The organism is Chitinophaga sp. (genome assembly GCF_035538455.1).
In the GTDB taxonomy this organism is placed as follows: Bacteria; Bacteroidota; Bacteroidia; order Chitinophagales; family Chitinophagaceae; genus Chitinophaga.
The window spans coordinates 1-57,671 of sequence record NZ_DATLKJ010000048.1 but is presented as its reverse complement, the minus strand read 5'-3'; the positions used below and the strand labels follow the sequence as shown (position 1 = coordinate 57,671).

General features: G+C 45.3%; 36 protein-coding genes (1 of these 36 running past the window's edge). 18 read left to right on the top strand and 18 right to left on the bottom strand.

The window, feature by feature from the left end; all coding sequences use genetic code 11:
* The 5 genes from VM802_RS06215 to VM802_RS06195 all read left to right on the top strand — a co-directional run.
* Positions 1-951 carry the 3' portion of a TonB-dependent receptor plug domain-containing protein gene (locus VM802_RS06215; RefSeq protein ID WP_325528960.1) on the top strand. It extends 1,593 nt beyond the left edge of the window, so 951 of the gene's 2,544 nt are visible here — the last part of the coding sequence; its start codon lies off the left edge, out of view; the stop codon is at positions 949-951.
* Between the two features lie 448 nt (positions 952-1,399).
* The gene (locus VM802_RS06210) at positions 1,400-2,506 is read left to right on the top strand and encodes an efflux RND transporter periplasmic adaptor subunit (RefSeq protein ID WP_168737418.1); all 1,107 of its coding nucleotides are present in this window, start codon (positions 1,400-1,402) and stop codon (positions 2,504-2,506) included.
* A 25-nt stretch (positions 2,507-2,531) separates the two neighbouring features.
* Positions 2,532-5,633, top strand: coding sequence for an efflux RND transporter permease subunit (locus tag VM802_RS06205; protein WP_168737419.1), 3,102 nt, complete (start codon positions 2,532-2,534; stop codon positions 5,631-5,633).
* A 4-nt stretch (positions 5,634-5,637) separates the two neighbouring features.
* Positions 5,638-6,900: a TolC family protein gene (locus VM802_RS06200; RefSeq protein ID WP_168737420.1), complete on the top strand. Its 1,263-nt coding sequence runs from the start codon at positions 5,638-5,640 to the stop codon at positions 6,898-6,900.
* 9 nt (positions 6,901-6,909) lie between these two features.
* Positions 6,910-7,593: an outer membrane beta-barrel protein gene (locus VM802_RS06195; protein WP_168737421.1), complete on the top strand. Its 684-nt coding sequence runs from the start codon at positions 6,910-6,912 to the stop codon at positions 7,591-7,593.
* A 473-nt stretch (positions 7,594-8,066) separates the two neighbouring features.
* Here VM802_RS06195 and VM802_RS06190 read toward each other — a convergent pair whose 3' ends face one another.
* Together VM802_RS06190 and VM802_RS06185 are read right to left on the bottom strand one after the other, a co-directional pair.
* The gene (locus VM802_RS06190; protein WP_168737422.1) at positions 8,067-8,810 is read right to left on the bottom strand and encodes a DUF4397 domain-containing protein; all 744 of its coding nucleotides are present in this window, start codon (positions 8,808-8,810) and stop codon (positions 8,067-8,069) included.
* Between the two features lie 541 nt (positions 8,811-9,351).
* Positions 9,352-9,558 (bottom strand): hypothetical protein, encoded by a 207-nt coding sequence (locus tag VM802_RS06185; RefSeq protein WP_325528959.1) that lies wholly within the window; start codon positions 9,556-9,558, stop codon positions 9,352-9,354.
* A gap of 982 nt (positions 9,559-10,540) precedes the next feature.
* On the opposite strand from VM802_RS06185, the gene VM802_RS32310 reads away from it, so the two are divergent.
* Positions 10,541-10,672, top strand: a complete 132-nt coding sequence (locus VM802_RS32310; RefSeq protein WP_414647047.1) for a helix-turn-helix domain-containing protein — start codon at positions 10,541-10,543, stop codon at positions 10,670-10,672.
* Between the two features lie 86 nt (positions 10,673-10,758).
* On the opposite strand, the gene VM802_RS06175 is transcribed toward VM802_RS32310, so the two are convergent.
* Positions 10,759-11,577 carry an HAD-IIA family hydrolase gene (locus VM802_RS06175; RefSeq protein ID WP_295867848.1) on the bottom strand — a complete coding sequence of 273 codons (819 nt, stop codon included), beginning with the start codon at positions 11,575-11,577 and terminating at the stop codon, positions 10,759-10,761.
* Positions 11,578-11,977: 400 nt separating this feature from the next.
* Here VM802_RS06175 and VM802_RS06170 point away from each other — a divergent pair, with 400 nt between their 5' ends.
* From VM802_RS06170 to VM802_RS06160, 3 genes are all read left to right on the top strand, one after another.
* A complete protein-coding gene (locus VM802_RS06170) occupies positions 11,978-15,409 on the top strand; it encodes a SusC/RagA family TonB-linked outer membrane protein (protein WP_325528958.1) in 3,432 nt (1,143 codons plus the stop codon).
* 34 nt (positions 15,410-15,443) lie between these two features.
* A complete protein-coding gene (locus VM802_RS06165; RefSeq protein WP_325528957.1) occupies positions 15,444-17,135 on the top strand; it encodes a SusD/RagB family nutrient-binding outer membrane lipoprotein in 1,692 nt (563 codons plus the stop codon).
* 141 nt (positions 17,136-17,276) lie between these two features.
* Positions 17,277-18,824 carry an IS1182 family transposase gene (locus VM802_RS06160; protein ID WP_325528956.1) on the top strand — a complete coding sequence of 516 codons (1,548 nt, stop codon included), beginning with the start codon at positions 17,277-17,279 and terminating at the stop codon, positions 18,822-18,824.
* Positions 18,825-19,458: 634 nt separating this feature from the next.
* On the opposite strand, the gene VM802_RS06155 is transcribed toward VM802_RS06160, so the two are convergent.
* Together VM802_RS06155 and VM802_RS06150 are read right to left on the bottom strand one after the other, a co-directional pair.
* A complete protein-coding gene (locus VM802_RS06155; RefSeq protein ID WP_325528955.1) occupies positions 19,459-23,886 on the bottom strand; it encodes a DUF6443 domain-containing protein in 4,428 nt (1,475 codons plus the stop codon).
* A 71-nt stretch (positions 23,887-23,957) separates the two neighbouring features.
* On the bottom strand, positions 23,958-27,065 hold the full coding sequence (locus VM802_RS06150) for a hypothetical protein (protein ID WP_325528954.1): 3,108 nt from the start codon (positions 27,063-27,065) through the stop codon (positions 23,958-23,960).
* A gap of 581 nt (positions 27,066-27,646) precedes the next feature.
* Between VM802_RS06150 and VM802_RS06145 the strand changes: the two genes are divergently transcribed.
* A complete protein-coding gene (locus tag VM802_RS06145; protein ID WP_325528953.1) occupies positions 27,647-28,177 on the top strand; it encodes an RNA polymerase sigma-70 factor in 531 nt (176 codons plus the stop codon).
* A 35-nt stretch (positions 28,178-28,212) separates the two neighbouring features.
* Positions 28,213-29,601 carry a S41 family peptidase gene (locus VM802_RS06140; RefSeq protein WP_325528952.1) on the top strand — a complete coding sequence of 463 codons (1,389 nt, stop codon included), beginning with the start codon at positions 28,213-28,215 and terminating at the stop codon, positions 29,599-29,601.
* Between the two features lie 207 nt (positions 29,602-29,808).
* Here VM802_RS06140 and VM802_RS06135 read toward each other — a convergent pair whose 3' ends face one another.
* From VM802_RS06135 to VM802_RS06100, 8 genes are all read right to left on the bottom strand, one after another.
* A complete protein-coding gene (locus VM802_RS06135) occupies positions 29,809-30,381 on the bottom strand; it encodes a beta-helix domain-containing protein (protein ID WP_325528951.1) in 573 nt (190 codons plus the stop codon).
* Positions 30,382-30,521: 140 nt separating this feature from the next.
* Positions 30,522-31,280 (bottom strand): hypothetical protein, encoded by a 759-nt coding sequence (locus VM802_RS06130; protein WP_325528950.1) that lies wholly within the window; start codon positions 31,278-31,280, stop codon positions 30,522-30,524.
* A 36-nt stretch (positions 31,281-31,316) separates the two neighbouring features.
* On the bottom strand, positions 31,317-32,558 hold the full coding sequence (locus VM802_RS06125; RefSeq protein WP_325528949.1) for a beta-helix domain-containing protein: 1,242 nt from the start codon (positions 32,556-32,558) through the stop codon (positions 31,317-31,319).
* A gap of 132 nt (positions 32,559-32,690) precedes the next feature.
* Positions 32,691-34,076 carry a beta-helix domain-containing protein gene (locus tag VM802_RS06120; RefSeq protein ID WP_325528948.1) on the bottom strand — a complete coding sequence of 462 codons (1,386 nt, stop codon included), beginning with the start codon at positions 34,074-34,076 and terminating at the stop codon, positions 32,691-32,693.
* Positions 34,077-34,169: 93 nt separating this feature from the next.
* Entirely contained in the window at positions 34,170-35,567 is a 1,398-nt protein-coding gene (locus VM802_RS06115) for a beta-helix domain-containing protein (protein WP_325528947.1), read from the bottom strand.
* A gap of 118 nt (positions 35,568-35,685) precedes the next feature.
* Positions 35,686-38,871, bottom strand: a complete 3,186-nt coding sequence (locus tag VM802_RS06110) for a TonB-dependent receptor domain-containing protein (protein ID WP_325528946.1) — start codon at positions 38,869-38,871, stop codon at positions 35,686-35,688.
* A 180-nt stretch (positions 38,872-39,051) separates the two neighbouring features.
* The gene (locus VM802_RS06105; protein ID WP_325528945.1) at positions 39,052-40,023 is read right to left on the bottom strand and encodes a FecR family protein; all 972 of its coding nucleotides are present in this window, start codon (positions 40,021-40,023) and stop codon (positions 39,052-39,054) included.
* Between the two features lie 223 nt (positions 40,024-40,246).
* Positions 40,247-40,969, bottom strand: a complete 723-nt coding sequence (locus VM802_RS06100; RefSeq protein WP_325528944.1) for a carboxypeptidase-like regulatory domain-containing protein — start codon at positions 40,967-40,969, stop codon at positions 40,247-40,249.
* Positions 40,970-41,108: 139 nt separating this feature from the next.
* On the opposite strand from VM802_RS06100, the gene prs reads away from it, so the two are divergent.
* The 5 genes from prs (at position 41,109) to VM802_RS06075 (ending at position 48,710) form a co-directional block, all read left to right on the top strand.
* Entirely contained in the window at positions 41,109-42,044 is a 936-nt protein-coding gene (prs, locus tag VM802_RS06095) for a ribose-phosphate diphosphokinase (RefSeq protein ID WP_325528943.1), read from the top strand.
* Positions 42,045-42,179: 135 nt separating this feature from the next.
* Positions 42,180-42,626 carry a GNAT family N-acetyltransferase gene (locus tag VM802_RS06090; protein WP_325528942.1) on the top strand — a complete coding sequence of 149 codons (447 nt, stop codon included), beginning with the start codon at positions 42,180-42,182 and terminating at the stop codon, positions 42,624-42,626.
* Between the two features lie 274 nt (positions 42,627-42,900).
* Positions 42,901-46,404: a SusC/RagA family TonB-linked outer membrane protein gene (locus VM802_RS06085; RefSeq protein WP_325528941.1), complete on the top strand. Its 3,504-nt coding sequence runs from the start codon at positions 42,901-42,903 to the stop codon at positions 46,402-46,404.
* An 11-nt stretch (positions 46,405-46,415) separates the two neighbouring features.
* Positions 46,416-47,903 (top strand): SusD/RagB family nutrient-binding outer membrane lipoprotein, encoded by a 1,488-nt coding sequence (locus VM802_RS06080; protein WP_325528940.1) that lies wholly within the window; start codon positions 46,416-46,418, stop codon positions 47,901-47,903.
* Between the two features lie 90 nt (positions 47,904-47,993).
* Positions 47,994-48,710: a DUF2490 domain-containing protein gene (locus VM802_RS06075; protein ID WP_325528939.1), complete on the top strand. Its 717-nt coding sequence runs from the start codon at positions 47,994-47,996 to the stop codon at positions 48,708-48,710.
* A gap of 5 nt (positions 48,711-48,715) precedes the next feature.
* Here VM802_RS06075 and VM802_RS06070 read toward each other — a convergent pair whose 3' ends face one another.
* The 3 genes from VM802_RS06070 to VM802_RS06060 all read right to left on the bottom strand — a co-directional run bounded on the left by VM802_RS06070 (position 48,716) and on the right by VM802_RS06060 (position 53,817).
* Positions 48,716-49,204 (bottom strand): YcxB family protein, encoded by a 489-nt coding sequence (locus VM802_RS06070; protein WP_325528938.1) that lies wholly within the window; start codon positions 49,202-49,204, stop codon positions 48,716-48,718.
* Positions 49,205-49,225: 21 nt separating this feature from the next.
* Entirely contained in the window at positions 49,226-49,729 is a 504-nt protein-coding gene (locus tag VM802_RS06065) for a hypothetical protein (RefSeq protein WP_325528937.1), read from the bottom strand.
* Positions 49,730-50,493: 764 nt separating this feature from the next.
* Positions 50,494-53,817, bottom strand: a complete 3,324-nt coding sequence (locus VM802_RS06060; protein WP_325528936.1) for a vitamin B12-dependent ribonucleotide reductase — start codon at positions 53,815-53,817, stop codon at positions 50,494-50,496.
* Positions 53,818-54,144: 327 nt separating this feature from the next.
* Between VM802_RS06060 and VM802_RS06055 the strand changes: the two genes are divergently transcribed.
* The gene (locus VM802_RS06055) at positions 54,145-54,906 is read left to right on the top strand and encodes a phosphoglycerol geranylgeranyltransferase (RefSeq protein WP_325528935.1); all 762 of its coding nucleotides are present in this window, start codon (positions 54,145-54,147) and stop codon (positions 54,904-54,906) included.
* 120 nt (positions 54,907-55,026) lie between these two features.
* Here VM802_RS06055 and VM802_RS06050 read toward each other — a convergent pair whose 3' ends face one another.
* Both VM802_RS06050 and VM802_RS06045 read right to left on the bottom strand, forming a co-directional pair.
* Positions 55,027-55,755: a LytR/AlgR family response regulator transcription factor gene (locus VM802_RS06050; RefSeq protein ID WP_325528934.1), complete on the bottom strand. Its 729-nt coding sequence runs from the start codon at positions 55,753-55,755 to the stop codon at positions 55,027-55,029.
* A gap of 100 nt (positions 55,756-55,855) precedes the next feature.
* Positions 55,856-56,902 (bottom strand): sensor histidine kinase, encoded by a 1,047-nt coding sequence (locus VM802_RS06045; RefSeq protein ID WP_325528933.1) that lies wholly within the window; start codon positions 56,900-56,902, stop codon positions 55,856-55,858.
* A gap of 221 nt (positions 56,903-57,123) precedes the next feature.
* On the opposite strand from VM802_RS06045, the gene VM802_RS06040 reads away from it, so the two are divergent.
* Positions 57,124-57,671, top strand: a 548-nt coding sequence (locus tag VM802_RS06040) for a 1-deoxy-D-xylulose-5-phosphate synthase N-terminal domain-containing protein (protein WP_325528932.1), incomplete at its 3' end; no start/stop codon positions are given.

The window sequence follows — 57,671 nt, the reverse complement described above, 5'->3', positions numbered from 1 at the left end:
CGACCGGGCCTGAACTACGCCACCTACAAATTCCATAGCTACACCCATCGTTCCCTTCAGCCCCGGCTATTTGCCGCATGGCGGATCAATCATGACCAGCAGTTTACTTTTTCGTATGCCCGCATGATACAATACCTTCACCAGGTAACTACACCGTTTTTAGGCATCAACAGCGAGTTTTGGGTGCCTAGTACCGGACTGTTGCGCCCTGTGGAAAGCCATATGGTAAACCTGGGATATAATTTCAATGACAAAAAAGGGTTGTTCCTCTCTGTAGATGCTTACTACAAGCAGATGAGCAACAACACCAACTTCGCAGAAAAGGGAAATATCTTCTATAATGAAGATACCTGGGAAACCGATGTCCTCGCGGGGAAAGGCTGGAGTTACGGTCTGGAAGTACTGGCCAGGAAACAAATCAATAAATGGCAGTTTCAGTTTTCGTATGCGCTTACCCGGAGCGAAAGACAATTTCCAGACATTAACGAAGGGAAAAAATATCCTTTCTGTTATGACAGGCGGCATAATTTAAATGCCACCATCAACTATAGCCCGCTTAAAAACTGGAACCTCGGCCTCGTATGGTATTTCAGTTCCGGCGATGCAGAGTTCCTTCCTCCGGGAGTCAATGATGACTTTGATACTCCCGCTCCTGTGGATCCTGGCAATAAAGAACCCGACGAGAAAAATCCCTTTGTCTTTGACAGAACCGGGTACAAGTCCAGACGACTGCCGGCCTACCATCGACTGAACTTTAACACCAGCTTCTCATTTCATACCGGTCAGCAGCTTACGCACAAGTTATCTGCCGGCCTTTATAATGCCTACCAGGCCCGTAACAAGTACATTCGGGATGTTTGGAACCTGGAAGACAATAGCTATAATACTACATCATCAGGAAACCGCTTATTTGATCTTACTTTTTATTTATCCTATACCCTCAGATTCTAGTTTTTTTATTCTTTTCTGTAGGAAGTTTCATTTTTTTGTTGTTTTCATAACAGATATGGTTAAAGTCAACCCCAATCGCAGATTGTAGCTCACATCATACCTATAATTAACCCGGAGGCGCTTTATAGCGCCTCCTATTTTTATTTATATAAGCCTTTTCTGAATAGCTACGAAATAAAATGTTAAAGATCCTGCATTCTCCCCAAAAGAATAGGAAGGTCGTTCTACTTCCGGTTTTATTAAACGTAGACCTAATTAAAACAACAGCAGCACCACTCTTCTATCAGTAAACAAAAAATAATGGAAATGAATATAATAATAAACATTCAAAAGCAGTATGTATATGCTTTTTTAGGCAACAGCAAAGTAGATGCTACCATTAATTTACAACTATGGCTGGATAAATAAAATCCGCATATATGAACTTATAACGCTTAACAATGGCACAATGAAACAAATACAGGCATTTTTTTATGGTACATTACTCATGACATCATGTACACAAAAGCCTTCTCGTACAACTGTCAACAGCTGTGAGCTGCACGGCGACACTGTAATCATTAATTCACAATCTGCACTGGCAAAAAAAATCCATATTGACACCATCAGCAGACAGCTGTTACGTCAACAGATGTCTGTAGCAGGCGTGGTAAAGGTGATCCCCAATAAGTTTGCAGAAGTAGCGCCGACTTTTTCGGGCAGGGTCCTTTCAGCTTACCTGAAACTTGGCATGAAAGTAACGCCTGCTACTCCCCTTTTTTCCATGAGTTCGCAGGATTTTATTACAGCGCAGAAAGCATTCTTTCAGGCGAAAGAACAACTGCTGCTGGCAGAGAAAAGACTGGCACGACAGCGTAATTTAGTGGCCAATGGCGTAGGCGTTCAACGGGAGCTGGAAGAGGCGCAAATGAATTATGATGTAGAAAAAAAAGAATTTGAAAGCGCCCGGTTGAGTATCCGGTTATACAAGGCCAATCCCGATGAACTGGTCCTGGGACAGCCCCTGATCATCTACGCCCCTATTACAGGTGAAATAGTAGAGAATAAAGTAGTAGTAGGCCAATTGATAAAAAATGACGGCGCCAGTGTGGCCTCAGTAGCGGAACTATCAAAGGTATGGGTAGCTGGCCATGTCAAAGAAAAAGATATGGGCGCTATCCGTCAGCTGAGCCATTCACAGATCACCATTGCCGCGCTGCCAGGTAAAATTATACGGGGAACAATCTTTCATATCAACGAATTGATCGAGGAAAGCTCCCGCAGCGTGGAAGTATTAATGGAGTGCAAAAATGACGACCATGCACTTAAACCGGGTATGTATGTGAATGTTAATTTTGAAAACACGCCGCAACCTACCATCCTGATTTCCCCCAAATCACTGCTGCAGCAAAGCAATACCTCCTTCGTTTTCCGGCAGGTCGCTGCTGGCAGGTACGTACGCCAACAGGTAGAAACAAACGGTGTCCTCGGCAACAAGGTGGTAGTAAAGTCGGGGCTTTCAGAAAACGATACCGTCATTAGCGATGGCGCCTATTATCTATTGGACGCCAGGTAGCCATTATTTATTAATTGAAAACAACATGATGAACCTGATTTATATAACCATCCGGAAAAGATGGTTACTGATAGGCTTTTTTATAATGCTGGCACTATTTGGCTATTATTCGTGGAAACAATTGTCTATCGAAGCATACCCGGATATTGCGGATGTAAGCGCCCAGATTATTACGCAGGTGCCCGGACTGGCAGCGGAGGAAATGGAACAGCAGATTACCGTCCCGGTAGAGCGGGTACTGAATGGGCTTCCCGGCATGAGCGTCATGCGCAGTAAAAGCACCTTCGGCTTATCTATCGTTACCGTTGTTTTTCAGGATGGTTACGAAGACTACTGGGCCCGGCAACGTATCAATGAAAGACTGAACGCATTAACACTTCCCTATGGAGCCAAACCGGGATTGGACCCGTTGACTTCCCCTATCGGGGAAATCTACCGGTATGTGATAGAAAGTAAAGGCCATGACCTGAGGGAATTGACCGACCTGCAAAATTGGGTAATTATACCCCGTTTAAAACAGGAAGCCGGTGTAACCAACGTCACCAATTTTGGAGGCATTACCACCCAATACCAGGTAGAACTAGACCCCGCACGGTTGGAACAATATCAATTGTCGCTCGGCGATGTCCAGGCCGCCATCACTAACAATAACGCCAACGCCGGCGGAAGTATACTCAACCAGGGCGACCTGGGCTATGTGATCCGCGGAATCGGATTGGTGAAAACACTGGAAGCACTTGGCGACCTGGTTATTAAAACCAACAAAGGCGTTCCTATTCTGCTAAAAGACGTAGGTGAACTCAGATATGGCAACCTGGAGCGGAAAAGCATCCTGGGCTTTACAGACCGGGAGGTAGATTACAATGAAAGCATCGAAGGCGTAGTACAATTACTAAAAGGGCAAAACCCTACGCTGGTATTGCAGGGAGTACACAATGCCATTGATGATCTCAACAACCACCTGCTGCCTGAGGGAGTACGGATCCGGCCATATATGGATCGTACAGACCTGGTGAACACCACGCTGAATACGGTTTCACACACCTTGATAGAGGGCATGATGCTGGTCATTATAGTGCTCATCGTATTTCTTGGCAGTTGGCGGGGGGCATTGATCGTTGCTATTACAATACCATTAGCATTGCTGATTGCCTTTATATTGATGTATTTTACCAACATTCCGGCCAACCTGCTTTCCCTGGGCGCCATTGATTTTGGAATTATCGTGGATGGCGCCATTGTGATGATGGAAACGATCCTGAAAAAACGGGAAGAAAATGAACTGGCACCGCTGGACGAGCGTTCCATAGCGCAACGGGCGGCGCTTGTTGGCAAGCCGGTATTATTTGCTACCATTATTATCATTACCGCCTACCTGCCTTTATTTGCTTTTGAAAGAGTAGAACGTAAGCTGTTTACACCAATGGCGTTTACGGTGAGCTACGCTCTGGCAGGTGCCTTGATAGTAGCAATGTTGCTAATTCCAGGTCTCGCTTACAGCGTATACAGAAAGCCGCGCAAATTATACCACAACAAATGGCTGGAAAAATTATCCGTAGCCTACCTGGCCCGTACCAGAAAGATCATGCAAAAGCCTAAAAGGGTTTTGTGGCCATTAGGCATAGTGCTGATAAGCGCTGCTATACTTTCCGCGACCGTAGGCAAAGACTTTCTCCCCTCTTTAGATGAAGGCTCTATATGGCTACAGATACAACTCCCCACGGGCATATCACTCCAGAAGTCGAAAGAAATGAGTGACTCTTTACGTATGGTAACCCTGAAACACAAAGAGATCACCTATATGATGGTGCATGCCGGCAGAAATGACGATGGAACAGACCCCTGGTCGGCCTCCCATTTTGAATGTTCTGTAGGGCTCCGGCCTTATAAAGAGTGGCCCAAAGGAAAAACCAAAGCCGATCTTATTGAAGAACTGGCGGCCGACTATGCCGCAATGCCAGGTTATAATGTTGGCTTCAGTCAGCCGATGATCGATAACGTGATGGACCGGATATCAGGCGCCCATAGCGAGCTGGTTGTAAAAGTATATGGCGACGATTTTGCAGAAACCCGGCGGATAGCGCAGCAGGTGCTACAGTCCCTAAAAAAGATAAAAGGCGCGGTAGATCTCTCTATCGACCAGGAGCCCCCTCTGCCACAACTGCAAATTAAAATCGACAGAGCGGCTTTGGCGCAATACGGGCTGAACGTGAGCACTGTGTCGGAGCTGGTAGAAGTAGCCATTGGTGGTAAACCGGTGTCCCAGCTTTTTACCGGCAATAAAGTATATGATATCACCTGCCGGTATAAAGAAGACAGCCGAAATACGCCGGAAAAAATTGCCAATCTGATGCTGGCATCTCCCACTGGGGCCAGGATTCCTTTGTCGCAGGTAGCTGCTATCAGCACCACTACCGGGGAAGGCATCATTACCAGGGAAATGAACAAAAGGCACCTGACTGTAAAACTAAATCTCCGGAACGTGGACCTGTCTTCTTTTATGGAACAGGCCAGGCACAGTATAGAAAAAGACATCTCTTATGATCACGGAAAATACCGGATTGTATGGGGAGGGCAATTCGAGAATCAAAAGCGCGCCTACGCAAAACTGGCGGTGGTGGTGCCTGTAACGCTGCTGTTTATGTTCCTTCTGTTATACGGCGCATTCGGACGATTCCGGCAGGCGGGGCTGATCCTCAGCATTGTTCCGCTGGCACTCTTTGGCGGCATGTTGGCGCTCAATATAAGAGGTATGACCCTCAATGTATCTTCTGCGGTTGGCTTTATTGCATTGTTTGGCGTAGCTATTCAAAATGGAGTGATCATGATCTCCAATTTCAATGAGCTGCGCATACAGGGAGCTACCTTACTGGAAGCCGTAATTGCCGGTGCGGCCAACAGGTTCAGGCCCATATTGATGACCGCCACCGTTGCCATTCTTGGCTTATTGCCAGCCTCATTGGCTACCGGCATTGGCTCAGATGTTCAGCGCCCACTGGCTACCGTAGTAGTATACGGCCTGCTGGCTGCTACCGTCATTACGCTATTTGTTTTGCCGGCATTGTATTATCTGTCTGAAAGCAAATGGGGTGCTACAGACTATCAGCAAAAGGATGAAAAAAAATAAACAGATGGCTATCAGATATGGTAATATCCTGCTATTGCTTTTCCTGGCAGTACGGGGAAATGCACAAGTAACTGACTCGTTGACTTATACCCGCTTCCTGGCGGAAATAACAAATAACAACCTGGCGTATGTAACAGAGCGGTTCAACGTCAACCTGGCTGCCGCAAGGGTTGCTGCGGCAAAGGTTTTCCCAGACCCGACGCTGTCATTTGGCTGGGTGGATAACGGGCAGAAAAGAATGAAAATGGGGTATGGATTTAGTACCTCTGTCAACTGGCTGCTGGAATTGGGCAATAAACGACAAGCCAGAAGCAGCGTAGCAATAAGCCAGCTGGAACTGACAAACCTGTTGCTGGAAAACTACTATCGCCAGCTCAGGGCAGATGCCACGCTGGCCTACCTGCAAACCACACTACAGGAAAACCTGCTCAAAGTAACCACGGAATCTTATCAAAACATGTCGCTGTTTGCCCGGGCAGATAGCATCCGATTTCAGCTGGGAGAAATAAAAGCAGTAGATGCGCGCCAGAGTAAACTGGAAGCCGCCAACATGTTGAATACAGTGTATAAGCATGAAGCCAGCTTTAAGGCCGCCTTATTACAATTGGGGATGCTGATGGGAAAATCATCAGATACGCTTTACTACCCTGCTACGTTCAAATCCGGATTTGACAGGGAATTTAGTTTAAAAGACCTTATCAACACCGCTGTCAGCAACCGGGCCGATGTCCTCGCTGCCGTGAAAGATAAAGAAGTGGCCAACAACCTGGTGAAGCTGGCACAGGCCAACAGGATGCCGGACCTTGGACTAAGCCTGGGAATGGCGCAAAACTCCGGTGCTACCAACACCATAGCACCAGCCCCTTCCACGAATGTTATTTCCGCAGGTATTAGCATACCATTGAAGTTTTCCGGCAGGTCGAAGGCGGAGCTGTTATCGGCCCAATACAGCGCAGCCCAGGCAGCTGCCCGTTACCAGCAGGCGGCATTACAGGTACAAACCGAAGTGGCCACCAGCTATTATAATTACCTCGCTGCCCGCAAACAAGTAAGCCAGTTTCATACCGGCATACTGGAAGATGCGCAGAAAGCACTCGACGGTAAGATATACAGCTATCGGTCCGGCGAGATCAATCTGCTGGAAGTACTGAATGCCCAGCGCACCTACAACAGCCTGAAACAGAGCTATTACGAGGCACTAAATGGATATGCCGCGGCGCTGGTGGAAATGGAAAGAACAGCCGGCATCTGGGATATTAACTTATAAACGAATGATATGAAACATATTCTGATAATGATAGCTTTCCTTGCATTACTTCCGCCTGTTTGCGCCCAGCAAGACAGTAGCGGATACCGGGAAGTATCATTTGGCATAAAAGCAGGGGTATCTTCCAGCTCACTATATGGTGGGGACCTTCATTTATTGTCGTCCGGCAGCTACGTAAAACCTCTGCCCGGTATGTTTGCAGGAATTACGGTGCACTCCAGGCTAAGCAAGTATTTTGGCATCCAATCCGAATTATCAGTTGGGCAAAGTCCGGTGATGTTGCATCTCCTGGACAGCAACAGCCAACAGGTATACAACAGCCGTTTTAAGAGCACTTATCTGATGATAGCCCCCATCTCAACTACTGCTTACTTTCACCGGTTCCGGTTATCTGCCGGCCCTTACGTTAGCAGCTTGCTGCACAGCAGTATAGAACGAAAAGGCGCCGATGGACAAATAACAACAGAAAGAAACATTTTCGGCACCGCTACTGCTCCGGGAGGATTCCGCTACAAATTTGATGCTGGCATCGTGGTACAGCTGCGCTATGAATGCAACAATGGCTGGAATATAGGCGCTGGCTATTCCCGTGGATTTATACCGGTTATAGAAGACCCACGCATACAGCATCAATGGAAAATATACAACCAGCAGTTCAACCTTTTCCTGGGTTACCAATGGCGGAGAAAATAAACAGGAAATCGAGTAGACAGTGAGGGATTATTTCCCTCACTGTCCTTTCACACCACCGTACGTACCGGCCTGGTATACGGCGGTTTGTTAGAATAATTTCTTCCGATGTTCTGTTTTCATATCTTAGTGATGATAGAATCCTAAGTAACCTTTCTTCCTAAAGTACTTGCTGGCGAGTATGCTACACAATATCGGACTGCGTGACATGCAGCTATATCCCGAACTGGCGTTACTCCACTGCTATCCGTCACCTTTAGGTCGCCTAGTTTTATGAGATGCCGGCACTGCCCTTTGATTGTCTTCCATTGCTTCCAGGCACACATGCGTAGCCGCCCATGCACTTTGCTGTCCAATTTGTACATCAACTTCTTAAGGAAGAGCTCTTTTAACGTATAACCATATAGGTTATCACACATAAAGGCCACTCTCTGTATTCAGAGGTGGCCTTTTCCGTTCTCTACATCCCAAAAAATTTATTTATGTTGTGATACCTGGAGTGCAACTTTGGTGGTTCCCGTCCCCTTTGCCAGACCACTCAGGTACAATGTTGCCACTTTTCCATCCTCCAGTTTAACAATAGGAATATCGAGTATCGTCGTTTCTTTTCCACCAACCTTGGTTTTGACTTTCACATGATAATCACCCGCAGCAACAGATTTGAATACAGATAGTGATTTAATATCGGGCTTATCCCCAACATAAGTAGCATTACTTACCAACCGCAGACTGTCTTTATTCTTAAAAACATCAATATCAACAGCGGTAGCATCAGGTGACAGGTGCAGGAAACGTACGTTGGACTTCCCTTTTGCCGGGCTGCTGCGGTCATCCGTTAACAACAATGCCTTTACTTTGTTGTTCAACAGCGTGTCATACACGAACAACGAATAACTCACTTTGTCTGTCAACGCATATTTCCCATCCACTATTAACTTACTTCCGTCCAGTAAGAATTTCAATACCGCTTCTTTGTCAGCCGGCACAGGAATGTACCCGTTTGACTGTCCAAGGAACTTCAGTTTATCCTGGTGCTTTTTGCCATTGATATCTGCGGTCAATTCACCGGTCTTTGGAGAAGCATGCACGAATTGCATAGTTGCATTCCTGGCTGGTGGCGGTGGCGGAGCCGGATCGTCTTTCTTTTTGCAGGAGGTCACCAAAGTGGCGGCTAACAGGGTAAAGGCAATACCTTTCAGGGGCATTCTTACTTGTTTCATATACTAATTTTTTTTGAATAAATACTACTGTACAGACTACGTTTCGTTCACCGGAAGGCTGTTCTTCTTCCTGATAGAAAACAACAGATTGCGCATTCTTCCTATGGCAACCAATGTTATTTTTAATTTTTTTGAAAGAAAATATTTAATAGCTGCCTATAAATGTCATCAATAGCCTATCTAAACAAGGAGGCTGGCCGCTGAAGAGCCGCCTCCGTTGATTAATGCACCAATAACTGAAGCGCTTCCGTAGTAAACATTCTACTAATATTTCACCATTTGCGACATCAGCAACTTCGTTGGTATGACAGGTAATAGCCCAACATCAATAATATACCGCTACGGACCCTGGTAAAGTTATTGCTCTCCCCATTCCAGGAACTACAAACAGCGGCCGCAACCTTCCGGTTTTCCGGAACAGCAAATGTTCCTGTTTTATTACGCTCCTGTTTCTACAACATTCAAATGAACACGCCGGTACACCGCTGTCTGCTTGCAATAACGTTTCCTATTCTGCCTGGTAAATACAATATTGATAGAATCAATGTTTTTTGCCTGTCTTCTTCGCAGTATCTACCTTTGCTGGTTTTAATACCGGTGCTGCGGGACGGGATCCAGTTTTTTTACTGGTATCTGCCATCTGTTTGCGTTGTTCTTTTGATGGCTGCTGTGCCATTGCACCTGTAGTAGAAATCACGGCAACAACCACTGCCAGCATCGCTGAAAAAAATAATCTGTACTTCATCATTTTAATTTTTGCGTTATTAAATATTAACCGGTAGAATAACCGATACGTACAATTGAAAAACATAGAGGCTGTCTCAAAAGTAATCTGAAGGCACTGAGAATATCGTAAACGAAAACTCTCTCCACCAGGTACCCGGATAAAATTGGGTAAAAATTACTTTTGAGACAGCCTCTCCCCAGGACGGAAGATTGTTAAAGTAGCGTTAAAGGAAAAAACATTAATAGCCAAAATACAAGCCATTCATATAAGGGAAGTCGAAAAATTCAATATAACAAACAACTGTTGGCTATTACCCGGTTACGTCTGTATCAAGCTAACTCCCGATTCCTCCTACAGGAAACCATATACCATTAAACTTATTCATGGCTGAACCTCCTTCTTAATTTTCCCAAAATTGGTTAATGCGCCTTTGCGTAAATGACCTTGGCAACTTCCCTATAAGCATTCAGGCATACCCCGCTTCTCAAATACATCGTTTGCCAATAATACGCCATCAAAATTACCGGCTTTAACGAGGCTGCGGGTATAGTTTCCAGGCTGGCCCATAAATACCGGTTATTGTTCGGCGCCTGGGGAATCATGTTGGTCATCAAAAAGTAGCGGAGTTAGCTGTCTCATCTGCGGTTCTGTCGCCCGAAGGGCAATTGTGACCTCGAAATTCATTCTCATAATGCCATTGTTACGCACAATGTCTTTACGAATGATAGGGAATCACAGTACCCTACAATGCCATGGGATTAATGTTCAGCGTACTTGTACAGGAAAAGTCAAGGTGATACGGCTAACAGAAAATAGGTTGTCTATAGGCTACAATAGGGCAACTCATCCATATTTCACACGGGCTACCCACCGTTCAATTCATCACGAACGAATTAAATATCTCACCCAACTATTTAAGCCGGTTACTTAAAAAATTTAACCGGCTAAAGCACACAACAATTCATACACAGTAAGTAAAGCGATCGAAAAGGCAAAAGAAAAATTGTCGGCAACCGATTTATCTGCAAGCGAAATCGCATATAAACTGGGCTTCGAGCATCCACAGTCATTCATCAAACTATTCAAAAGCAAAACGAATGTCTCCCCTTTGGCTTTTCGGAAGTCGTTTAACTGACAAAGCGAAAAGATCAAAGAAAGCCGGCGGGATAGCCCGGCCGGCCTCACTTCAAACAACATAAAAAGCCCTATGGCAACATCCGTTTAATAGTCATCAGTAACAAGCGCAGATCTTCCCATCACCCGCATAAACAATTCTTCCTCCAGCAGGTCTTTAATGGACCGGATCACAAAGTCAGGAGCATAGCCGAAATGTGCCAGGTCTTCTTCCCGGGTCACGCCTGTTAAGGTAAGTACGGTAGTAAAGCCCATAGAGCCTGCTCCCAGTATATCTGTCCCCATGGTATCCCCTATCATCACTGTTTCATCTGTGGTGAGCTGCAAGGCTTTCCTTGCCATACGCATCATCACCGGGCTTGGTTTCCCTACGCTGAAAGCTTTGATACCCGTCGCAAATTCAAGCATAGCCACCAGTGCGCCGCAACCTACCCGGTACTTACCGCCTCCCATCGGGCAATTGGGGTCCAGGTTGGTGGCAATAAGCTTGGCGCCCTTCATGATCATATTAATCGCCTTATCCACAGATTCCAGCATGATCGTTCTGCCTTCGCCGATAATCACGTAATCCGGCTGATCATCTACAATGGAATAACCCGCATTATGCAGTTCTGTCAGCAGGCCACCTTCGCCGATCACATAGGCGGTACCATTTTCCTTCCGGGATGCCAGGTACCTGGCTGTGGCCATGGCACAGGTGAAAATATCCGTATCATTTACCCTGAAGCCCATTTTATTGAGCTTGTAACAAACATCCCTGCTGGTCCTTTGGCTGTTGTTGGTGAGGAAGAGGAAGGGCAGCCCTTTGTCTCTGAGCCCGTTGATAAAATCAACTGCGCCGGGAATGGGCTCACTGCCTTTGTAGATTACGCCATCCATGTCGATTAAAAATCCCTTTTTTTTCATAGCAATCAGATGTTTGGTTAGTTATATGCGAATTAAATAAGCGAACGCTATCAGAAAAAAAATGGAATAAATAAAGGCAGGATGGAATGTATAAAGGCAGGAAGAAAGATGCGCTATCATAAATACAGGCATCTGTCTTAAAGATAATTATTAATTCCGGATTGTTTTATTTATTTTCAAAAAGAATACCGTTGCAACATTTAGGGATACCATTTGTTACATATAATAGGGCAACAGAATTGTGAGAAGCAGCGAACAATTCATTCTTTCCTCCGGCGTAGCGTTTTCCTATACTTAAACATAGTACCGATAAATCTGTCCCCTTATGAACACAGCAAATCAATAGCACGCAAATCATTACACTTGTTATTTTTTAACATCAACCATCAAAATCAAACGTATGTGGACATGTTCACACCCCTACAGATCCGGGGCCATCGTATTGTACCTGTTACTTTACTGGAGCACTGCCATGGCACAAACCAGCAAAATCATCGGAAAAGTCAGCTCCGTCCGGGGCGAACCTATTCCCGGAGTATCCATCATGCTGAAGGATTCCAAGACCGGGGCCGTAACCGATGCCCAGGGTAACTACATCATCACCGCGCCCGGCAACGGCACCCTGATATTCAATGCCATTGGCTTTCTCAAACAGGAGGTGCCTATCAACAACCGGAGTATTGTGAATGTCATTGTTGCAGAGGATAACAAACAGCTCGGAGAGGTGGTCGTAACAGCGCTGGGGGTCACCAAGACGAAAAAAAGCCTGGGGTATGCCACCACTGAGATCAAAGGAGCCGACCTCGCCGTTACCAACGAGGTAAACCCGGTAAATGCCCTGCAGGGCAAAGTGGCCGGGGTGCAGATTGACCAGGGCGGCGGAGGGCTCTTCGGCAGCTCCAAAATTGTGATCCGCGGTAACTCCACGCTGGGCACCAATAACCAGCCCATATTTGTGATAGATGGGGTGATCGTGGAAAACAATACCTTCAACGGCACGGGCCGCGATTTTGGTAACGATCTGAAAAACCTCAACATGGAAGACTTTGAGTCCGTCACCGTGCTGAAAGGCTCTTCTGCCGCGGCTTTGTACGGCTCCAGGGCTATCAACGGCGTTATCCTCATCACCAGTAAAAAAGGACGGGAAAGAAAAGGGATAGGGGTTAACGTTAGCCAGACCTTCAACACCTTCCGCCCCTACGCCGGCCCGGACTTCCAGAATGAATTCGGAGGCGGCACCGTAGGTTATTTCTTTACTGACAACCGCGACCCTAATTATAAATCGAACGAACGCTGGAGGACCAAGGTATTCCCAACAGACCCCACTACCGGCAAACCATATATTGACAGGCAGGTAGGACGCGAACTGGAAAACTGGGGACCCCGTTTCGCCGGACAGGAGGTGCTGAATTACGATGGTACCCCCACTCAATATGTAGCACAGCCCGATAACTTCATGGATGCATTCCAGAACGGACGCGGCTCCGCCACCAATATTGCGCTGGACGGAGGTAACGACAGGTCCACCTTCAGGGTGTCCTACACCCGCGATCAAAGCCAGGGGATCGTCGCTAAAAACAGCCTGTTAAAAAACAGCTTCGACGTACGGGTCACACATACCATCAACAGGTTCCTCAGTGCCGATGTCAGCGCCAACTACACCGACTTTGCAGGTAAAAATCCGCCCCGGCTCGGCGGACTCGACGCTTTCGCTTCCTATAACTTCGGGAAACTGTTTTCGTGGATCCTTCCCCGTAACTATGATACGAAATACTGGATGCAGAAAGCCCATTACACCAGTGTATTCGGAGGCGCTCCCAATCCGGCGGACCCTAATGAGCCCAACAAAGCGCCGGAATCCCGTTTCTGGTTCAGTTTATTTGAAAATGAATACCTGCAGAATGAACAAACCATCCGCGGACGTATAGCCCTCACCGCCACCATAACGCCCTGGGCTAAACTGCTACTGGAAGGTAACGTCAATAACCTGCATACAAAGAATGAAAACAAGGAACTGGGACAAAGCCCCGATTTCAAAGGTGGTCTTTATGGACTTGGACATACCAGCAAGGAAAGCTATTTCCTCAAATGGATGCTGATGATCAATAAAACCCTTGCAAAAGACCTGGACCTGAGCGGTTATATAGGCGGCGAAACCCAGCGCTTCCAGACGACCTTTAACTACAGCGAAACTGTAGGCGGATTGAACTACCCCGGCCAGTTTTTCCTGGGTAACTCCGCGCAAAAAATGGAACCCAAAGGTGGACTTAAAACCAAAAAAGCTTTTAACTCCCTCTATGCCAGCGCCGATCTGGCCTGGAAAAACCAGCTGTTCCTGCAAGCCACCTTCCGGGGCGACTGGTCCTCCGCGCTGGCCTACACCAACGGCGGCGGTAACTTCTTTTACAACTACCCGGCCGTTAGCTTATCATGGTTGTTTTCCGAAACATTCAAACTGCCCTCCTGGATCAGTTATGGTAAGCTGAGAGGAAATCTTGCAGCACTGGGTAACGATACCGATCCGTTCACCATCAACCCCGGATTCACCTTCAACGGCTTCACATCGTCCAATGGGACCGATATCCCTATGTCGACCTATAGCCGCTACCGTGACCCGCTCACCGGCAAGCTGATGGTCATACAGCCTAACCTGAGGCCACAACGGAAAATAGCCAAGGAATTAGGCGCCGAAATGCGTTTCCTGCAAAACAGGATCGGCTTTGATTTATCCGTATACCAGGATAACACCCGGGACCAGATCCTCGACGTAGCCACCCCTCCGGAAAGCGGACAGGATGGTATTATCATCAATGCAGGTAACATCCAGAACAGGGGACTTGAACTGATGATCGACGGAACACCGGTTAAAACAAAGAATTTTGAATGGAGCACCAATCTTAACTACTCCTTCAACCGCAACCTTATCAAGGATTTATACCCCGGCCGGACAGAATACGACCTGGGCGCCAATATCGGCGAAATAAGCACCTGGGCCGTAGTAGGTAAGTCCTATGGCGTATTACGCACACTGATTCATTCCAGCCCCTACCAGGCCAAAGATGCCAATGGCAACCCGGTAGATGACCCCAACAACGGTAAACCGGTACTGGCCTGGCGCTCTGATGCCCGTGCCGCATTCCCGGCCCGTAGCAATACCTGGCAGGATGTTGGCGACATCAATGCCAAATTCAGGGCAGGCTGGGGCAATACCTTCCGCTATAAAGGCTTTTCGCTGAATGTACTGCTGGATGCTAAAATAGGGGGCGATTTTGTGCTCCTCACCTACCGTTACGGTACCCACACCGGCGTATTCCCCAATACCCTGGCAGGAAGGGATGCCGCAACCGGCGGTATCACCTGGACCAGCAAATACGATGGCCAGACCTACGACGACGGCCTGATCCCCGATGGCGTATTCCCGAAAGGCCAGACAATCACACAGCCCGACGGAACACAGGTGGACGTAGGCGGCATGTCCTACGCACAAGCCTACGAAAAAGGATATGTAGAGCCTACGCATGCTCCGCAGTTTTATTATCGCTATGGTTCCTCCTCCACAGGTGTAGCCGATTACTGGGTCAAAAAGAACACCTGGGTATCATTGCGGCAGGTATCGCTGGCGTACCAGTTCCCGGCCAGTATCTGCAAAAAACTGATGCTCAATAACCTGAGCGTGGCTGTTGTAGGCCGCGACCTGTTGTACCTCTACAACAGTCTCCCCTACAACTATAACCCTGCTTCCAACAACTCTAACAACACTGCTTATTCCGGTGAAGAAGGATTTTTACCGATGATCCGCTCGATCGCAGGTACTATCAGGGTAGGGTTCTGATGAACGGTTTATTGCTACATCAAAAAACAAGATCATGAAAAATATAAAACACCGATATATAAAGGTTTACATAGCACTGGCCCTGCTGGGCGCCGGCTCCTGCTCCAAAAATTTTGGCGATATCAACACCGACCCAAGCCTGGTGAGTAAACCGGATGTAAAATTCCTGCTCAGCTATTCGGAGGACAAAATCTTTACCTACCAGGGCACCGAGTGGGTATGGGAAAGCATGGAACAGCTGATGCGCTTTACACAACATGTCACTTCCAGCCCGTACGAAATTACCAACAACGTAAATACCCGGTACAATAGTTACTACCTGCAGATACTACCCAACCTGAATGAGATCAGGCGGCAGGTGGATGCTATGCCCGACAAGGAAAAGTACCAGAAAATAAAGGTAGTTACCAACATCCTGATGGTGCTACATGGCATCAAGGTAACAGACATGAATGGCTCTATTCCTTTTAGCGAGGCCGTAAAAGGACGGTACGAACAGAAATACAATCCCGTTTATGATGAACAGCCAGCCCTCTTTGCCAACTGGCTGGGGCAGCTCGACGAGGCCATTAAAGTACTGTCCGATAATTCAACGGTAGCACAAATGGTTTACGGACCCTCTGACATTTTTTACCAGAGCGACTGGGTAAAATGGGTAAAACTGGCCAATACCCTTAAACTTCGTATAGCCGCCAGGTTAGAGAATGCAGACAAAGCAAAATGCCAGGCCATCTTCCAGGAAGTGATGAAAGACGCGATAGGCCCCATTAGCGACAATGATTCGCAGGTGAAATATGTTAATGCCACCTATGTGCCATTCGGGACCGGGGGAGATATTGATTACCGCAGCCGCAGGTACGCCACCACTTCTATTATGAGTTTCCTGAAGAAAACCAATGATCCCCGGTTACCGGTATACTTCGAAAAAAATGACCTGGTGGGGAGTTATAAAGATTCACTGGCCAAATATCAGGTATCCCTTCCTTCATTCATTGATCCGAACGATCCGCTGATCATGTACCAGGGAGGACCCGCCGACTGGACCACCAATCCCGATGTGGCATCCTATATCGGGAACCCGCTACCGGTAAGCCAGTTCACAAAATACTCCCTGATCTCTCCCATTAACCGCAGGTTTTTCTCGCCTCAACTCAACCAGGCAACCGGTAAGTTCATGGACGTTGCCGTTACCTATGCGGAAACCTGCTTTTATATAGCGGAGTTCATCCAGAAAGGTTACGCCGGCGGCGTAAATACCAAAGGCAGCGCGGAAGACTGGTACAAAAAAGGAGTAACCTCCTCGATACAGACCATGAATGCCATAGCAGCAGCCGCAGGTTCCACCACCGCTTATTCCGGCGATGGGACAACAGAGATCAACAACTACCTGGCTAACCCGTTGGTGAAATTCAACGGCGTAAACAACCTGGAAAAAATTTACATCCAGCAATTCCTGGGCATGTACCGGCAACCCAATGAAGCATATGTATTTTGCAGACGTACGGGGTATCCTAAAACCGGTTCGGCCTACTACGGCAGGGAACCATTCAACGAGTTGATCCCACGCCGTTTCTGGCTGATAGATCCCGGAGAAGTGAACAGGGCCAACTGGTCGGCCGCCATGCAGCAGCAGGGATTCACACCCAATGCGCAGGACTTGCCAACCCTCAGTTCACAGCGGGTCTGGTATGATAAAGCTGCTCCCGGTTTCGGAAAAGGACAGTAAACTAAAAAAAGGGTGTCTCAAAAGTAATTGAGGCACCCTTTTTTTATTTTCAGTTTTTCGGGTGGTTTTATGCACATTTTGACTGTATAACTAAAGTGTGTCAGAATTGGTCTTTTTGACAATTTTTGTTGTTATATAAGTATGGCAAGAGGAAAAACACTAAAGGTTGTCTTTAAGGCCAACCACCAGAACCAGGGGATGTTATTACCCCCTGATCTCAACGACCTGATCGCTGCCGATCACCCTGTCCGGGTGGTCAACGAGGTACTTGACAAGATAGATATAACGGCTTTGCTGCATCAATACAAACCCGGTGGGACCAGTAGCTATCATCCCCGCATGCTATTAAAGGTGCTGGTGTACGCTTACATCAACAATGTCTACAGCAGCCGTAAGATCGAAGAAGCTATAGGTCAGAACATATTTTACATGTGGCTGGCAGGCATGAGCAAGCCAGATCACAATACCATCAATCGGTTCCGGGGACAACGATTACAGAAGACGCTGCAGCCTATTTTTACGCAGGTTGTTTTATTGTTATGCGAAGAAGGCTTACTGAGTATCAAGGATCTCTACACCGATGGCACCAAGATCGAGGCCAATGCCAACCGCTATACTTTTGTATGGGGCAAAGCCATCAAGAGCAGCCGTGAGAAGATCAGGACACAGCTCAATGAACTCTGGCAATATGCCCAATCAGTAGCTGCAGCAGAGTTAGATAATGACACCGATCCTTCGGGTTTTAAGAAGATCGAAGCAGAGAAAGTGCAACAGACCGTCGAGTCGATCAATACTGCCCTGAAGGATAAAAAGATAGATGCAAAGGTTCGGCAGAAGTTAGCCTATGCCAAGAAGAACTGGCCTGAAGCGCTGGACAGGTATGAGGCCCAGGAAAAGATCCTGGGAGAGCAACGCAGCAGCTTTAGCAAAACTGATCGGGATGCCACCTTTATGCGTATGAAGGAAGACCACATGCGCAATGGCCAACTCAAGCCTGCATACAATGTGCAGATCAGTACCAACAATCAATACATTGCCTCTTACTCTATCCATCAAAGCTCCACTGATACCAATACACTGATCGATCACGTGGGACAACACATCCGCTCTTTCAAACAAAAGCCCAATACACTTACAACTGATGCTGGCTATGGTTCCGAACAGAACTATCAATGGCTGGAAGGCAAACGCATCACAGCTTTTGTAAAGCACCAGCAGTTCGACCGCAAGCAGCGCAAGAACTGGAAAAAAAAGAAGCCTTATATAACAGACAACCTGGTGTATGACGAAAAGAAAAAACAGTTTATCTGTCCCAGTGGCAAACCCATGAAAAAGATCGGGAAGTTCAAGAAGGTCACTAAAAACGGCTACCAACAAACGATCACAAAATACCAGGCTGAAAACTGCAGGAGATGCCCATTACGTAAGCTGTGCCATGACCAGAAAGGCAACCGAATAATAGAGGTCAACCACAACTTGAGACGCCTAAAACAGCAGGCAGACAAGCGGTTAAATACTACTAGAGGTATACAGAAAAGAAAGCAGCGATGCTATGATGTTGAGCCAGTCTTCGCCAGCATCAAACACAACCACGCCTTTAAACGCTTTATGTTGCGGGGAATCGAGAAAGTGGCAATAGAAACAGGATTATTGGCGCTGGCACATAACCTCAGAAAGAAAACAGCCTGAATAGGCAAGCCTCCCAGTTCATTATTTTATAAACTCCCCTCTCCCCATAAAACATCTATAAAAAAAATCTACTTCCTAGCTATTGCACGCCATCAACCATTACTATTGCACGCCACACAGGCCTATAAAACGAAAAAAGGGCGCCTCATACTTTTGAGACACCCTCTTTTATTATAGACGATCTAGGTTATGTTAGCTGAACCAGCCCCCACATAATCAGCACAAAGAGCACCGGCGAGCTGATAAGTAACAGCAACGAAACAGCATAACCAATTGTCTTCTGGGATCTGGTCTCCGCATTAAATTGTAATAATGCTTCCTTAAATGCTTTTCTGTTATAAATAATTCTCTTATTTATAAGATATAGTAGCACAACAAATACCCCTGATACAATAATGAATAATATATTCGGAAACCTGATCACCCTGGAAAACAACACCATTTCAATCGGCAGCGCAAGGCATATGAAAATCATATTAAGGTACATCAGTGCACCATACTTGGTATTACGACGCCCTTTTTTTGATGTCAATTTATATAAGTGTATATATAGATATTTATACAGAGCACGCATGTGTATTTTCCTATTAGCTGTCAAATGTAATACATTCTTTCTTTAACGTTAATCCGTCTGTTACCAGCTTTGGACCATATTCCGCAATACAGGCTGCGACGGAGCGGAAATCACCTCTGTATCATCCAATCCTACAGCCGCTTTCAGACCATCCAATGCACCCGTGGCATCCAGCACACCATATACTCCAAGTGCCACCAGGGCAACGGGGTTAGAAATGGATACAATACATAATGTTACACCAAGAGCAGCGTCAAATAAATCCTTCCTGGTAATTCCATCTCCTTTCCAGGCATATTTATATCCAAGGTTTCCTACAGTAAGAATAGCGCCTGCAATACCGAGTTTTTTAGAAACCTTATCCACTCCGGTTAATCCTTTGTTAACAGTGTACAATGCTTTCTTCATTGCCTGTGTACCCAAACGGGATTTCAATATCTGTTCCTTTTCTTTCATCAGCCATGTTTGTAACTGAGTTGTCACTAATGAAACACCCGCGATAGTGAAATTGATAATATCCTGTCCGGACACATCCTTACCATCCATTATACTTGCAGTGTATGTTCTGTAAGTTGTATAACTACCATTAGGAGTAACCGTTATTCCATTCAGCACACCGCCAGTCATGCCGGTTCCAATCCATCCCTGGTTCTTGTCGTATGTATAGAAAGACTCCGCACCATTAGCACCTGGAACCACAACCACATCACCAGGCTGCGGGTTAGGCGGGGCTGTAGTCCCTCTTGTAGTATCCATTCCAAATGGATCGCTGAACAAGATCGGGTTATTGAGTGCAAAATGATAGGGGGTATAATCCTGGTGTACTTCTGCCAGTGGATCTATCTGCATAAACCGGCCCAGCTGATGATCGTAGGACCTTGTATTGAAATCATAGAGATCCAGCCCGCCGCCGTCGCTTAATTCTCCTGACTCCAGCTCATTACCGTTGAACTTTCGTTTATTTTCAGGATAAGTGCTGCCCCTCAGCGCATTATTACTGATTGCTGCCATAGCCAGCCCAAACGGATAATAATGCGTTTCTTCTAACAATGGTCCCGCCGCATGGGTTACAACCACGTTATCAAAATACATATCACGGTTTTCCTCATTGGTAGTAAAGACATAGAAAAACCCTGTTTTCTTTGCTACTATTTTACCAGAAGCCAGCGGCTGAAGCTCATCCGGCGTAGCAGCTACCTGTTTCACACCACTATTGTCATCCACCAGCTTGAACTGATCATCAAACAGGGCATAACTGAGATAAGCGCGGGGATTCTCTGGCTTATTTTGTGATGGATCTTTTTCTTTTAACCGTTGATAGACTCCACTATTGAAACCCGTTCCCAATGCCGACTGGTCAGCAGCTGCACTGCCATGTGTACCGCTCTGCAAAGCATTTCCGCCAAGTGCCTGTAAAAGGGAAGTGACAATCTCTTCATTGGAAGACGAATTCTTATTTACAGCTGTCGATTTATAAAATGCCTGTGCACCTACCTGGATAGTATCCCCTGCCATCACCCTCAGTACAAGCGACGGTCCCACTTTAGCACCATTACCAGCGTTTAGTTTCGCAACTGAAACATTGGTGTTCGTTTTGCCAGGATAGCCTGCCGGTGCAGTGCTCCTGGTGTTATCCACATTTGAGAATAACGCATTCTCCTTAGCTGCCACAGGGGTTTCCATCGTAGCCGCATAGGTACTGATAGCTGTATTCTCCGTAAGCACCATACGCACGTTACCGGAATGATCTTTCTCAAAATAATCATAGGCATATACAGGCGCCTGTCCTGACTGATACACCAGCCTTACTCTGCCTTCATCATGCGCGAAATACAGGAGTGTGTCCTGCTGATAAATAAACCCGCCATCATAATCTGTAACCGTAACTTTTCCTCCGGATGTATTATCAACGGTAGTTTTTCTCAGTTTGCTGCCAACAGCATCATACAAGTAAGTGATAGATCCTTTATTCTTAAAGGTGATCACCTGTGGCAGGTTCATGTGGTTATAATCAATGGACGCAATATCTTTATTCGTTTCCTTTGTAACATTCCCATTAGCATCATAGTCATAATAATCCTCCACGACAGTCCCGTTCTTGAAGTCTCCTAGCTTTGTGCTCAGCGGGCTTCCATCTGCTACTCGTGTCAACTTATTACTTTGCGGTTTATATGAATAGGTCAATTGATCTACTGATACTTTGGTAGTGCCATCCATGCCATTTTGTGACATTGTTATCATATTCCCGTTGGGGTCATAGCTCAGTCCTCCCACAGAAAAGTCTTTAACTGCATTCCCCCAGGCGGCCCCGGCAGAAGGCTGTTCAGAGAAATCAGCCTTTACCAGGCGGTTTACTGCATCGTAATCATATCCAAATGCACGGGGAATAGCATCACTACGACTTTTCCATTTCACGCCGGCAACATTACCGTTGAATTGGTTTTTAGTAAATCCGTTGTCATAGTTCAGTTCTTCACCAAACCAGTTAGTACCCGTACCGGCATTTACATAATCTTTATTAATACCTGTCAGCCAGCCACGAATATTATAATCGTAGTTAATCACATCCAACGTTGAATTAGCCTTTACATCCAGTTTTTTGGATTTGAGCATTCCCTGTTCTGTGTAATCGCTTTCTGCTACAATATGTTCTGTATTGGGGTCATTATTGATTCTTTTAATGATCTGTTTAATACGGCCCGCAGGGCTGTACACAAATTTTGTGAGTACCGCCAGATCCTTTACAGTGGCACTTCTCATGTTTTTATGCCGGAGATGGGTACTCAACAGATTGCCTTTGAAATTATACAGATTGGAAGTAATATTCTTGCCCCCGCTGGTATTGTCCCTTATACCCTGGATAAGACGGCCTTTATTATCGTAGTACATGGTAACCGTCAGCCACTGGTCAGTGCCTACTACTCGTACCTTTCCACCGGTGACTAATCCATTAGTCATTGTAGTAGCCGAAGTGGGACGTTCTGCATAAGGATCGTCGGATTTAACCTCCTGCAGATCCGCTGCTACAAGTGTCTGTGCACCGGTAAAATTGTAATTGTCATAAAAAGTATATGTAAGCGGGGATAATTTCGCCGGGTCAATAGCGGGCAATGGGTTGGTTACATTCAGTACCGTCTTTCCATTATTAGCGGCAGGGGCTATTTCTGCGAGCATTTCTGATTGATCAGCAGTTTCAAATCCATTCAGAAACTCGATACTGTTTGTGGCTGTATAAGCTGTTCGGCCATCATGGGAAGATACCACGAGATCACGGGTAGACGGGAAGCTATATTCAACACTCCCGGTTCCCGTTGAAGATCCATCGATCCGGGATTGGAGAGAAGCCCTGTCTGCCGGTTCATTGTAAAGAGCAGTCATAACAGCGCGATTCAGATCATCGTAGAAGGTTAGCATCCATTGTTGTGTCTTCTTCCTGAGATTACCATCTCTCACAGCTATAATACGATCGCGCTTATCATATACCAGCTCTGTAGAATCAGCTCCCGGCATCTTTTTAATGATCAGCCTGTTGCGGTAATCATAGCGATAAAAGTAGCAAAGTTCTCCGGGAATATCACCTGAGAGTGTCCAGTTGGATTTGATCAGCTCTACCGCTTTAGGAGGAATAACACAACAGAGATTCCCAAGTATATCGTATACATAATATGTGCAAAGCCAATTATCGTGTCCATCTGCCGCGCCTTTTACCAGAGCCGATTTCTTTAATATCAGTCTGCCATCCACATCCCGGAATTCAATTTTATCCAACCCATTTTCATCTCTCGTCAAATTTTTAATCAGCTTTCCTGCTCTATAACTTTTCGTGCCGACAGGCACAATACCGGTGGAGGGGATATCCCATATACGAACATTATCTGCGGCTGTATTTGCCAGATACTGCTGTTCCATAGGCCTGTTACCACCATTACTCGCCCAGTTATTACCAGGTCCATACTCTTTCAGGGATCGATTCAGCGGAGATGCTTCAAAAAGGGTTTCATGATAATATACACTCTCTCCTACAGCTCCCGGATTAAGCATTGGATCCTGATAAAACAAACGTTGATTATTAAACGGATCTGTTTTGAACTTCCCATTGCTTTCCTGTTGTGTATAAGGCAGATACTGATACTGCTCACGTCCGAAAACATCATATACAACAGGGGAAACCACATCATATCCTTTACTACTTGTGCCCTTGCTTACTTTTTGTATAGGGCGCCCCAACCCGTCAATATACTGTGTTTCTTGCTTTACTTCCTGTACACTCCGTGCAGGATTTGCAATAATAGCCGGATCTGAGGAGGGCATATCAGGCTCCCATGTACGGACGAAATTTATTACAGGAGAGGTATAAGCTGAAGGCGGCGTTACAGGCTGCACAACAGGGCGGCCCCCACTTGTCGGCTTATTTTGTGCAATAGCTGAATAACAACCTGCCAGCAAAAATAGGATGAATATGTTTTTATAATAGTTATATCGCTTCATAAGGGAAAGTGATAGGGTAATGAGAAACTCCAATGATAACCTGCAGACAAGCCATTGCCCGCGGAGAAATCTTACTGGGTGATTGGCTGCAGATACTGATAGTCGTATAGTTTCAGGATTTTCTGATTATGATCCCTCACCAACCTGAGACGACCGAAACTGTCATACTCGTAATAGGTGATAAGGCCCGCCGGGTTGGTTTCACTGGTAAGTCCCAATCCCGGACGATAGGTATAGGTGGAGACCTTCACTATACCAGTGCCAAAGTTCTGGCGGATCTTGTTAATCTCATCCCTAAGCTGCTGGTCGGATACCGGGCTATTCAGTACGCTCATGTTTACCAGCGCCGCCACAGCAGCATAAGTACTACCAACAATTTTGGCTACCGGGTATTCATTATTATATCCCCATAAAAACACTTCACGCATATCTCCTGTTTTCGCCTGCTCCAGAATATCACCACGATTATCATAGCTATAATAGCTGAGACGTTCTTCCAACGGGCCTTGCTGCAATTGAAAGAATATACGTTCAGGCTTAACGATGTTACTTCCCCAGTTTCTGTAATGAGATACCTTCCGGGTCAGTAACGTGGTTTCATTATACTTTTCTTCTGTTAAAACCGGATCGAGAATATTATTGTTGATCAGGTCATTGACAGCTGCTGCTGCAGTGGCCGGCAACGTAGCACGATCAACATCCTGAGGGTACTTGCTCACTGTCACTTCTTTCTCGTCCCTGCTATTGACGGTTTCCTTCCTTGTTGGCAGCAGGTGTGAAAGATTCCCATAGGAATACGATTCACTAGTGGTTACACCATTACCTCCATTACTGTCAAATACAGTAGTGGTGATACCATTGACAAATACCCATTTGCAAAAGATAAGATGCTTCTTTACATCAAAGGCCTGGAATTCACTGTAAGCAGGAGGGTTTGATTTACATTTAGGATCATATTTCTTGTAAACAGTATAACCACTGTACAATTCGGACAACCTGGGATCTTCGTAATAACTGGTAACTATTTTTTTAACCGAAACATTCGTATTTCCGTTCCTGATAAATGCATGCTGAAGCGTCTCCTTCCCATTCATGTATCCGCTGTTGGTTAAAGGTGAGCTTATCAGATCATTACCCATCTTCAACTCTCCCGGAACATCAGGAGATACTATAAACTGGTGCTCTATACCTCCGCCCTCAAAGTTTTCCCCAAATGATTCAATCACGCTGCTGTAGCTGATATTGGTACCAGAATATAAATATTGGTTAACAAGTGAGTTGGATGATAACTGCACATACTCGCAAAGCCCCGTACATTGTATACCGCAATCTATCCCAGCAGTGTATTTATTAGTATATATGGGAGAAAACAAATAGTTACCGCTGGACCGTGTAAGATCCGCCAGCTTTGCATAAAAGAATTTCTTCACTTTGGTCTTCTTAACCACAGGATCCACAGTCAGTACTTTATCCAGCACAACGCCTCCGGTAGGCTTGTTATACCTGATAGTATCATTATTAGGTATCTGGTAATGCAAAACAATCTGGCCATTTGCATTCTCACCATAAGAAGTTATCTTGAGTATGTATTTCGTATTGGGATACAACCAAACATATTCTGTCCGGGTAGGATTGTCATGGTTCATTGTCTCATAGAATATTTCCTTATTATCAGAAAGCCTGATCAAGCTCACCAATGATTGTTTATGAAAGTCTTCGTCATCAGGATTACCTCCAAAAAAGTAACTGGCTCCCACTAACGCACTCTGCAGCGACTCTATCAAGATAGTATCAGAATACTTAGTAATAGGCATACTAAAATCATACCCTGCTGTTGCCGCACTTTCTGTCACATTCCTTGGCGCGCCTTTTTCTTCTGTATACACAGTAACTCCTGTATAAACAAGTGAGTCATATCCGCTGCTGGGATAAGTTATCTTAGTGAGCATCCCCCTTCTCGCCTCATAATCATTGGGCTCACGATTCGCATTAGCCTGGGGAAACAAATTCTTATAGTCTGCCTCCTTGGGGGATGGCAGGAACTGACTATTCCCTGCACCATTACTATACCCGAAATGATCCTGCGAAAACGAAAGACGCGATGGCATCCCATTAATATCATCATACTGAAAGTTATGTTTCAACTCCGTCGTCTGCTGCTTATCAAATTCAGATAGCTGCGTAAGAAAGGGTCTTACACGCAATGTAACGTCTTCCTGGCTGTACGAATTTGATGCAGGTACATCTGAAACAGTATACCTGAACTTGAAACTCTTAAATGGTACTTTGGCATCTTCCGGCAGGTAAATCAGTACGCTATCCTGCAGAAAGTCATAAGGCAAATCACGTCTGCCGGTATAAGTAAACCTGATCTGTACTTTGTTAGAAGATTTTATATCAGTAAGGTAAATACTGTTTACAGTTGCCATCGACTTACATTCGCCCGAAGGCATATCAGGGCAGCGCCCATTCGGACAGGGGTTAGAAAGCACTAGCCTACCGAATGCGGTCTGGGACACACCCGTTGCGTAACTATATGGCAGAATTGTTTGGTATGAGAACATTACAGAATCTCCAGCAGGATGCTTTATTTTACTCAGATACCAACCGGTTGTAACAAAATCATTGTAATTTTTTGCGCATGATTCTGTTCCTATTGAGTTATTCTTAGATGATTCGGTGGCATTGAAATCTCCAAAAGAATAAGTAGTACCATTAGGCTCCGTAATTCTAAAAGTGCCGGATAACCATTCTATTTTGAGGCTCGACTTCTGCAACTGCACCACACTCGTTCCGTTCAAAATGAATTTTCCGTGATGACCATTGAAATTATAAGAGAAAATGTCTGGGGAAATATCCAGCCCGTCATTATTTGTATTGCTGGCTGCATCCAGATAATTGAGCAATTCCTTATTCAGCTGGGTAAAGTCATTAGGAATATTAAGCTTAGTGCTTTTCTCATCCGGATCGTCATTGACAATACGCGATATAACACCACCGCCATTCAACACCCACGTCATCCCAGTCCGGGAGGCTATTTCGTCCACCCTGATACCGTTTGATGCATAATTTAATTCCAGTGGCACCAAAATATTCTTGGTAGCCAATGTATACAACGGTACCGTTATCTGGGGTGTTCCCGTAGACAAGCCTACATTAATACCGTCATATTTAGTCATTGCAAATGTTTGCGGGGAAGGAGGAAGTACTTCGGGCAATTTAGTTGCATCGTGCTGGGCTGTTGCTTTAACTGAGAAAAAAATAATCAGGTATAGCGTTACTGAGATAATTAAGATATGCCTTCTCATTACGAAAAATAGGTATTTCGGGTTTACTGAATGATAAAATGGCTATAATACAAATAGTATATAGATTTAATAGACTAATAAAGGTAATAAAACAAAAATTATTAACTTAATAAAAAGAGCATAAACTAATCAGGATACTTTTAACAATCTGTGTGTTCTGTATCAAATAGCCATTGGATTATTGCACTTGATATATACATTGTGTACCATGAGATGAAAATTTCAATTTTCTGGATACATGGTTTTGCTTTCTTTTCAAGAAGAAATATGACAGCCTTATTGCCGGCTGTCAATTAAATCCCCAGTAGCAAATCCTCATGTAAGGCAGAGTCACAATAATGTATTTGTTATCCCCAATTTATCATGACAGTCCTGAGATTCTTGTAGCATTTAACATTCCTGTAACATAGGATATTTATATTTATAGCCGGAAAACACATCAACCCGGAACTATGTCTGATGGTACTCCTAAAGCCCTCTTCGAAAAAATATTTGAGGCGAACAATGCAAAGATCTACCGGTTTGCGTACAAACTGACAGAAGACGCAGCCAGGGCGCAGGAGATTACACAGCAATGCTTTGTGCGCCTATGGGAGAACATGCACCTTGTAAAAGAGGGGCAGGATGTATTCCCTTTATTGTTTGTTTACGTCAAACACCTGGTGATTGACGAAACCCGTAAGCTATACCGCGAAAAGAAGGCGTTGTCACAAGCAGCAGCAGCAAAGCAATCCGAAGCAGACACCAGTGGTGAAAGAGATTTAATGCAGAAAGAGTTCCGTGCCAACCTGATGAAAGTAGTGGAGAGGATGCCGGAACAACGTCGTCATGTGTATGAACTAAGCCGCCACTATGGCTGCAGCCACAAAGAGATTGCCCTTCGGCTGTCTATCTCGCCCGCTACCGTGAAAAATCATCTGAATATAGCCCTGCAGTTCATCCGCCGTGAGCTGTTGATGCATTATGATACCGATGCCAAATAATGTAATTTACATTCTACTGAAAAATCATCCGTCTTATGCGATACCCTGCCATATTGTTTTTTCTTTCTGCTATTATATTCGCATCTTCCTGCAGCAAAAAAGATGATACACCACCAACGCCCACGGGGCCTGTTACACAACAGGAGATCAACAACTGGGTAATGGACAGTATGCGCATCTTCTACCTATGGAACAACCAGCTACCCAACCGCCCTGATAACTCTCTCGAAACCAGGACCTTCTTCAATACGATCAAAAGTGGTGAAGATAAATTCTCCATGATCTACAACCCTAATGATCCTTCCACCATAGAGAATGATGTGCTTTACAAATTCGGCCTCGACTTCAGCATCGTCAACTGGACATCGGCGCCCGGAAGCAGCGTTATAGGTGTGGTAAAAGTGGTTGCACCCAACTCTCCGGCAGCAAATGCAGGATTTAAGAGAGGGAATTATTTCACCCGCATCAATGGCACCGTACTCACTTCAGCTAATGCGGTACAACTCAGTGAGCAACTGAAAAAGGCGGCCAGTGGCAGCATCACGAAAGCGATTGTCAATAGCGGTACTGTCACAGAAGATACCACCATCACTTTACAGGAGGGGTACGTGAGTGAGAATCCATTGTACATGACGAATGTGTTTCAGCAAGGAGCGAAAAAAGCCGGCTACATTTTCTACAATGCTTTCACAGACAGGTATAATAATTATGTGCTGACAGCCTTCCAGGAATTTAAAAGTAAAAATGTTACAGACCTGATCATTGACATGCGCTATAACGTAGGAGGTAGCCTCGCAGCAGCCGCCATGATGACCATTCTTACGGCGCCTAATATCAATGCACAAAGTCCCTTTGTAAAATATACAGACAACAGGGGATCATCCCGCATAATTGATTTCAGCACGGCGCTGGCCTATCCTGAAAGCGGCGGGCCGATCAACTTTAACAACCTCTCTTCCGGCAGGCTGATGCTGCCGCGTGTGTATATCATTTCCGGCCGGCAAACCATTTCCGCAGCGGAAGTACTTATCAATAACCTGAAGCCATACGCACAGGTGGTACAGATAGGCCAGACCACTGCAGGCAAAGACAAGGGCGCGATTATCATCAAAGACATGCGCACACCGCAGCGTATTCCATGGATACTACTACCACTCACTTATCGTCTTTCAAATGCCAATGGCGACGGCAATTATACACAGGGCATTTCACCGCAATACACGATAGATGAAATGAGTGCCCAGCCGCTGCAGGAGATCGGCAGCAGTCAGGATCCACTGATAGCCAAAGCCCTGGCTCTTATCTCCGGCAATGGCAGGGCAATACCAGAAACAAATACTACCACCAACACAATCTATGATTCACGCATGGGTATAGCCAATACCAGCGTAGTAATACTTCCAAGAACAGATATGATAAAATGAAAAGGGGCTAACAACAATGATGTGGTTAACAAAAGACTTTGTTATTAGTAATCACTAATCCTCATAGTCTTTAATGTACTGCTTCGTTCAAATTTCAAGTAAAATGCATATTGTAGACACAATACGCAGGATTAAAGATTTATGTAAAACGAGGAGAATGATTCGAAATAAAACAGGGTTCTCTGAATTACTTTATCTTAAAATAATTTAACGCAGGCCAGCTGTTTTCAGTGCATGCTTCTTCACAGGTAGTTCTCGCAGGATAACATTGCCGGTAACCGTTTTACGCCCCGTTCCAAGCAATAGCAATCCCCCCTTAAATCCGTTGCCAGTGGCAGGATAATAGTCAATATTCAAATGTTTGATAACGCCCGAGCTGTCGTTGGACGCGTTGCCGCCATAGGCCAGGTTGCTTGAAGACAATGCCTCCGGGTTGTCTGCCATCAGTTCCTTTTTTTCCACAGGCGCTTTTCCCAACACAATAATACCGCTGGCGCCATTGTTCACAGAGCTGTCAGTTATAATGCGTACCGGCAGGGTGGCAGTGCCGGCAGCGTAGATGCGTGCTCCCCGGGTAATGATCAATCCACCGCTATGGCGGCCGTTATCCTTATCAATAGCAGTAGGCAGGATCCTTATCACTGCGCCGGCTTCCATACGCAGTGTAGCCTCGTTAGCTACATACACCCAACCATCAATATACCAGGGATGATTAGCTGTAAGCAACGTATTAGAGGCTATCACATGACGTATAGTATCAGCGGCAGGGACAATCTCCATTTTTATATCTGGGATGGATGAAACCGAAAGTGCATCATGCTTCGTGCACCCCGAAGAAATTACAGCCAGGCTGCTTAGCCCGTACAGTATGTACGGTGCAAAACGGGTTATATATTTTCCTGTGGGGCGCATAGTAATGATCAGAGTTCTACCGAATTAATATTGGTAATAGAGCCATTATTATCATCTGAAACACTGGTGATAAGATACTTACCCGCATAACTCTGATCTATTCCCAATACAAAGAATTCAGAGCCGTCAGGCTGAGGCACCACTTCGCCAGTAGCAGGGTCAATAATTTTGGCTGCATAAGTGATCCCATTACCGCTTTCATCCTGTACCCTGAACTTCAGTATCTGTGAGCTTAACTTTCCACGCTCCCAGCCTTTCAGCACAATTGGAGATTCCACCAGTTCGCCGGTAGCAGGATCCGAATAGATGAATTTCAGATCGTATTTATCTTTGGGATAGAAAGTAGCACTAAGCTTGTTAGAGAGCTGAACAAAGAGAGAATCAGGAGCTACCTTGGTACCTTCTCCGCTTACAAATCCTTTCAATCCTAATTCCTGGCTGTAGGCAAATTTGAAATCCTGCGCTGCATTAGGCAGAATGGTAATAAGTGTATCCGCCAGCAGTTCATTTTTAACAGCATCATAAGCAGCTAGTTTGGCCTTAATACCGGCTTGCAATACAAAATGGCTGCCGGTTCCCACGGTACTGATAGTATCCAGTTGCTTATTGTCAAAATAAATCATGACTTTCGGCGTGTTAGGCAGATTCAATAACGAAACATTCACTTTACCGAAATAGTGTTCTTCAGGCAGATCGCCTTTGCGGCAGGAAACAACAACTACGGCAACAAAGAAAAAGAGTGTGATACGTTTGATAAACAGATGCATATTTATTGATTAATGATTAATAAGAAAAAGCTGTCATTACAATATTGCCCATCCGTTTGCCCATGTTGTATTCCCAATAGGGAAAGCACCAGCTGCCCTTGCAGGTGAAATTGGACCCGGAACAAAATTGCTGAAAGACAAGCGACTGAATGGATTGGTCAACATAATAGTTGCATTCGGGTTGTTGCCAACAAATCCCATATTGCCCTGCGCCTGAAATCCTGTTTCTGGGGGATAATAGAGGTAGGGCGACAGATAAGCATGAGTATAGTTTTTATTTAATATAGATATACCTGAAAAGTATAATCCATAAGTACCCGAACTCGTTCCTGTACTGTGCAGGGCTATTCCGCGATTATAACCCATGAAAATAGAATTGGTGATAGTAAACCGCGCGCCATTCCTGATCTGCGCAGCAGCAACGTAGGTGCCAACACCGGAAGGCAGGCCATTGGTAATAGACGCTGCAGCTGCACTTGGCAACCCTATGATAGTAACAAAATTATAGGTTGGTTTGGTGTAAGGAGTATCCGCATTGCTGCCATTATCACTTTCAATTCCTTTGGAACCGCTTTTGTCTGCACGGGAAGTATCTGCAAGCCCCAGCGCATAAGTGATGGTTCCTGTGTAACCTTTGTCAGTATCGAACATATCGTCAAGAGGATCAACAGCAATCAGATGATAAGCATTTACAGTGCCACCAAAAAATTCAAAGGCGTCGTCTTTTGCTTTATATACTTCAATATAATCGAGAATAGTACCATTACCTACACCAGCCAGTGTAAGACCATTTATCTCATTGTCCAGAGATAATTCGTATCCGGCATATTCAATTCTTACATACTTGAGAGCGCCAGAACTATCATTAACGACTTTATTCTGCACTCCGCCATAGCTCACATTAACCGGAGCTCCTGAAGGGATGCCCTCAACCTGTACTGAAGTAAATAAGTTAGTGGGAGCTCTGCCAATTATCACTATGCCAGCCCAATCTCCGGATGTGGGGTTAGATTCATTAGACGAAAACACAATAGGATTTGACACAGTGCCCACCGCGTTTATTTTCGCTCCCGCAGTAATGATCAGCCCACCACCAGGAACAGCGAAGTTGGCACTTTTAATACCACCTATCCAACCGCCTTCTGCAATGGTTAACGTTGCATTATTGGAAACATACACCAAACCACTGAGCAGATAATTTTTGGTATTGCCTAAAGCAAGATTAGTAGTGATAACACCGGAGATAGTGCTGTCTGGCCTGGGAGGCTTCCCGGCCATTAAAGACCGGTTTTTATTTACAATTTCTTTATCATTCTTCTTACAGGAAACGAAAAATATTCCAATAAGAATCACCGGTAATAAAAAACTGTATGTTAATATATTCCTTCTCATGGATATTATTTTAAACGTTTAAAGTATTGTCCAGCCGTTGGCCCATGTGGTGTTCCCCGTAGGAAAAGCTCCAATAGCTTTGACGGGCGACAGAGACTGTGGGACGTAATTACGAATAGCACGCGTCGCCAAAAACGGGGCAGCCAATAGGATGCTAGCATTCGGGTTTGCATTAACATATGCTTTGTTGGTAATACCTAGTGGACTAATCTGGGAGTAAGTACTGTACTCCTCTTTATCATAGGCATATACATAAGCATGTACATAGTTATTTGTCAACGTAGAAGTACCAGCCAGATACTTAGAGTATGTGTTAGGTACACCACCAGGCAGTGCAATATCCTGAGAAATACCATAATTGAAACCAAGGAAGATAGAGTTATTGATAGTAAATTCAGCATTTCGCCTCAGGTGTGCAGCGCGACCGTATTTACCGGTACCAGAAGGTTGACCGTTGGTGATAGACGCAGCCGCGGCATTAGGCTGACCTATTATTGTAAGGTTGTAATAAGTTGGATGTGTATATGGGATGGCGGGCTGTCCCTGGTAGTTGTTATCGCTTTCGAGGCCATTAGATTGGCTCTTATCTGCACGGTTAAGATCTGATAAGCCTAAGGCATAAGCGATGGTACCTGTATATCCATTATCAGTATCAAACATATCATCCAGCGGATCTACTGCCACCAGATGGGAAGCATTCACCGTCCCTCCAAAAAATTCAAATGCATCGTCCTTTGCTTTATATACTTCAATATAATCGAGAATAGTACCATTACCAACACCAGCCAGTGTAAGACCATTTATTTCGTTGTCCACAGATAATTCGTATCCAGCATATTCAATTCTCACATATTTCAGTATGCCGGAATTATCGTTAGGGGTATTATGCTGTGGGCCTCCGTAAGTAATGTCAGCAGGCACAAATCTATTATCTATTCCTTCTACAGGAACAGCTGCATAATGATTGGTTGGGGCATTCCCAATCAGAATAATACCCGCCCAGTCGCCTGATGCAGGATTAGGTTCATTGGAGGAGAATATAATGGGATCAACAGCAGTACCAACGGCATTAATTTTGGATCCGCGGGTAATAACCAGGCCTCCACCTGGCAATTCAACATATTGACTTTTAATACCTCCTATCCAGGTACCTGGCTGGATGGTTAACGTAGCATTATTGGTAACATACACCAACCCGGCGAGCAGGTAGTTGTTAGTATTACTTAATACCAGGTCACTGGTTATAACCCCGGAGATAGTAATCTCAGGCTTTGCAGGCTTTCCTGCAATCACGGATCGGTGAGCATTGGCAATATCCTTATTACTTTTCTTACAGGATATACCTACTATGCTTATCAGTATTACCGGCAACAGAAAATTGGTTATAAATATATTTCTTCTCACGGAAAAGTATTTTCTGAGTCTTAAACAAACGAATGAAATGAGGGAAAACAACGTATAGAGGAATAATCCTCTATACGTTGCAAATAAGAAGGCTTACAGTATTGTCCAGCCATTAGCCCATGTAGTGTTTCCAGTAGGGAAAGCACCGGCATTTTTAGCAGGAGACAGAGACTGAGGAATGTAGTTACCGATAACACGTGTAGCAGCAAACGGAGCACTCAGCAAGATGCTGGCATTGGGGTTTGTGCTAACATACGCTTTGTTGGTAGTACCCAGCGGAGTAATCGCGAAGTGGTTGCTATTACCCTCTTTATCATATGCATTTATATAAGCATGCACATAGTTAGTTGTCAGGGTAGAAATACCAGACCAATACTTAGATAAAGTGTTAGGTACACCAGGTACACCACCAGGAAGTGTAGTATCCTGAGTGATACCATAATTGAAGCCAAGGAAGATAGAGTTGTTGATGGCAAATTCAGCATTTCTTCTCAGGTGTGCAGCGCGACCGTACTTACCGTTGCCAGAAGGCTGACCGTTAGTGATAGACGCAGCAGCTGCAGTAGGCTGACCAATGATAGTGATGTTGTTGTAAGTAGGATGAGTGTACGGAGTAACATAACCACCAGCGGCGTTGTTATCACTCTCAAAACCGTTTGACTGACTCTTGTCAGCACGATTAGGATCAGAAACACCCAGAGCATAAGAGATAGTACCGCTATAACCGTTATCAGTATCAAACATATCATCCAGCGCATCGATAGCTACCAAGTGAGAAGCATTAACTGTACCACCGAAGAATTCGAAAGCATCATCTTTTGATTTGTACACTTCGATGTAATCCAGAATAGTACCGTTACCAACACCACCCAGTGTCAGACCGTTCAATTCGTTATCAGTTGACAATTCATAACCAGCGTATTCAATTCTTACATATCTGAGGATACCAGAATTGTCGCTAGAGTTGTTGTTAGCAGGACCACCGTAAGTAGCGTCCGCTGGCTCGTTATCAGGAATACCTTCAATTCTTACAGCTGCAGCGTGGTTGGTTGGAGCCTGACCCAGTAATACCACACCGCTCCAGTCACCTGAAACAGGGTTTGCTTCGTTAGAAGAGAATACAATAGGATCGTTAGTACCGTTGGCAAGCAATCCATCAGCAATGATCTTGGAACCGCGGGTAATGATCAAACCACCGCCAGGACCAGTACCTGTAGATTTAATACCGCCGATCCATGTACCATGCTCAATAGTTAAAGTGGCACTGTTGGCAACATAAACCAGACCGCTGAGCAGATAGTTTTTAGTGTTGCTCAGAAACAGGTTGCTGGTGATAACGCCAGTGATAGTGCTGTCTGTTTTGGGAGGTTTACCAGCCAGTACTGAACGCTCATTTACTACATTACCGTTTTCTTTTTTGCAGGAAGTACCTAACATCATGCCGAACGCTGCTGCTGACATGAGGGTTACCGCTAAGGGCTTCTTGTTCATGGGATTCTACTTTTTTAAGTTTAAACAAATGAATAATTGTAATTGCAATACCTGATCAGGATTTATATTCGGTTACGCGTAAAAAGTTTATACTCTACAAAAAAACTACGTCTTGTTGTTAAAATCGGTAACTGACGGTAGCACTATAAGTACGGCCAGGAGTTGCTTTGTAATTCAAATGATCACTTGCACGGTCATACTTCATCTGCGATGTGGTGGGAGCCTTTCCATCCTTCATTGCCTGTTCCTCTTCCTGTGTAAACATATTCCTGTATATCACAGAGTAGCTGCCCAGCAGATTAGAAACATTCAGTCTTATCTCTGCTTTATCTTTGAGCAATCTTACTCCTACCTGGGCATCCAGTGATTGTAACGGTCTCTCCATTAATGACATCCTGTAAACTGCATTAGGCAAAAAGACCCTGTTAGTAACACTGTTATATACAACACTCACAGATAATGGCTTCATATCATAATAGATACCCGCATTGAACATAAAGTTGCTGGCTCCCATTTGTGGCCTTTTTTCTTCTTCACCAACTGTTTCTTTCAGCATTACCTTCTTAGGATTGGACGGATCAAACAATCCAACGTTAGTAGTCATAGGTTTAACCTTTGAATCCAGGTAGGTAAAGTTGCCATACAGGGTAAGGTTACGAACCACAGGCACTTTTGTAAAAGCGAGAGACTTTCTCACTTCTATCTCAACTCCATAGTTTTTAGCAGACTTACTGTTTCTCAATTCAAATTCTCTGAGGAGATCTACCTGGTAGATTTCCATAGGATAAGCGAGATCTTTATAGAAGAATGATGTTGATACAATTTCTCCAGGTCCCGGATACCATTCATAACGCAGATCAACATGCTTGATAGTAGTCGATCTCACAATGCCCGCTGTATAACCACCGCCCAATTCAAAATCATATTCCCTGAAAGAAGACAGCTCTCTTAAATCAGGTCTGATTATACTTTCCGAATAGGCTGCACGCAGGTTCATGGAAGGCGTCAGTGAATACGTGAGATTCGCAGAAGGGAAGAAGCGCCAGTTAGGTTCCCGGTTCATTATATCTGCATAATCAAAATCCTGCCCTGCACTTTTATACTTGGCAAACGCTGAATCCAGTCTGTCATTTACACCATTTAAGTTGTAATATTCTGCTCTGAGGCCCCATACCAGCCTTATTTTATCCCCGATCTTGTTGTCGAGCATAGCATACAAAGCATGCAGGGAAGCCGATTTTCGTTTAAAGTTATCCCCAAACTCGCTGACCTGCATTTGCAGTCCATTCCCTCCCGTAAATGCCTGTGAAAGCGGCACATAATTTCCTTTGGGATCAATCCTGGAAGTTGTATTCACAACATAAAACAACCTGTCTTTATTCCACCCCGCATATCCGCCTTTGAATGTATTATCAAAATTTACCTTGCCTGCATTAAACTTAAATGGTACAGATACCGAAACATCCCAGTTGTAATTATTCTCCAGTGCACGGCTCCACCATCTCAGCGCACCTTCAGAGAACTTGCTGATGGCATTGGAAATATTGTAATCATTTTTCTCAGCACCTTCAACCTGTTTATAGTCAGCTAACAGGTAATGATTATCCGGCTTCTGCCTGTCCAGTTTGAGATAACTACCTGTCCATTTCAATTTTATACCATTACGTCCCAGCGAATGCTCTCCTCTCAACTGATTCTGCCACAGTGTGGTTTGCATGGCCAGATCAAAAAGACCAAGCATATTAGGCGAAAGATCATTTGGCCCGTTGCCGAGGATGAACTGTTGGTCAAGCGTTCTCAGGTACATTGATTGAAAGCCTATCCTGCTTTTCTCTGTACGGTAACCTACCCCAAGCAATCCTCCCAGGTTAGTGGTAAATCCATAACGTTGTCCTTTAAACGATGAATTATCCTTATCATCACTGCCTCCTGTCTCTGGAAAACCCTCACGGCCAAGAACCACATCCTGCGTAGCTAATGTATTCCTGTATCCTGCTGATGCCACGATACCCCACTGCCGGCCACCGTCCATACGAAACACATGACCAAAAGAAGCCTGGTAGTTGGGAGAAATAGGCGCTTTGAATTTTGTTACGCCCCAGTTATTACTGAACGCCGAAGGATTCTTTCCTTCAGTGTTATAACGGTTGATAATATCATCCCTGTCTTTCCAGTCAAGCGTACCAAAAAGATACCGGTGCTTTGCTGCACTACCACTGTATTCCTTTCCACTCAGGGGCAGGGACAAAAAATCCTTCCCTACTGTTTTATCGTTATAGCTCACGCCAACAGAAAGATTCAAAAAGTTTTCGGTAGGAATATCAATAGTATTCACCTCTACCAATCCACCGCCAAATTCAGCACTGCGATCAGGCGTAATAGTCTTTACAACAGTGATATTCTCCACCATATTGGAAGGGATAATATCAAAGCTGAAGTTCTTTCTGTTCAGCTCTGTACTGGGCATTACCTGCCCGTTCAGTATAGCCTGGTTATACCGTTCACTCAAACCACGTACTACTACATATTTATTATCCATTGTAGCGAGGCCGCTCACACGTTTCAATACCTCTCCGATGTTCTTGTCGGGTGTACGTGCAATCTGCTCCGCACTGATGCCATCTGTAATGGCAGAGTTATTCTTTTGCAGTGCATACAATCCTTCAATAGAAGCTTTGCGGTAATTGCCGGTAACGGTTACTTCCTTCAGCCTGGAGCCACTGCTTTTCAACACTACATCCAGCGGTGTTATACCTTTATCTTTCACATTCACCTCTGTTACCTTCCGCGATTCAAATGATATAAAGCTGAAAGTAAGTTCGTATACCCCTGGAGCCAGCGCCAGATCATAGGTTCCGTCTACATTGGTAACAGTGCCCTGTCCGCCCTGAACGAGAACCGTTACGCCTGGCAGTGGTTCATTCTTATTGTCTACCACCTTTCCGGTGATGCGTCCATTGCTTCTGCTGGCAGGCTTTTCTGGTGTGCCTTTACGTAGCGCGATGGAGTTATTTTTTGTAAGTTCAATATCAAGAGGAGCATTATTATCAATATAGTTCAGCACATCGCCGAGCGGTGTGCCCGGAAACTTCACATCGTGCAATGCACACTGCTGCAGATATTCCGGATCATAGATGAAGGTATAGCTGGTTTGTTGTTGCAATACTTTCACAACAGCGGCTGCATTGGTATTTACCATCTGCACTTGCACTCTGTCGCTGAGAGATCTGTAGGACTGTGCCCTGAGAAACAGCGGTGACAGGCCAGACAAAAGAACTAACAGGATCACGACTTTACATGACATACTTCTTCCTGTACAAAATCTGTTTGTAGATTTTTGCATAAGGTTGTACTTTATTTTTTTATTGATTTAAGTTGAATACCTATCCGAAAGATCTCCGGTGAAAGGCGTCTTACATTTGTGTTTCTTCGCATAATTCCTGCCCGGCCTCTACAGTGTTGATATTACAGTCGGACAGAAAGGTTAATGAACGTTTTTCTTTTTCACCAGGTAGGCCTTATCACCTGTACGCGTACAAGTGAAATTATGCACATACTCCAGTGTTGACAGTATCTGATCTAGTGACAAGTCTGACCTGAACTCGCCGGTAACCCTTTTTCTGGCCAGGGAAGCGTCTTCCAGTAGAATAGTGCATCCCCATCGGCTCTGCAACTTGGCAAAAACGTCTTCCAGTGTAGTTCGGTCAAATACAATTTTCCCTGCTTTCCAGTCAAGAATGGTGGTTTTATTGAATTGCTGAACAACCGGTAACTGGCCTTTTCTGTATGCCAGCATTTGGCCCGGTGTCAGTATCTGTCTAAACGGGTGTATATCTGATTCCACGCTCACTGCCACTTTACCTGATACCAGGCTTACCTCTATGCCGCCATCTGCCCTGTTACCCGTAGCAATGTTGAACTCAGTACCCAGCACCGTAGTTGTCAACAGACCCGTATGTACCAGAAAAGGTTTGGTCTCATCCTTCATCACTTTGAAATACCCTTCTCCATTGAGCCACAGCTCACGATTCTGTTGGTTATAGCTGTAATTGTATATTACCGCGGCATGCGCATTCAGCCATACCTCTGAACCATCAGGCATGGTAAACAACTGTACTTTATTACCCGCATTGTACAATGTATCTGACTTGATCATTGCTACCTGACTGGTACCGTTCTTCTGTGTCTGCCAGAACCAGGTAGCCAGCCCCACAATACTGATCACCGCTGCGGCAGCACTATACCAGTGCTTCATGGTGATAACCCGTTGTTTCTTCTGAGGGGTCTGCTCAGGAACGGCATCTATTGTTGTTGTAACCTCCTGCCAGCTATCCATAAGATAGCTATCCAGTTCTTCAGTTTCCGGGCGTGAAAGATATGCCTCCACCAGCTCCTGCTCAGCGTCAGTACATCTTCCCTTGAAATATTTTTCCAGTAACTGTTTATCTATGCTCATAATAGTAACCTTAACCGTTTCCCTTTCGCAGACATGCTTTAAGGGCATCAAACAATAAGAGTACGTTTCAGAAGAGAAGTATTCCCAAGCGATTTTTTGAGTTAACAATTTGGTAATAATAGGAGAGTCAGACAAAAAAAATCAGCTTTGAAAACTATGCCGTTAAAGGCAGTCTTCAAAGCTGATAATATACTTTCGCCAAAGGCTATACGTCAGCTGGCTGTTATTTTGAACCTTTTCTGCGCTGGTAATCTTCAAATGATTGCTTGATATACAGCAACAGGTCATATTCAGAGGCATCGTTCAGGAACTGGTATCCCGGCCTGTATTTATACATGAAAGAATCCAGCTCAGGGCTTTGCAGTTTCGTCATTTTTCCGACCAGCTCCGGCGAATATCTGTAGTCAATATACTTTTCCTTCTCCCAGTACAGAAGCTGCTCGTGAAACTGTTCCTTGCGTTTGCGGGCCTTACTTGGCACAAGATAACTAAGTGCAGTAATCGGATTGGCTGGCAACGTCTTAAGAACGTCCATTGCTCCTGGTTTGTGATAATTGAAGTAACGCCCGTACTCATCGCGCATGGCCAGCGAGTCCTTTCGGTAATTGCTTCCTTTTACATTAACCCCCTGCAGCTCGAACAATCTTTTCGGAAGATAAACATCCAGGGAAGAAGACATTCCCGGCGCCACAATCTGTTTGGATGCATAGCTGAGCATCGAAAACTCAAGTGTATCACCAGGCATCGCCTCAATATAATAACGACCGCTTTCATTACTGAGCGTACCGGTCATCGTTCGCTTATTGACAATGGAAACAAATGGCAACCCCGTTTTCGTTTCCTGATCTGCTACCATACCAGATAACCTTACCTGGGCAACAGTGTCTTGCAGGTGAATAAAAAAGAATAAAAACAGTGCCCCTATATATGCTGTAAAACGAATCATGAAAATACTAATCCTTCAAATTTAATGTTCCCCCCGCAAATGAAAAGTTAAAAAAGCGGAGATATGACAGTGCCCAAATACAAAAATATTAATAATCAGGCTTATAAATAGCTTATTTTTACTTCAATTCACTATTATCATGCCACAGAAGATTATTTTCGCTACTCAGCACTATCAATATCTCAAAGATCGTATCCTCACACTCATCAACAACCGGTGGGAAAATGGCCAACTCGAGATCCGTGATTTCCCCGATGGCGAACACTATCACCGCATCCTCAGCGACGTAAGCAACAAAGAAGTAATACTGATCGGAGGCACCATCGACGACAAAGAAACGCTTGAACTCTATGACCTCGCCAGTGGCAGTATACAGCTGGGTGCGCTTTCTGTGGATATAGTAATTCCCTATTTCGGATATTCAACGATGGAAAGAGCAGTGAAATACGGAGAAATCGTCAAAGCCAAAACCCGCGCTGTACTGTTTTCCTCATTACCCAATACCTCCCGCGGCAATAGAATCATAATGATAGATCTGCATGTGGATGGCATCACCTGGTATTTTGAAAGCGGTATCAGGCCCACACACCTGTATGCAAAGGACTTTGTGAAAGAGGCCGCTGTTGAGTTGGCAAATGGGCAGCCCTTTGTACTGGCCAGCACAGATGCCGGCCGCGCCAAATGGGTGGAATCCCTGGCCAACGACCTCCACGTGCCCGCCGCTTTCGTTTTCAAAAAACGGCTCTCTGGTGAAGAAACAGCCATCACAGCCATCAGCGCAGATGTAAATGATAAAACCGTCATCATCTACGATGACATGATCCGTACCGGCGGCTCCCTTATCCATGCGGCAGAAGCATACCGCGATGCGGGCGCCAGGGAAATATGTGTAATCACCACACACGGCATCTTTGCCGGCAACGGCTTTCAACGTATCAAAAAAAGTGGCCTATTCGGACGTGTGATCTGTACCGATACACACCCCAACGCCCTACTGATAGAAGATGACCTGCTGCGCGTGAAATCTGTTGACAAGCTGATTGTGGAATCTCTTACCACGGCAAAACCTGTATAACCGGTTACAGCCTGTTGGCAGACTATTTGTGCTCTTCCAAATGATGTCGGGTACATGCAGTCACATAGTGATCCAGGCTGCGAATCGCATTGATAAGGGTATCGTACCTTTGTGCCTCATTACAAATTACAGCACATGCTTGATTTTCGTATAATCGAATACGGTAGTTGTGACTACCACGAGATGGTAAAACTCAGGGATGAAGTACTGCGAAAACCACTGGGATTAACATTTTCAGAAGAATACCTGCAACAGGAGATAAATGATATTCTCATTGGTGCTTTCCACAAAGATGAAGACAATAATACCTTTCTGGCTGGCTGCTGTATACTCTCGCCATTTAGTGAAGATACAGTGCAGCTGCGGCAGATGGCCGTATCACCTGCACTCCAGGGCAAGGGCGTAGGCCGCGATATAATTCTGTTCGCCGAAAAGAGCGCCACTGAAAACGGCTTTCATATACTCATGATGCATGCCCGCAAAACAGCTGCAGGCTTCTATGAAAAACTAGGCTACGAAACCGATGGGGAAGAATTTACAGAAGTGGGAATTCCCCACTACGAAATGCGGAAAAGACTGTGATTCCTTTTGATCTATGGGATTCTCCTGATTGAGCCATTGTGATGATATTATACTGTAGCGTATGTTGATGATATACTTATCTTGATTAACAACTTCCGTTCATCATCATAATCCTGCAAATCAAAAGAATCTCAGTTCAAAATCAAAAAAGAATCTCAGTCAGGTCATTGTATAACGCCTTTTGATTGTATTGTTATATTGATATGAGCAGTATGACAATAGACAGGATAAGAATACTGTCAAAAAAATTTGTAACCAAATCAAGATTTATAAGATGAGAAGCCATGTACTAGCCTGGTCGGGGCTGTGCTATGCACTTTTCTGCTATACCTCCGGCAGCGCATACACAAAACCCGAAGGGTATCTCACCATGCATCAGCAACCTGCAGATACCACCGTTCCGGTAGTCATTAAACCCGCTGCTGCCGATACTACTATCAAACAGAAGCCCAGGCAGGATACTGCCGCCAAACCGCAGCAGGATACTGCAAAACCTGTAAAAGACACTACTACCAAACCCACCAGGGATAGTGCCGCCAAACCCAGCAAGGACACAGGTTTGATCCTTCCGCCTGATGACGCTACTGTTAAAAAAGAGATCGGTAAGTTCTCACTCAATGGTATGGTTAAAGACGATAAGGGCACACCTATTCCAGGCGCAATAGTGAAGAACAAAACAGCCAAACTGAACGCGGTAAGTGATCCTGACGGTAAATTCACCATCAAGGCAGGTATCAACGATACCCTGCTGATCACATCCCCCACATTTGCTGAACAAACCATTCCCATCGCAAAGAGGGAACCACTCGCTGTTACCCTCACGCCTGTAAACGCCAATAAAAAAGTTTTGGGAGAAGTAGTAGTGACTGCGCTCGGTATCAAGAAAAACCCACGCTCTGTCGGCTTCGCCATGCAGGAAGTAAGTGGAAGTGCAGTACAGGAAGCAAAGGAAGTAAACTTCGTGAATGCGCTGAGTGGTAAGGTACCCGGCCTGCAGGTCAATACCAACACCGGTTCTATGGGAGGTTCCAGCAAGATCACCATACGCGGTGTAAAGTCTATCCTCGGTGATAACAATGCTTTCTTCGTACTGGATGGCGTCCCAATGATGAACAATAACACCAACCAGGGCGGACAGCTCAATGGCGGCGGTGGCTATGATTTCGGCAGCCCCCTGCAGGACATCAACCCGGAAGATATAGAAAACATCTCCGTACTGAAAGGTGCTGCTGCTACTGCCTTGTATGGCAGCCGTGGCGCCAACGGTGTGCTCCTGATCACCACTAAAAAGCGTCCTGAGAGTGAAAAAGGATTAGGCGTGACCTACAGCCTCAATGCCCAGATAGATCAGGTATCCATACTGCCCAAATACCAGAACATGTATGGCGGCGGCAGCGGTGGCAGATTCGATACGCTTTATTACAAAGATCATCCTGAAGCTTTCCTTAATGAACAAAGCGCTACTTACGACGACAACAACGGCAAAGGACGCTATGACCTGATGCCGCAATATTATGAAGATGCTTCCTGGGGCCCGAAACTGGATGGCCGTATGGTACGTCCATACTGGTCATGGGACAAAAACAAAAACAATCCTTTCTTCGGTAAAACAGCGCCGTGGTCGGCACATCCAAACAACGTAAAAGATTTCTACCGCACAGGATTTACACTTACCAATAATATCGCAGTGGGCGGTAACAATGATAAAGGCGGCTTCCGCCTGTCTTATGGCAACATGACTCAAACCTTTATCCTGCCCAATTCCTCGATGAACCGCAACAACCTGTCGTTTAATGGTAATTACCAGCTTACCAAAGGCGTTACGGCTTCCGCATCCATGAATTACAGCGCTTTACGCGCCAAAGCGCGTCCGGGTACAGGTTTCACAGGACCTAATCCTACACTGCAGTTTACCATGTATGGTCAGCGCCAGTTGGATCTGGAAATGGAAAAACGCTATCAGTATGCAGATGGTTCGCAGATCACCTGGAACCGTAAGGCATGGAACGACCCTTCTCCCGTATCCAGCAACGGCCCATACTGGAACCGCTATATGGATTATGAAACAGATGGCCGCAACCGCCTCTTCGGTAATGTGGGAATAGATATTGAAGCCAATAAATGGCTTTCCTTCTCCGGCCGTGTATTTATGGACGATTATAATACCCTGGAAGAAGAAAGAACCGCGAAAGACTATTTCGTAGGCGGATATATCAAACGCATCCGCACTTCCCGCGAAATGAACTACCAGGTAACTGCAGATATCAAAAAGAATTTCGGGAAAGACTTCCTCCTTAATGCTACCCTGGGCGGTAACATCATGCATCGCAAATGGACTACCACCGGCGGCAGTACAGTCGGCGGCCTCACCACAAAGGGAGTGTACAATCTTGGTAACTCTGTACAGGTAGCATCTCCCATTGACGAACTGTACGAAAAACAAATCAACTCCGCATTTGCTACCGCCAATCTGGGGTATAAGAACATGCTGTTCCTTGACCTCACCGGCAGAAGCGATTGGAGCTCCACACTGGCACGGGGTAATAACCAGTACTTCTACCCCTCAGCTTCCCTCTCTTTTGTGTTTTCCGACCTGCTGAAAGAATGGAAATGGCTGACATTTGGTAAACTGAGAGGTAGTATGGCCGCGGTAGGTAACGATGCTGATGCTTACAGCCTTTACAATACCTACGATTTTGTGCCGCCATTCGGTAACTACCCGCTGTCACAGTTCAGTCCCGTTCAGTTCAATGCAAACCTGAAACCGGAACGTACCACAGAATATGAAACCGGCGTAGAACTGAAATTCCTGGATAATCGTATAGGCCTCGACTTTACCTACTACAACCGCACCACCAAAAACCAGATCATCACACTCCAGATACCAGCTGCTACCGGATTTATCGGCGCTTATGTAAATGGAGGAAGCGTACAGAACCAGGGCATTGAAATAGGACTCAACCTGAATCCCATCCGCCTGAAAAACGGCTTCCGCTGGGATATCAATGCCAACGTAGCGCGCAACAGGAACAAACTCCTGAATATGGATGTGGCGCAATACAATACATCGTTGCCCATTCTCACCATCGGTAGCGACCGCCGTACCCAGAAAGTATCTGTAGTGGCTGCTGTAGGCGAACCGCTGGGAACAATCCGTGGTACTGACTATACTTACCTTAACGGACAAAAGCTGGTGGACGATCGCGGCTTCTACGTGCCCAGCCCGATACAGAATATCGGAAACGCCTATCCGGACTATGTAGGCGGTGTTACCAACTCCTTTACGTATAAAGGTATATACCTGTCAGCACTGGTAGATTTTCAGAAAGGCGGAAGTTTCTTCTCCTACACTAACCTGTACGGCGAAAAATCAGGTCTGTTGGAAAGCACAGTGGCCAACGGTATCCGCGAGAATGGCATTGTGGTTCCCGGTGTTACCGCAGATGGCAAACCCAATACAAAAGTCATCTCTGCACAGGATAACTTTAACTTCAATGGCGGTAACGTCATTAGTAAAGCGAACCTGTATGATGCGAGTTATATATACCTGAGAGAAGTGAAACTAGGGTATAACCTGCCCGAATCATGGTATAAAAAGATTCACGCACAGGGCGCCAGGCTTTCGCTCTATGGTCGTAACCTGTGGCTGATCAAGTCCAATGCGCCGAATGTGGATCCATCCAACATTCTCAATTCAGCCTCCAATATCCAGGGTATTGAAGGAGGTGCATTGCCTTCACTCCGCTCATATGGCCTGAATCTGAATGTATCATTCTAAAACTTGTGAAGATGACCAAACGAATTATAAAATATAGCAGCGCATTTCTACTGGCCGTGTCAATGGCTGTTACCGGCTGTAAAAAACTGGATGAGCTGAACACCAATCCAAACAAGCCCTCCACAGCAGATCCGCAATACCTGTTCACCGGTGCACAAAAAGCTACCATGGATCTGCTTTACAGCGGACTTCAGAATGGTTACATTGCCATGCACTACGCTCAATACTGGTCCGGCAACTCCAGAACAAACGACAGCCAGTATCAGCTCGATGAAGGTAACAACTCCACACTCTGGAACAATCTGTACAGGATTTCCCTGCACAACCTGGATGGCCTGCTGAAACAGAACGCCCAGAAAGCAGGACAACCAGGTATCGCCAATCAGAATGCAATGGCGCTGATCTTTCGTGCATGGATATACGAAACACTCGCAGATACCTACGGCAATATTCCTTATTCTCAGACATTCCAGGTAACTACCAACATCACACCCAAATATGATGATGCCCAGACCGTGTATAATGCGGAACTGGACACACTCGAAGCACAGATAAAAATCCTGGACAATACACAACCCAGCTTCACTGCCGGAGACGTTATCTACAATGGTAATATCGACAACTGGAAGAAGCTGGCGCACTCACTCATGCTCCGTATGGCCATACGAATGGCTGACGTAGACAAAGAAAAAGCCCGGAAGATCATTGAAGCACACTACCAGGGCGCTTTCACTGGTAACGCAGACAACGCCCAGTTCCAATACCGGAACGAAGCACCTAACAAGTTCCCTTTCAATGACTCTGAGCGTCCAATATCCGATTTCTTTGTCAGCTCCACACTGGTCGATTACATGAAAAGCGTAGGCGACCCACGGCTGCCCATATACGCCCGCAAGGCGCAAGGTGATACCATCAAAGGAATGCCTTATGGCTGGGCCAGTTCTGATAAGAACAGGCTACCACCCGCCAACTATTCCATTCCAGGCACACAAATCTACAGCGCTACCATGCCCGGCATGCTGATGGGGTACCCGGAAGTGGAATTCATCCTGGCTGAGGCGGCTGCCCGCGGCTTCAGCGTAGGAGACGCCACTACTCATTACAATAATGGTGTCAGGGCTTCCATTGAATACTGGCGCACGCTGACCAATAGCAATAACATCACAGACTCTATTGTCCAGGCTTACATCAGCCGTGTGCCTTACAATGCGGCCGACTGGAAAAACGTAATCGGCACACAGAAATGGCTGGCGCTTTACCCACAAGGGTTTCAGGGATGGTTTGAAAGAACCAGGCTGAAATTCAATAAGCCCGGTGGCTCGCCGTTGTTCATTGCACCCGTTTCCGGGTCCATAGATCCTGGTGTTAAGTTTGTGCCTTACCGCCTCACTTACCTGATCTCAGAACAAACGCAGAACGCAGTTAATTACACGTCTGCCGCCGCCGCCATCGGTGGCGATACCAAAGGCACTATGCTCTGGTATAACAAACAGCCATAACACACAGCTATACTAAAACAACAATCAACCCGGACGCCCGCTTCATGCGGGCGTTTTTTTTTATCTTTACCCCTTACCTATATTCAGATTATGAGGAAAGTATTGTTACTACTGGCCTGCATGATCATTTCCCGTTTTGTAGCAGCCCAGGAAATGACGCACGCCTACCAGCATTGGTATACCTATTTCGGTACCATGAAGATCAATAACAAATGGACCGTTCCTTTTGATATACAGGGACGTATCAAGGATGGTATCAGCAAACAAGGACAACTGCTGATGCGCGGCGGCCTCCAATACGCAATAAACAAGCAGCATTATGTGTTGCTGGGATATGCCTTCGTACCTACCTATAACGCAGTAAGCAACACCTGGCTCCCGGAACATCGCCTGTTTGAACAATACATTTATAAGGAACGCAGCCTCGATATGACTCATCGGGTAAGGCTGGAACAAAGATGGGTGGCACAACCGTCGGGACCAGGCGCCAAAGCAGCTATCGGCAACTGGAAATACGGCAACAGACTACGCTACTTCAACCGTACACAGCTGCCGTTAAAACATAAAGCCGCCCCTACGCCGTTTTATATTGCCTTACAGGAAGAAATCTTCATGAACCTCTGGGGAAATAATATCAATAATCTCTTCTTCGATCAGAACCGCTTTCTGCTTGCATTCGGCTACCAGATCAATCCGGCAATAAAGGCGGACATCGGCTATATGAACCAGCTTGTGCAAGGCGGAAATGGCAACAAAACCATGAATCACATCCTCCACTTTGCTGTGATACATGCTTTCAGTCTATGAGAAAATTATTTGTAATTAGCGAATTTCATTCTGAGCATACTGGCAAACTGCTGGTATGCTTCCTCTGATTTAAAAGCGCTGGTGGGAATCAGGAAGAAGGTTTTCTTGTCCCGGTAGAGAAAAAAGAATTTTTTCGTTTCCACCACACGTGAAAAACTCTTCCAACTAATAGACCGCTTGTGATCGCTCGCAAGAGTGGAAATCTGCACCCCCTCCTCAGAATAGTTCAGCTGGATCTTATCTTTAAAAGTGGCCGCCTTATTGTAAATGGAAATGGGCAGGAGATACCAGAACACCCAACCCAGGATCAGCACCATGGCAGATATACCTGTGAGCGCACTGGACGTTACCAGGTTAAAAGAATAACCCGCTATAGTAGCCAGTAAAAAAATGATGATAGTATTACGGAAGACCTTGATTTCGCCCCGGTGCATAAAATGATAGCGCAATGCATGCAATACCTCTCCCTTATTATAATTAAACTCTAACTGCATCAGGCCCCGGGCAAAACTATTTTATCTGTTAACTGAAATCGACATAGGATTTTCCATTTCGTCACGCATAGTAACAGGCGCGTCCTTCTTCCGGTTGCGTTTTACAGATGAAAGCTCATCCTCGCTGAATCCAGGGAAGTTTTTCTTGATAAAAAGAAAGTATTGTTGCAGTACTTTCGGATCTACTTTGAACGGAAACGCAAGCTCTTTACCACTTTCTTTCAGAAAGTCGTTTGTATTGATCTTGGTCTCGTTTTGCAGGTACCATTTATATAGGTCCACAATAGCTTTTTCCAACTCTGCTTCATCTACCTTCTCCGTTGATTCTACTCTTGGAAATAACAGTACAAATTCTTCTACCCTTACAGGTTTGGGCTTGTCGTTGGTCTTGGCATTGTTACGGTTATCGTTGTTGTCTCCGCCGTTCTTACCACCGTTATTATTTCCGTTATTGAAACCAGTGCTGGCATTTGCTGATGTGGCTGCGGCCAAAACTACCAACAGCATTAACAACAGCTTTTTCATAAGGCATCCAAATTTTCGAGTCTAAAAATACAAATTATATTCAGAGTTTGCTAATCTCAGAAAAAATATACGTAGAAACACGCTCCTTTAACTTTTATCTAAAGCATCAGGCGGTTCATTAGATGCCGTTCCGGCGCGTTTCCATAAAATTGATTTTCAATGGCTGACCCCGGTATAATGGACCAACCTAAGAGGGTGGCAACCAAATTTGTATCCCCCAAAAACCACCTTCCTCATTTCAACTCCGGAAAAATCTATTTCTTATATATTCCCCCAACTTTTCTACCAGATCTGATTATTACCCCCCAAAAAAACAAAAGCAATGGGCGAACCATTGCTTTCGAGAGTCATTTACAATGCATGATGAATCATGCGGTGTAGGAATAATTGGTTTTTCATGGGACAGTAACCATAATAAAAATTAATACAATAACAAATATAATAAAATTATATGATGATGGTAGTGTCCACCAAAAATTTAAAAATGCTCCAATAAAGGAACCATTAATTAAATTTTATATAAAAAAATGAGATAATCTTAGAAGGTTATTAAATACAATGATAAATGGAGAAAATCTCTATCGAAGAGAACGTGAAGAATAATTCAAGGGTTATTTTAAAAAGTAAGGGCGCCTAGAAAAGCGCCCTCAATTTGTTACTATCCTATGAAAACCCTATTTGAATACAAAGATAAGTGCATGTTATTTTTCTTTGAAATTTTAAAGACACAATAACATATCATTAACAAGAGTTATAACACACAATCAGCTACAACCCATGCTGGTACCGCAATTCAGACATTTGTAACATGTACCTGAACGCACAGTTATGTGTCCGCATGTGCTGCATGCAGGTGCGTCACGTTGCATACTTCTCATATAATCTTGTGTGTTACTTTCGTGCGAATGAGCCACTGTAGCCTGTTGCCGTGGAACCTTAGGTGCGCCGTTACTTGCATTACCAACAGATGTAACACGTACATTAGATAATGAAGGTGTTGCTGGTGGCTCTTCTTCATCCTCTTCACCAGTATTGCCCGGAGCATCCAGCACATGCACAAGATCGGTTCGCCCAAGATATTCATATCCCAATACCCTGAAGATGTAGTCTACAAGCGACGTTGCAGACTTTATATTCGGATGGTCCACCATACCCGCCGGTTCAAACCGTGTGAATATAAACTTATCTACGAATTCTTCCAGCGGTACCCCATATTGCAATCCTACGGAAACCGCTATAGCAAAGCAGTTCATCAGACTGCGCAAAGTAGATCCTTCCTTTGCAAGATCAATGAATATCTCTCCAAGCGTACCATCATTGTATTCGCCGGTACGCAAAAATATAGCCTGGCCCCCAACTTTCGCCTTCTGCGTAAAGCCTCCGCGCTTGGGCGGCAAGGTTTGTCGCTCTACAATGCGCGACAGCTGCCGCTTTAATGTGGTATCCTTACTGGCCAGCATCCGCTTGTTCACTTCCTCCAACAATTCATCTATGGTCAGCTGATTCAGATCAATGATCTGAGAAGTCGCTGAAACTCCCTGCGGATCAACATCCCCCTTCCTTTTCCTGTCACTCTTATTACTGAGCGGCTGACTAAGTTTACTACCGTCCCTGTAAAGCGCACATGCTTTCAATCCAAGTTCCCAACTCATCATATATGCATCTGCAATCTCTGCAACCTCTGCTTCATTGGGCAGGTTAATCGTTTTAGATATGGCCCCGGAGATAAAAGGCTGCGTTGCCGCCATCATCCTGATATGACCATGTGGATGAATATATCTCATGCCATGCTTTCCACATTTGTTCGCACAATCAAATACCGGCAGATGCTCTTCCTTCAGATATGGTGCACCTTCCACCGTCATTGTTCCACAGATGTAATCATTGGCTGCATCAATCTCCGCATCTGTAAAACCCAATTCATGCAGCAGGCTGAACTCCAGGTTGAAGTACTGCTCAGGCGCAAATCCCAGCCTTTGCAAACATGCTTCTCCCAACGTGTATACGTTAAACACAAAGGAAATTTCGAATGAAGAAGACACCGCAGCATCCAGCTTCCTCAGCTCTTCTGCAATGAAACCCTTCTCACTCAGCGACTGATGATTGACGTATGGCGCGCCGGCGAAACTGCCGCTGCCCTTTGCATAGTCTACAATAGCCTTTATCTCATGTGGTTTGTAGCCCAGGTTATGCAACGCTGTTGGAATAGACTGATTGATGATCTTAAAATATCCGCCACCGGACAACTTCTTGAATTTCACCAACGCGAAATCCGGTTCCACACCGGTAGTATCGCAATCCATCACCAGCCCGATAGTACCGGTGGGGGCTATCACAGTAGCCTGCGCATTGCGATAACCATATTTTTCGCCCCACTGTACTGCCTCGTCCCATGCTCTTGTAGCTGCTTTGAGCAGGTAGTCCGGGCAATAGCGCGCCTGAATACCTTTGGGTTTTATTTCTATCCCCTCATACGCTTCCACAGCATCATAAGCCGCCGCACGGTGGTTGCGCATTACACGCAGCATATCAGCTTTGTTTTCTTCATACCGCGAAAATGCACCCAGATGTGAAGCCATCTCCGCGGAGGTCTTATAAGCCACTCCCGTCATGATAGCCGTAATCGCACCGGCAATACCACGCGCTTCCTCGCTGTCATACGCAATCCCACTCACCATCAGCATGGAGCCAAGATTAGCGTACCCCAGGCCCAGCGTTCGGTAATCATAACTCAATGCTGCCACCTCTTTAGACGGAAACTGGGCCATCAGCACAGATACTTCCAGCACCACCGTCCACAATCGCACCGTGTATTCAAACCCCGTAACATCAAACTGGTTAATCTTTTCATCGTAGAAACGGCGCAGATTTACAGATGCCAGGTTACAAGCCGTATTATCAAGGAACATATATTCTGAACAAGGGTTGGATGCGTTGATCCGTCCACCCTGCGGACAAGTATGCCACTCATTGATGGTAGTATCATATTGAGTACCGGGATCTGCACAACGCCAGGCGGCATAAGCGACCTGATCCCACAGATCCTGCGCTTTCACAGTCTTCATGGTTTTCCCGGAAGTACGTGCCTTCAGTTCCCAATCGCCGTTTGCCTGAAGCTGATGAAAAAAGCTATTGGGGATGCGTACTGAGTTATTAGAGTTCTGCCCGGATACTGTACGGTATGCCTCTCCCTCATAATCGGAAGAATACCCGGCTGCTATGAGCGCTGCCACTTTCTTTTCTTCTTCCACCTTCCAGTTAACAAATTCCATGATCTCAGGATGATCAAGATCAAGACATACCATTTTAGCCGCCCGGCGCGTAGTGCCACCGGATTTGATAGCAGCCGCAGCACGATCTCCTATACGCAGAAAGCTCATAAGCCCACTGGAGGTACCACCCCCACTTAACTTTTCGCCTTCCCCACGGATGTGTGAAAAGTTAGTGCCCACACCAGAACCATATTTAAAGATGCGGGCCTCACGCATCCAGAGATCCATAATTCCGCCATCATTCACCAGGTCGTCATCTACACTGAGAATAAAGCAGGCATGGGGTTGAGGCCGCTCATAAGCAGAAGTGGATTTCTCCAACTTGCCGGTACGTTGTTCCACATAATAATGACCCTGGGGCTTCCCCTTAATACCGTAACTCTCATACAGCCCGGTGTTAAACCATTGTGGTGAGTTAGGCACACATGCCTGGTTCAACATACAGTAGCAAAGCTCTTCATAAAAAATTTGTGCATCCTTTTCTGAAGCGAAGTACTCATAACGTTCTCCCCAGGCACGCCAGCAGTTGGCCATACGATGTACAACCTGCTTCACAGAGGTCTCCGGGCCAGAACTTCCGTCTTCCTGCGGTACTCCCGCTTTGCGGAAATATTTCTGGGCCAGTATATCTGTTGCTATCTGCGACCAGTCTTTTGGAACTTCAACGTTGGTCATCTCAAACACAACATCACCACCAGGATTACGGATCACTGAAGAGCGCAGGTCATATTCAAACTGCTCATACGGACTCACACCCTCTCTGGTAAAATGCCTGGAAAAGGTGAGGCCGCTTTCGTTGCTGACTGAATTTTTCATGCCAATAAATTTTTCTAAGGATGATAGAATTGCATTCTCGCGGAGGTATCTAAAGTTAATTTTAAAATACCTCGGAAAACCGATTTATTTTGCACAGTTTGTGGATAATTGAACAAACTGTTTATCACTTTATTTGTTATAAACCAAGCTGATATAAAAAATCCGGCTTAAAATTTGCCATCCACATAAAACTTTCCGTAAATGTTTGTATACTGCAATAAGTTAATGTTCATTCATGGAAAATGAATTGAATGCATATTTATTTAGCAATGTGGGTTATTAATAAAAAAATTATACATTTGCGACAACCGGAACAATGCGCTATTGATGTACAATAAAATATACACTTCGTTCATCGAAAAAAAGGTTAAGAAGGAAAAGGCGTTTGCGGTTTTAATAGACCCGGACAAGGTAAGTCCTGCCGGTATATTGGAGCTTGCGGATAAGTGTACTGCTGCCAGGGTTGATTATATCTTTCTTGGTGGTAGCCTTGTCATAACTGATCATCTCGATGAATGTGTGCAACAGCTGAAAGCCAGTTGTAACATTCCAGTTGTTTTATTTCCAGGAAGCCCCTCACAGGTTTCCAGGTACGCTGACGCACTGCTGTATCTTTCCATGATTTCCGGCAGGAATCCTGAATTGCTCATCGGCCAGCATGTTGTTTCCGCTGCCGCAGTGAAGAAAAGCCAGCTGGAGGTGATTTCCACAGGTTACATGGTAATTGATGGAGGAGCTCCTACCACTGTTTCCTATATCAGCAATGCATCCCCCATTCCTTCAGATAAAGCAGATATCGCCATGTGCACTGCCATGGCCGGTGAAATGCTTGGCATGAAAGTCATTTACATGGATGCCGGCAGCGGAGCCCGTATTCCTATTCCTGAAGCCATGATCAACAGAGTGGCCAGCCAGGTGGAAGTTCCCATCATCGTTGGCGGCGGTATCCGGGATGCTGAAAAAGCATACCGTAACTGTAAAGCCGGCGCGGATATTATAGTTGTAGGAAATGCCATTGAAAATGACCTTTCCCTGATTAAGGAACTTTCTGATGCCGTTCACTCCAGCAACAAGGCGGTAAGTCTCTGATCAATAACAAAATCTTCAAATAACTAAATAACTAAATAATAAGGGCCGGCTAAAACAGCCGGCCCTTATTTATTTAACACTAAAACTAATACTAACAGCTAAAGCTGACAGCACGCTCTTTTAAAGGCTCATCATTTCTTTGAACTTGACGGCCTGCCTACGGCTTACCTCAATCTTTTCACCACCCCGCATTTCCAGCAGAAGGCCCCCATTGAAGTAAGTATCGATTTTCTCAATCATCCGCAGATTAACAATATGCTTACGGTTGGCGCGGAAAAATACCCGCTCATCCAGCCTTTCTTCCAACGCATTGAGCGATTTCAGAATCAGCGGCTTGTTAGCCTCAAAATACACCCTCGCATAGTTACCCACACTCTCAAACAGGCGTATTTCCTGCAACTTTACAAACCAGCAACGATCTCCATCTTTCACAAATACCTGATCGTTTTCAGAAAGCAATGAGCGTATACCACCTGTAGCCGCAATCCGGTCTTTTTCATCCTGCTGGTGCAACTTGTGAATAGCATCCGCCAGACGCTTGGGCTCCACCGGCTTCAGCAGGTAGTCCAGCGCATTGTATTCAAATGCTTTCAACGCATATTCATCATATGCCGTAGTAAAGATTACCTGCGGCGTCTTCTCCAGTTCAGCCAGCAGGTCAAACCCGGTCTTATCCGGCATCTGGATATCGAGGAAGAGCAAATCAGGATGCAGTGATTCTATCTTTTCTATACCATCCTTCGCATTTACAGCTTCTCCAACTACCACAATCTCCGGGTGATCCGCCAGTAATTTCTTCAGCTCACTTCTGGCCAGGCGTTCATCATCTATTATCAATGCTTTTTTCATTGCAATATGAAGTTTGGTTGATGAATTTATTTTACGATTAAAAAATTAATGCTGTAATCTTTGCACACCGCAGATTACAACGGTTTATAAATCACAGAAGTCAGACAAGCGGCATCACCACCCTGGCTTCCACAGTTTTGGCATCTTTGTTATGGATCTCAAATGTAGCGCGATTTCCATACAACAGGCTTAATCGCTGCCGCGTACTTTGTAATCCCAGCCCATGCCCGTTCACCTGAGGTTCTTCCAGCTGTCCTGTATTCTCTATTGTAATTTCATGTTCCATCCCTTTCACCCTTGAAGCGATATATACCGTCCCACCACTGATTACGCGGGAGATCCCATGCTTGATGGCATTCTCTACCAACGTCTGCAACATCATCGGAGGCACCTGCAACTCCAGGGTATCCGGATCAATCTCATACTGCACCCGCAACCGCTCCTCAAAGCGGATATGCTCCAGTGCAAGGTAATCTTTTACAATATTTAGTTCATTCTCCAGGCTCACCGTCTCCGACTTTTCAGTAGACATAGAACTGCGTAATATATTGGAAAGCTCCGTGATTGCCGTCCTTGCCCGTTGCGGATTCTCATCTACCAATGCCCGGATACTGTTGAGCGCATTGAAGATAAAGTGCGGATTCATCTGCGCCTTGATCGTTTTAAGCTCCAACTCCTTCACCGTTGCTTCCAGCTTCAGATGATCCAGGTAGGAAGTACGGTTACGGTCTATGTAATGCCAGATAAAGTAGATAAACCACCATATGCTGGAAATGGCAAAAGCCGACAAAAGCCCACCCAATATGATATTCCTGACAAAACCCTGACCTTTCTGCCCATACCCGATCACATAACTCAGTGTCCAGTTATAGCTGACATACAATACCACCCCGGTACTCACCACCATAATAAAAAACAAGAGAGCCTGTTTCTCTAAACTGGCACTCCCCCAGCTGCGTCGCCGGTTGATCAACGTCCGGAAAATGTGCGTGGAAACTACCCCACAAATACTGAATACTAACAGATTTACCATTACAGCATTCAGATTTCCTTTAATCAGGGTGAAGTTGAAAAACAGGTTTATAAGGAGATACATTGCCCAGCCCAGTATCTGACACCACCAATATTTGGATATCTTTTTAAACATCAATTTAAGTTAATAAACTTCCCCAGTATTCCAAAAATACCTTATGAGCCTCCCCACTGGAACCTAAATGTTATAAATGGTGAATCACTTGGGTAAATGGCGAATGCCAAGCTGTGAATGGTCCGTATCCCGTAAAACACGCCTTTTCCTACCTCCCCGCCAGCGTACAACACATATTTTTTAGTACTTTTGTTCCAAACATAAACCCTGATCCATTTATTATGAACATTACAGCCGGCCCTCTGTTAAGCCAGATACAATACCCTGCTGATTTGCGCAAGCTGAGCAAAGATCAGCTGCACCAGGTATGCGATGAGCTGCGTCAGTACATAATTGACGTGGTAAGCGTACATGGTGGCCACTTTGCGGCCAGCCTCGGCGTGGTGGAACTGACAGTTGCCCTGCATTACATCTTCAATACTCCTTACGATCAGCTGGTATGGGACGTAGGCCACCAGGCTTATGGCCACAAAATTCTCACCGGCAGGAGAGAAGAATTTCCTACCAACAGGAAATATAAAGGTATCAGTGGGTTTCCTAAACGCGACGAAAGCGAATACGATACATTCGGAGTAGGGCATTCCTCTACCTCCATATCAGCAGCACTTGGTATGGCTATGGCCTCCCATTACAAAGGAGAGTTTGACCGCCAGCATATTGCCGTTATCGGCGATGGCGCCATGACAGCTGGCATGGCCTTCGAAGCCCTCAACCATGCAGGGGTGGCAAATGCCAACGTACTGATTATTCTCAACGACAACTGCATGTC

Coding starts and splice junctions, on each gene's coding strand:
- VM802_RS06145 (WP_325528953.1), top strand. CDS start 27,647: ATGTCTGATGGTACTCCTAAAGCCCTCTTCGAAAAAATATTTGAGGCG.
- VM802_RS06195 (WP_168737421.1), top strand. CDS start 6,910: ATGAAACATATTCTGATAATGATAGCTTTCCTTGCATTACTTCCGCCT.
- VM802_RS06080 (WP_325528940.1), top strand. CDS start 46,416: ATGACCAAACGAATTATAAAATATAGCAGCGCATTTCTACTGGCCGTG.
- VM802_RS06140 (WP_325528952.1), top strand. CDS start 28,213: ATGCGATACCCTGCCATATTGTTTTTTCTTTCTGCTATTATATTCGCA.
- VM802_RS06155 (WP_325528955.1), bottom strand. CDS start 23,886: ATGAAGCGATATAACTATTATAAAAACATATTCATCCTATTTTTGCTG.
- VM802_RS06130 (WP_325528950.1), bottom strand. CDS start 31,280: ATGCATCTGTTTATCAAACGTATCACACTCTTTTTCTTTGTTGCCGTA.
- VM802_RS06090 (WP_325528942.1), top strand. CDS start 42,180: ATGCTTGATTTTCGTATAATCGAATACGGTAGTTGTGACTACCACGAG.
- VM802_RS06210 (WP_168737418.1), top strand. CDS start 1,400: ATGAAACAAATACAGGCATTTTTTTATGGTACATTACTCATGACATCA.
- VM802_RS06105 (WP_325528945.1), bottom strand. CDS start 40,023: ATGAGCATAGATAAACAGTTACTGGAAAAATATTTCAAGGGAAGATGT.
- VM802_RS06110 (WP_325528946.1), bottom strand. CDS start 38,871: ATGTCATGTAAAGTCGTGATCCTGTTAGTTCTTTTGTCTGGCCTGTCA.
- VM802_RS06170 (WP_325528958.1), top strand. CDS start 11,978: ATGTGGACATGTTCACACCCCTACAGATCCGGGGCCATCGTATTGTAC.
- VM802_RS06165 (WP_325528957.1), top strand. CDS start 15,444: ATGAAAAATATAAAACACCGATATATAAAGGTTTACATAGCACTGGCC.
- VM802_RS06150 (WP_325528954.1), bottom strand. CDS start 27,065: ATGACTAAATATGACGGTATTAATGTAGGCTTGTCTACGGGAACACCC.
- VM802_RS06190 (WP_168737422.1), bottom strand. CDS start 8,810: ATGAAACAAGTAAGAATGCCCCTGAAAGGTATTGCCTTTACCCTGTTA.
- VM802_RS06085 (WP_325528941.1), top strand. CDS start 42,901: ATGAGAAGCCATGTACTAGCCTGGTCGGGGCTGTGCTATGCACTTTTC.
- VM802_RS06070 (WP_325528938.1), bottom strand. CDS start 49,204: ATGCAGTTAGAGTTTAATTATAATAAGGGAGAGGTATTGCATGCATTG.
- VM802_RS06060 (WP_325528936.1), bottom strand. CDS start 53,817: ATGAAAAATTCAGTCAGCAACGAAAGCGGCCTCACCTTTTCCAGGCAT.
- VM802_RS06100 (WP_325528944.1), bottom strand. CDS start 40,969: ATGATTCGTTTTACAGCATATATAGGGGCACTGTTTTTATTCTTTTTT.
- VM802_RS06160 (WP_325528956.1), top strand. CDS start 17,277: ATGGCAAGAGGAAAAACACTAAAGGTTGTCTTTAAGGCCAACCACCAG.
- VM802_RS06045 (WP_325528933.1), bottom strand. CDS start 56,902: ATGTTTAAAAAGATATCCAAATATTGGTGGTGTCAGATACTGGGCTGG.
- VM802_RS06200 (WP_168737420.1), top strand. CDS start 5,638: ATGGCTATCAGATATGGTAATATCCTGCTATTGCTTTTCCTGGCAGTA.
- prs (WP_325528943.1), top strand. CDS start 41,109: ATGCCACAGAAGATTATTTTCGCTACTCAGCACTATCAATATCTCAAA.
- VM802_RS06125 (WP_325528949.1), bottom strand. CDS start 32,558: ATGGCCGGGAAGCCTCCCAGGCCAGACAGCACTATCTCCGGTGTTATC.
- VM802_RS06075 (WP_325528939.1), top strand. CDS start 47,994: ATGAGGAAAGTATTGTTACTACTGGCCTGCATGATCATTTCCCGTTTT.
- VM802_RS06055 (WP_325528935.1), top strand. CDS start 54,145: ATGTACAATAAAATATACACTTCGTTCATCGAAAAAAAGGTTAAGAAG.
- VM802_RS06205 (WP_168737419.1), top strand. CDS start 2,532: ATGATGAACCTGATTTATATAACCATCCGGAAAAGATGGTTACTGATA.
- VM802_RS06065 (WP_325528937.1), bottom strand. CDS start 49,729: ATGAAAAAGCTGTTGTTAATGCTGTTGGTAGTTTTGGCCGCAGCCACA.
- VM802_RS06185 (WP_325528959.1), bottom strand. CDS start 9,558: ATGATGAAGTACAGATTATTTTTTTCAGCGATGCTGGCAGTGGTTGTT.
- VM802_RS06135 (WP_325528951.1), bottom strand. CDS start 30,381: ATGGAGATTGTCCCTGCCGCTGATACTATACGTCATGTGATAGCCTCT.
- VM802_RS06050 (WP_325528934.1), bottom strand. CDS start 55,755: ATGAAAAAAGCATTGATAATAGATGATGAACGCCTGGCCAGAAGTGAG.
- VM802_RS06115 (WP_325528947.1), bottom strand. CDS start 35,567: ATGAACAAGAAGCCCTTAGCGGTAACCCTCATGTCAGCAGCAGCGTTC.
- VM802_RS06175 (WP_295867848.1), bottom strand. CDS start 11,577: ATGAAAAAAAAGGGATTTTTAATCGACATGGATGGCGTAATCTACAAA.